Origin of the sequence: Halococcus sp. AFM35 (assembly GCF_051195015.1) — an archaeon.
Classification (GTDB): domain Archaea; phylum Halobacteriota; class Halobacteria; order Halobacteriales; family Halococcaceae; genus Halococcus.
Map to the genome: position 1 here is coordinate 55248 of NZ_JBNTJU010000007.1, position 52905 is coordinate 108152.

63 protein-coding genes (1 of these 63 cut by a window edge) are annotated in these 52905 nt (G+C 64.7%); 30 read left to right on the forward strand and 33 right to left on the reverse strand.

Annotated features, from left to right (window positions below; all coding sequences use genetic code 11):
- On the reverse strand, positions 1-200 hold the 5' portion of the coding sequence (locus ACQUQO_RS07475; protein ID WP_435077347.1) for a YqjF family protein. 496 nt of this gene lie to the left of the window's left edge; 200 of the gene's 696 nt are visible here — the first part of the coding sequence; it begins with the start codon at positions 198-200; its stop codon lies off the left edge, out of view.
- Between the two features lie 197 nt (positions 201-397).
- On the opposite strand from ACQUQO_RS07475, the gene dnaK reads away from it, so the two are divergent.
- The 3 genes from dnaK to ACQUQO_RS07490 all read left to right on the forward strand — a co-directional run bounded on the left by dnaK (position 398) and on the right by ACQUQO_RS07490 (position 3303).
- Positions 398-2290, forward strand: coding sequence for a molecular chaperone DnaK (dnaK, locus tag ACQUQO_RS07480; RefSeq protein ID WP_435077348.1), 1893 nt, complete (start codon positions 398-400; stop codon positions 2288-2290).
- 144 nt (positions 2291-2434) lie between these two features.
- A complete protein-coding gene (locus ACQUQO_RS07485) occupies positions 2435-2722 on the forward strand; it encodes a DUF211 domain-containing protein (protein WP_435077350.1) in 288 nt (95 codons plus the stop codon).
- Positions 2722-3303, forward strand: a complete 582-nt coding sequence (locus ACQUQO_RS07490) for a VIT1/CCC1 transporter family protein (RefSeq protein ID WP_435077351.1) — start codon at positions 2722-2724, stop codon at positions 3301-3303. The genes ACQUQO_RS07485 and ACQUQO_RS07490 overlap by 1 nt, the downstream gene beginning before the upstream one ends.
- 2 nt (positions 3304-3305) lie before the next feature.
- Here ACQUQO_RS07490 and ACQUQO_RS07495 read toward each other — a convergent pair whose 3' ends face one another.
- The 3 genes from ACQUQO_RS07495 to ACQUQO_RS07505 are packed head-to-tail and all read right to left on the reverse strand — an operon-like array spanning position 3306 to position 4617.
- A complete protein-coding gene (locus ACQUQO_RS07495; protein WP_435077352.1) occupies positions 3306-3725 on the reverse strand; it encodes a DUF5809 family protein in 420 nt (139 codons plus the stop codon).
- A 24-nt stretch (positions 3726-3749) separates the two neighbouring features.
- Positions 3750-4157 (reverse strand): DUF5810 domain-containing protein, encoded by a 408-nt coding sequence (locus tag ACQUQO_RS07500; protein ID WP_435077353.1) that lies wholly within the window; start codon positions 4155-4157, stop codon positions 3750-3752.
- Between the two features lie 37 nt (positions 4158-4194).
- Positions 4195-4617, reverse strand: coding sequence for a DUF7575 domain-containing protein (locus ACQUQO_RS07505; protein WP_435077354.1), 423 nt, complete (start codon positions 4615-4617; stop codon positions 4195-4197).
- Between the two features lie 91 nt (positions 4618-4708).
- Between ACQUQO_RS07505 and ACQUQO_RS07510 the strand changes: the two genes are divergently transcribed.
- Complete coding sequence (locus tag ACQUQO_RS07510; RefSeq protein ID WP_435077355.1) at positions 4709-5422, forward strand: diphthine--ammonia ligase; 714 nt, start codon at positions 4709-4711, stop codon at positions 5420-5422.
- Between the two features lie 5 nt (positions 5423-5427).
- Here ACQUQO_RS07510 and ACQUQO_RS07515 read toward each other — a convergent pair whose 3' ends face one another.
- The 3 genes from ACQUQO_RS07515 to ACQUQO_RS07525 form a co-directional block, all read right to left on the reverse strand.
- A complete protein-coding gene (locus tag ACQUQO_RS07515; RefSeq protein WP_435077356.1) occupies positions 5428-5556 on the reverse strand; it encodes a hypothetical protein in 129 nt (42 codons plus the stop codon).
- 37 nt (positions 5557-5593) lie between these two features.
- On the reverse strand, positions 5594-6559 hold the full coding sequence (locus ACQUQO_RS07520; protein ID WP_435077357.1) for a sugar phosphate nucleotidyltransferase: 966 nt from the start codon (positions 6557-6559) through the stop codon (positions 5594-5596).
- 82 nt (positions 6560-6641) lie between these two features.
- The gene (locus tag ACQUQO_RS07525) at positions 6642-7724 is read right to left on the reverse strand and encodes a DUF373 family protein (RefSeq protein WP_435077358.1); all 1083 of its coding nucleotides are present in this window, start codon (positions 7722-7724) and stop codon (positions 6642-6644) included.
- Positions 7725-7906: 182 nt separating this feature from the next.
- On the opposite strand from ACQUQO_RS07525, the gene ACQUQO_RS07530 reads away from it, so the two are divergent.
- From ACQUQO_RS07530 to ACQUQO_RS07540, 3 genes are all read left to right on the forward strand, one after another.
- Positions 7907-8047 (forward strand): hypothetical protein, encoded by a 141-nt coding sequence (locus ACQUQO_RS07530; RefSeq protein WP_435077359.1) that lies wholly within the window; start codon positions 7907-7909, stop codon positions 8045-8047.
- Positions 8048-8186: 139 nt separating this feature from the next.
- Positions 8187-9179: a radical SAM protein gene (locus ACQUQO_RS07535; RefSeq protein WP_435077360.1), complete on the forward strand. Its 993-nt coding sequence runs from the start codon at positions 8187-8189 to the stop codon at positions 9177-9179.
- A 90-nt stretch (positions 9180-9269) separates the two neighbouring features.
- On the forward strand, positions 9270-10496 hold the full coding sequence (locus tag ACQUQO_RS07540) for an MFS transporter (RefSeq protein ID WP_435077361.1): 1227 nt from the start codon (positions 9270-9272) through the stop codon (positions 10494-10496).
- A gap of 14 nt (positions 10497-10510) precedes the next feature.
- Here ACQUQO_RS07540 and pdxS read toward each other — a convergent pair whose 3' ends face one another.
- Positions 10511-11419, reverse strand: coding sequence for a pyridoxal 5'-phosphate synthase lyase subunit PdxS (gene pdxS / locus ACQUQO_RS07545; RefSeq protein WP_435077362.1), 909 nt, complete (start codon positions 11417-11419; stop codon positions 10511-10513).
- A gap of 232 nt (positions 11420-11651) precedes the next feature.
- Between pdxS and ACQUQO_RS07550 the strand changes: the two genes are divergently transcribed.
- Entirely contained in the window at positions 11652-12371 is a 720-nt protein-coding gene (locus ACQUQO_RS07550; protein WP_435077363.1) for a DUF1405 domain-containing protein, read from the forward strand.
- A 62-nt stretch (positions 12372-12433) separates the two neighbouring features.
- On the opposite strand, the gene ACQUQO_RS07555 is transcribed toward ACQUQO_RS07550, so the two are convergent.
- Positions 12434-13324, reverse strand: a complete 891-nt coding sequence (locus tag ACQUQO_RS07555) for an HFX_2341 family transcriptional regulator (protein ID WP_435077364.1) — start codon at positions 13322-13324, stop codon at positions 12434-12436.
- Between the two features lie 143 nt (positions 13325-13467).
- On the opposite strand from ACQUQO_RS07555, the gene ACQUQO_RS07560 reads away from it, so the two are divergent.
- Positions 13468-14856, forward strand: a complete 1389-nt coding sequence (locus ACQUQO_RS07560) for an MFS transporter (protein WP_435077365.1) — start codon at positions 13468-13470, stop codon at positions 14854-14856.
- Here ACQUQO_RS07560 and ACQUQO_RS07565 read toward each other — a convergent pair.
- From ACQUQO_RS07565 to ACQUQO_RS07600, 8 genes are all read right to left on the reverse strand, one after another.
- Positions 14853-15200 (reverse strand): tRNA-binding protein, encoded by a 348-nt coding sequence (locus ACQUQO_RS07565; protein WP_435077366.1) that lies wholly within the window; start codon positions 15198-15200, stop codon positions 14853-14855. The two genes, ACQUQO_RS07560 and ACQUQO_RS07565, sit on opposite strands and share 4 nt — an antisense overlap.
- 42 nt (positions 15201-15242) lie before the next feature.
- The gene (locus tag ACQUQO_RS07570) at positions 15243-15461 is read right to left on the reverse strand and encodes a hypothetical protein (RefSeq protein WP_435077367.1); all 219 of its coding nucleotides are present in this window, start codon (positions 15459-15461) and stop codon (positions 15243-15245) included.
- Between the two features lie 55 nt (positions 15462-15516).
- Entirely contained in the window at positions 15517-16851 is a 1335-nt protein-coding gene (hemA, locus tag ACQUQO_RS07575; protein ID WP_435077368.1) for a glutamyl-tRNA reductase, read from the reverse strand.
- Positions 16848-17504 carry a precorrin-2 dehydrogenase/sirohydrochlorin ferrochelatase family protein gene (locus ACQUQO_RS07580; RefSeq protein WP_435077369.1) on the reverse strand — a complete coding sequence of 219 codons (657 nt, stop codon included), beginning with the start codon at positions 17502-17504 and terminating at the stop codon, positions 16848-16850. Before ACQUQO_RS07580 ends, hemA begins: the two co-directional genes overlap by 4 nt.
- The gene (gene ahbB / locus ACQUQO_RS07585) at positions 17501-18583 is read right to left on the reverse strand and encodes a siroheme decarboxylase subunit beta (protein WP_435077370.1); all 1083 of its coding nucleotides are present in this window, start codon (positions 18581-18583) and stop codon (positions 17501-17503) included. Before ahbB ends, ACQUQO_RS07580 begins: the two co-directional genes overlap by 4 nt.
- Positions 18584-18619: 36 nt before the next feature.
- Entirely contained in the window at positions 18620-19012 is a 393-nt protein-coding gene (locus tag ACQUQO_RS07590; protein WP_435077371.1) for a DUF5778 family protein, read from the reverse strand.
- A gap of 68 nt (positions 19013-19080) precedes the next feature.
- Positions 19081-19275 (reverse strand): cold-shock protein, encoded by a 195-nt coding sequence (locus ACQUQO_RS07595; RefSeq protein ID WP_435077372.1) that lies wholly within the window; start codon positions 19273-19275, stop codon positions 19081-19083.
- Between the two features lie 2 nt (positions 19276-19277).
- Positions 19278-19472 (reverse strand): cold-shock protein, encoded by a 195-nt coding sequence (locus ACQUQO_RS07600; RefSeq protein WP_435077373.1) that lies wholly within the window; start codon positions 19470-19472, stop codon positions 19278-19280.
- A 122-nt stretch (positions 19473-19594) separates the two neighbouring features.
- Between ACQUQO_RS07600 and uppS the strand changes: the two genes are divergently transcribed.
- Positions 19595-20524, forward strand: a complete 930-nt coding sequence (gene uppS, locus ACQUQO_RS07605; protein WP_435077374.1) for a polyprenyl diphosphate synthase — start codon at positions 19595-19597, stop codon at positions 20522-20524.
- A gap of 1 nt (position 20525) precedes the next feature.
- On the opposite strand, the gene ACQUQO_RS07610 is transcribed toward uppS, so the two are convergent.
- On the reverse strand, positions 20526-21134 hold the full coding sequence (locus ACQUQO_RS07610; protein WP_435077375.1) for an undecaprenyl diphosphate synthase family protein: 609 nt from the start codon (positions 21132-21134) through the stop codon (positions 20526-20528).
- A gap of 240 nt (positions 21135-21374) precedes the next feature.
- Here ACQUQO_RS07610 and ACQUQO_RS07615 point away from each other — a divergent pair, with 240 nt between their 5' ends.
- Both ACQUQO_RS07615 and ACQUQO_RS07620 read left to right on the forward strand, forming a co-directional pair.
- Positions 21375-22739, forward strand: a complete 1365-nt coding sequence (locus tag ACQUQO_RS07615) for a DUF92 domain-containing protein (RefSeq protein WP_435077376.1) — start codon at positions 21375-21377, stop codon at positions 22737-22739.
- Positions 22736-23170, forward strand: a complete 435-nt coding sequence (locus ACQUQO_RS07620; RefSeq protein ID WP_435077377.1) for a GNAT family N-acetyltransferase — start codon at positions 22736-22738, stop codon at positions 23168-23170. Before ACQUQO_RS07615 ends, ACQUQO_RS07620 begins: the two co-directional genes overlap by 4 nt.
- Here ACQUQO_RS07620 and dnaG read toward each other — a convergent pair.
- Positions 23128-24522: a DNA primase DnaG gene (gene dnaG / locus ACQUQO_RS07625; RefSeq protein WP_435077378.1), complete on the reverse strand. Its 1395-nt coding sequence runs from the start codon at positions 24520-24522 to the stop codon at positions 23128-23130. The genes ACQUQO_RS07620 and dnaG overlap by 43 nt on opposite strands.
- Before the next feature lie 183 nt (positions 24523-24705).
- Between dnaG and ACQUQO_RS07630 the strand changes: the two genes are divergently transcribed.
- From ACQUQO_RS07630 to ACQUQO_RS07645, 4 genes are read left to right on the forward strand one after another with little or no spacing between them, the layout of a single operon-like run.
- Positions 24706-24981, forward strand: coding sequence for a 4a-hydroxytetrahydrobiopterin dehydratase (locus tag ACQUQO_RS07630; protein ID WP_435077379.1), 276 nt, complete (start codon positions 24706-24708; stop codon positions 24979-24981).
- Between the two features lie 60 nt (positions 24982-25041).
- Positions 25042-25662 carry an HAD family hydrolase gene (locus ACQUQO_RS07635; protein WP_435077380.1) on the forward strand — a complete coding sequence of 207 codons (621 nt, stop codon included), beginning with the start codon at positions 25042-25044 and terminating at the stop codon, positions 25660-25662.
- Between the two features lie 49 nt (positions 25663-25711).
- Complete coding sequence (locus ACQUQO_RS07640; RefSeq protein ID WP_435077381.1) at positions 25712-26542, forward strand: MBL fold metallo-hydrolase; 831 nt, start codon at positions 25712-25714, stop codon at positions 26540-26542.
- A gap of 50 nt (positions 26543-26592) precedes the next feature.
- Entirely contained in the window at positions 26593-27726 is a 1134-nt protein-coding gene (locus ACQUQO_RS07645; RefSeq protein ID WP_435077382.1) for a hypothetical protein, read from the forward strand.
- A gap of 1 nt (position 27727) precedes the next feature.
- Here ACQUQO_RS07645 and ACQUQO_RS07650 read toward each other — a convergent pair whose 3' ends face one another.
- A complete protein-coding gene (locus ACQUQO_RS07650) occupies positions 27728-29488 on the reverse strand; it encodes a cbb3-type cytochrome c oxidase subunit I (RefSeq protein ID WP_435077383.1) in 1761 nt (586 codons plus the stop codon).
- 111 nt (positions 29489-29599) lie between these two features.
- A complete protein-coding gene (locus tag ACQUQO_RS07655; protein ID WP_435077384.1) occupies positions 29600-30010 on the reverse strand; it encodes a DUF6789 family protein in 411 nt (136 codons plus the stop codon).
- Between the two features lie 239 nt (positions 30011-30249).
- Between ACQUQO_RS07655 and aceA the strand changes: the two genes are divergently transcribed.
- From aceA to rpiA, 5 genes are all read left to right on the forward strand, one after another.
- Positions 30250-31302 carry an isocitrate lyase gene (aceA, locus tag ACQUQO_RS07660; protein WP_435077385.1) on the forward strand — a complete coding sequence of 351 codons (1053 nt, stop codon included), beginning with the start codon at positions 30250-30252 and terminating at the stop codon, positions 31300-31302.
- A gap of 147 nt (positions 31303-31449) precedes the next feature.
- Positions 31450-32763 (forward strand): malate synthase AceB, encoded by a 1314-nt coding sequence (gene aceB / locus ACQUQO_RS07665; protein WP_435077386.1) that lies wholly within the window; start codon positions 31450-31452, stop codon positions 32761-32763.
- 44 nt (positions 32764-32807) lie between these two features.
- A complete protein-coding gene (locus ACQUQO_RS07670) occupies positions 32808-33812 on the forward strand; it encodes an AIR synthase family protein (RefSeq protein WP_435077387.1) in 1005 nt (334 codons plus the stop codon).
- 117 nt (positions 33813-33929) lie between these two features.
- Positions 33930-34970: an NADP-dependent phosphogluconate dehydrogenase gene (locus ACQUQO_RS07675; RefSeq protein WP_435077388.1), complete on the forward strand. Its 1041-nt coding sequence runs from the start codon at positions 33930-33932 to the stop codon at positions 34968-34970.
- A 3-nt stretch (positions 34971-34973) separates the two neighbouring features.
- On the forward strand, positions 34974-35843 hold the full coding sequence (rpiA, locus tag ACQUQO_RS07680) for a ribose-5-phosphate isomerase RpiA (protein ID WP_435077389.1): 870 nt from the start codon (positions 34974-34976) through the stop codon (positions 35841-35843).
- 1 nt (position 35844) lies between these two features.
- On the opposite strand, the gene ACQUQO_RS07685 is transcribed toward rpiA, so the two are convergent.
- Entirely contained in the window at positions 35845-36711 is an 867-nt protein-coding gene (locus ACQUQO_RS07685; RefSeq protein ID WP_435077390.1) for a fumarylacetoacetate hydrolase family protein, read from the reverse strand.
- Positions 36712-36805: 94 nt separating this feature from the next.
- Between ACQUQO_RS07685 and ACQUQO_RS07690 the strand changes: the two genes are divergently transcribed.
- Together ACQUQO_RS07690 and ACQUQO_RS07695 are read left to right on the forward strand one after the other, a co-directional pair.
- The gene (locus ACQUQO_RS07690; RefSeq protein ID WP_435077391.1) at positions 36806-38269 is read left to right on the forward strand and encodes an aldehyde dehydrogenase family protein; all 1464 of its coding nucleotides are present in this window, start codon (positions 36806-36808) and stop codon (positions 38267-38269) included.
- Between the two features lie 76 nt (positions 38270-38345).
- Entirely contained in the window at positions 38346-38927 is a 582-nt protein-coding gene (locus tag ACQUQO_RS07695) for a DNA-3-methyladenine glycosylase family protein (RefSeq protein ID WP_435077392.1), read from the forward strand.
- A gap of 21 nt (positions 38928-38948) precedes the next feature.
- Here the strand turns inward: ACQUQO_RS07695 and ACQUQO_RS07700 are convergent, their stop codons facing one another.
- Positions 38949-40298 carry a RimK/LysX family protein gene (locus ACQUQO_RS07700; protein WP_435077393.1) on the reverse strand — a complete coding sequence of 450 codons (1350 nt, stop codon included), beginning with the start codon at positions 40296-40298 and terminating at the stop codon, positions 38949-38951.
- 85 nt (positions 40299-40383) lie between these two features.
- Here ACQUQO_RS07700 and ACQUQO_RS07705 point away from each other — a divergent pair, with 85 nt between their 5' ends.
- A complete protein-coding gene (locus tag ACQUQO_RS07705; protein WP_435077394.1) occupies positions 40384-41403 on the forward strand; it encodes a succinylglutamate desuccinylase/aspartoacylase family protein in 1020 nt (339 codons plus the stop codon).
- On the opposite strand, the gene ACQUQO_RS07710 is transcribed toward ACQUQO_RS07705, so the two are convergent.
- The gene (locus ACQUQO_RS07710) at positions 41400-42347 is read right to left on the reverse strand and encodes a cation diffusion facilitator family transporter (protein ID WP_435077395.1); all 948 of its coding nucleotides are present in this window, start codon (positions 42345-42347) and stop codon (positions 41400-41402) included. The genes ACQUQO_RS07705 and ACQUQO_RS07710 overlap by 4 nt on opposite strands.
- Positions 42348-42548: 201 nt before the next feature.
- Here ACQUQO_RS07710 and sdhC point away from each other — a divergent pair, with 201 nt between their 5' ends.
- From sdhC to ACQUQO_RS07725, 3 genes are read left to right on the forward strand one after another with little or no spacing between them, the layout of a single operon-like run.
- Positions 42549-42941, forward strand: a complete 393-nt coding sequence (gene sdhC / locus ACQUQO_RS07715; protein WP_435077396.1) for a succinate dehydrogenase, cytochrome b556 subunit — start codon at positions 42549-42551, stop codon at positions 42939-42941.
- Entirely contained in the window at positions 42942-43307 is a 366-nt protein-coding gene (locus ACQUQO_RS07720) for a succinate dehydrogenase (protein WP_435077397.1), read from the forward strand.
- A 4-nt stretch (positions 43308-43311) separates the two neighbouring features.
- Positions 43312-44163, forward strand: a complete 852-nt coding sequence (locus ACQUQO_RS07725; protein WP_435077398.1) for a succinate dehydrogenase/fumarate reductase iron-sulfur subunit — start codon at positions 43312-43314, stop codon at positions 44161-44163.
- Positions 44164-44178: 15 nt separating this feature from the next.
- Here the strand turns inward: ACQUQO_RS07725 and ACQUQO_RS07730 are convergent, their stop codons facing one another.
- Both ACQUQO_RS07730 and ACQUQO_RS07735 read right to left on the reverse strand, forming a co-directional pair.
- Positions 44179-44955 (reverse strand): hypothetical protein, encoded by a 777-nt coding sequence (locus tag ACQUQO_RS07730; RefSeq protein WP_435077399.1) that lies wholly within the window; start codon positions 44953-44955, stop codon positions 44179-44181.
- 113 nt (positions 44956-45068) lie between these two features.
- Entirely contained in the window at positions 45069-45404 is a 336-nt protein-coding gene (locus ACQUQO_RS07735) for an ArsR/SmtB family transcription factor (RefSeq protein ID WP_435077400.1), read from the reverse strand.
- 142 nt (positions 45405-45546) lie between these two features.
- Between ACQUQO_RS07735 and ACQUQO_RS07740 the strand changes: the two genes are divergently transcribed.
- Positions 45547-46932, forward strand: coding sequence for a DNA methyltransferase (locus tag ACQUQO_RS07740; protein WP_435077401.1), 1386 nt, complete (start codon positions 45547-45549; stop codon positions 46930-46932).
- A 53-nt stretch (positions 46933-46985) separates the two neighbouring features.
- A complete protein-coding gene (locus tag ACQUQO_RS07745; protein ID WP_435077402.1) occupies positions 46986-48845 on the forward strand; it encodes an FAD-binding protein in 1860 nt (619 codons plus the stop codon).
- A 249-nt stretch (positions 48846-49094) separates the two neighbouring features.
- Here the strand turns inward: ACQUQO_RS07745 and psmB are convergent, their stop codons facing one another.
- Both psmB and ACQUQO_RS07755 read right to left on the reverse strand, forming a co-directional pair.
- Entirely contained in the window at positions 49095-49814 is a 720-nt protein-coding gene (psmB, locus tag ACQUQO_RS07750) for an archaeal proteasome endopeptidase complex subunit beta (RefSeq protein WP_435077403.1), read from the reverse strand.
- Positions 49815-49862: 48 nt separating this feature from the next.
- A complete protein-coding gene (locus tag ACQUQO_RS07755; RefSeq protein ID WP_435077404.1) occupies positions 49863-50036 on the reverse strand; it encodes a hypothetical protein in 174 nt (57 codons plus the stop codon).
- A gap of 256 nt (positions 50037-50292) precedes the next feature.
- Between ACQUQO_RS07755 and ACQUQO_RS07760 the strand changes: the two genes are divergently transcribed.
- Positions 50293-50652 (forward strand): DUF555 domain-containing protein, encoded by a 360-nt coding sequence (locus ACQUQO_RS07760; protein ID WP_435077405.1) that lies wholly within the window; start codon positions 50293-50295, stop codon positions 50650-50652.
- Here the strand turns inward: ACQUQO_RS07760 and ACQUQO_RS07765 are convergent.
- From ACQUQO_RS07765 to ACQUQO_RS07785, 5 genes are read right to left on the reverse strand one after another with little or no spacing between them, the layout of a single operon-like run.
- Entirely contained in the window at positions 50649-51398 is a 750-nt protein-coding gene (locus ACQUQO_RS07765) for a proteasome assembly chaperone family protein (protein ID WP_435077406.1), read from the reverse strand. The two genes, ACQUQO_RS07760 and ACQUQO_RS07765, sit on opposite strands and share 4 nt — an antisense overlap.
- Before the next feature lie 3 nt (positions 51399-51401).
- On the reverse strand, positions 51402-51584 hold the full coding sequence (locus tag ACQUQO_RS07770) for an RNA-protein complex protein Nop10 (RefSeq protein WP_435077407.1): 183 nt from the start codon (positions 51582-51584) through the stop codon (positions 51402-51404).
- Positions 51585-51595: 11 nt separating this feature from the next.
- On the reverse strand, positions 51596-52396 hold the full coding sequence (locus ACQUQO_RS07775; RefSeq protein WP_435077408.1) for a translation initiation factor IF-2 subunit alpha: 801 nt from the start codon (positions 52394-52396) through the stop codon (positions 51596-51598).
- On the reverse strand, positions 52393-52605 hold the full coding sequence (locus tag ACQUQO_RS07780) for a 30S ribosomal protein S27e (protein ID WP_435077409.1): 213 nt from the start codon (positions 52603-52605) through the stop codon (positions 52393-52395). The genes ACQUQO_RS07775 and ACQUQO_RS07780 overlap by 4 nt, the downstream gene beginning before the upstream one ends.
- 2 nt (positions 52606-52607) lie before the next feature.
- Entirely contained in the window at positions 52608-52889 is a 282-nt protein-coding gene (locus ACQUQO_RS07785; protein ID WP_435077410.1) for a 50S ribosomal protein L44e, read from the reverse strand.
- Between the last annotated feature and the right edge of the window lie 16 nt (positions 52890-52905).

Sequence of the window (52905 nt, forward strand, 5' to 3'; positions counted from 1 at the left end):
AGGTCCATCCCGAACCGGGCGGGCAGTCCGCGCGGGCGGACGGCACCGTTGGTGAAGGGGACGACCGAGAGCCACGCCTCGTCGTCGTCGTGGGTGTCGACCGCGAGCGCATCGGGGAGATGGGCCGAAACGATATCGGGGTCGACCGGCCAACTGGCAAAGAGGAGTTCCCGCCAGTCCATCGCGAGGGAGACGACCATGCCCGACCGAGGGCGTCGAGCGGTTTGGTCCTTTTCGACCGACCGGATGACCGGTCGTGTTGCGGTCCGATTTATACGCCGTGGGTCAGCCACTCGCACGAAACGAAAACCGCAACAGGGGAGACCAACGGGTCGATGGGATGAGTCGGCGTATCTAGCAACTTTTAACCGGCCCAAAGCGATAGGATGGGCCAACAATGGCGAGCAACAAGATTCTCGGTATCGACCTCGGGACGACGAACTCGGCGTTCGCGGTGATGGAAGGAGGCGACCCCGAAATCATCGTCAATGGCGAGGGCGACCGCACCACACCCTCGGTGGTGGCCTTTACCGACGACGAGCGCCTCGTCGGCAAACCCGCGAAGAATCAGGCCATCCAGAACCCCGATAGGACTGTGGAATCCATCAAGCGGTTCATTGGCGAGGACCACACCGTGGAAATCGACGGTGAGGACTACACACCCGAAGAGATTTCGGCGCTCATTCTCGGCAAAATCAAGCGCGACGCCGAGGAGTATCTCGGCGACGAGATCGAGAAAGCTGTGATCACCGTACCGGCGTACTTCTCGGACAGCCAGCGACAGGCCACGAAGGACGCCGGCGAAATCGCCGGTTTCGACGTCGAGCGCATCATCAACGAGCCGACCGCCGCGTCGATGGCCTACGGACTTGACGACGATTCCGACCAGACCGTGATGGTCTACGACCTCGGTGGCGGGACGTTCGACGTTTCCGTCCTCGACCTCGGCGGTGGCGTCTACGAGGTCGTCGCCACCAACGGCGACAACGACCTCGGGGGCGACGACTGGGACGAAGCCATCATCGACCACCTCGCCGAGGAGTTCGAGTCCGAACACGGCTTCGACCTCCGGGAGGACAGGCAAGCCCTCCAGCGACTCAAAGACGCTGCCGAGGAGGCCAAAATCGAACTCTCCAACCGGAAGGAGACGACCATCAACCTGCCGTTCATCACCGCCACGGACTCCGGGCCGGTCCATCTGGAGAAGGACCTCACTCGCGCGACGTTCGAATCGCTCACTTCGGACCTCATCGAGAGGACTGTGGGACCCACCGAGCAGGCTCTCGACGACGCTGGCTACGACGCCGACGACATCGACGAGGTAATCCTCGTGGGTGGCTCGACGCGGATGCCCCAAGTGCAGGAACAGGTCGCCGACCTCGCCGGGCAGGACCCCCAGAAGAACGTCAACCCCGACGAGGCCGTGGCACTCGGCGCGGCCATCCAGGGCGGCGTGCTCTCGGGCGATGTCGACGACATCGTGCTGCTCGACGTGACGCCGCTCTCGCTGGGTATCGAGGTCAAGGGTGGGCTGTTCGAGCGACTCATCGAGAAGAACACGACGATTCCGACCGAGGAGTCGAAGGTGTTCACGACCGCCGCCGCGAACCAAACCCAAGTCCAAGTCCGGGTCTTCCAGGGCGAGCGCGAAATCGCCAACGAGAACGAACTGCTGGGAGAGTTCCAGCTCTCGGGCATTCCGCCCGCTCCCGCGGGGACGCCCCAAATCGAAGTCACGTTCAACATCGATGAAAACGGCATCGTGAACGTCGAGGCCGAGGACCAAGGCTCGGGCAACTCCGAGGAGATCACCATCGAGGGCGGTGCGGGTCTCTCCGACGACGAGATCGACCGCATGCAGGAGGAGGCCGAGGAGTACGCCGAGGAGGACGAACAGCGCCGCGAGCGCATCGAGGCGCGCAACGACGCCGAGAGTTCGGTCCAGCGCGCGAACACCCTGCTTGAGGAGAACGACGAGCAGGTCGACGAGGACCTCCGCGCGGACATCGAGGATGCCATCGACGAGGTCGAGGAGGTGCTGGAGGACGAGGACGCCACGACCGAGGAGCTACAGGACGCCACCGAGAGCCTCTCGACGGAGCTGCAGGAGATCGGCAAGCAGATGTACCAACAGCAGGAGGCCGCCCAGCAGGCTGCCGGCGGTGCGGGCGGCGCTGGCGCGGCGGGTGCCGGTCCCGGCGGCATGGGTGACATGGGTGATACGGACGGCGACGGTGAGGAATACGTCGATGCGGACTTCGAGGACGTTGACGAAAACGACCACGAGTAGTCGTCGTTTTCGTTCGCACACCAGAAATCTCCGATTTCTGGGGACGTCGACGACGAGGAGGACTCGTCGTAAGTCGAACCCGGGCCGGACGGCGGTTGCCGTCGCATCAACACACCCTTACCGGTAGGCATCGTTCGGTGTGGCATGGCCACCATCCGTCAGTTAGTCATCGACGTGCTCAAACCACACGAGCCGACCATGCTCTCGGTCGCCGAGGAGGTTTCCGACCTCGACGGCGTCGATGGCGTCAACGCCATCCTGCTCGAAATGGACGAGGAGGTGCGCAACATCAAGTTCACCATCGAGGGCGATGACATCGACTTCGAGGCGGTGAGTGCGACCATCGAGGACACGGGTGCCCGTGTTCATTCGGTCGACCAGGTCGCCTGTGGCGAGTACATCGTTGAAGACATACCGACGGCACAGGACTGATGGCCGACTCCGAGCAGTCGCTGACCGAGCGTATCGACACCGACATGGTGGGACCGATTGCGCGCCGGTATTTCGTCTCGAACGGCTTCGACGGCGCACTCACCGGCGTCGGCGTCACCGTGGGCGCGTACCTCTCGGGCATCGAGGAGGGACTCACAGTGGTAAGCCTCGGTCTCGCCGCGGCCGTCGGTCTCACAACCTCCGGGGTGTGGAGCGTCTGGGAGATCGAGCGCGCGGAGATGCGCGCCGAGATTCAGGAGACCGAGGAGGCGATGCTCGCCGACCTGAGCGATACCCAAATCGAACGCGACAAGATGGAAAATCAGGTCGTCAACGCACTCATGAGCGGTCTCGGCCCACTGCTCGGTCTCGTCGTTCCGCTCACGCCGTTCCTGTTCGAGGGCACGGTCTTCTCGCTGTTTCTGGCGACGCTGGTTTCGGTCGGCATGGCGGTCGGCATCCTGTTCGTTTTCGGGGCATACATGGCCTCGATATCCAAGCAACGGTGGTATATCGCCGGTATCCGCATGGGACTCGCCGGCATCGTCGTCGCCGTGCTCAACGTCTTCCTTCCCGGGTAGAGCTATTCGAACAGTTCACGGTACAGCCGCCCGAACGCCTGCCGGCGCAGCGTCTCGACGGCCGCGCGCTCCTCGTCGGCGAACGTCGCCGCGACGGCCGTCTCGGCAAAGGCCGGGGCGTGCCAGACGACGCGAGGAACGTTCTCGTTGCCGATCACATGAACATCGTCCTCGGAGTGGTCGGCCCGCCAGTCATCGAACTCCTCGCGTTCCCCGACCGAGACTTCGAGCGAAGAGGCGAACAGCGCGTTGCGCGCCCGCTCGACGACCGCGCTCGTCACGCGCTCGTCGTATTCGTCCTTGTCGAAGTCCATCGCCGTTGCGACCTCTCGAACTACCGTCTGGGCCGTGGGTCCGAGCGCTGCGTAGCGCTCGCGGGCTGCCGCTTCGGTGGTCGGCGAGAAGCGTCCATCCGTGTGCATAGGCCCGCTTTGACCGGCGAGTAGTTACCCGTTTTCGTCCTCGTCGCTCGCTTCACCCTCGTCGCCGTCCGCCTGCTCGGTCATCTCGCGGGCCTGCTCGATTGCGGCGGCGGTCTCGGCGTCGAGATTCGCGTCCGCGGACGGTCCGCGCGACGGGCGCTCGTCGAAGAGGTCGCCCGGTCGCGGTTCGTCGCCGTGGCGGTGGTCGTGGCCGGTCGTGTCCTCGAAGACCTGCGGATACTCGACTTCTGACGCATCCGCTTCGACCCGCTCGGCGAGGTCGTCCTCGCCCGATTGCTCCCAGCCCGGCGCGTGGTCGTCGAGCCACGACTCGTGGTCGTCGTCGCCGAGCAGCGCGGTGAACGCGAGGTGGTTCGCGAGGTGGCGCGCGTCGGCCTGTGGTGTCTCACAGACGGGACAGGCATAGCCCATGTCGACCTGTGGGTCTCCACGCGCTTCTATCCCGCGCTCATTCGTCGGTCGCGAGCGGTTCGGTACACCACTGACAGAACGCGAGGTCGGTATCGGTCTCGCGCCCGCAGTTCGGACAGCGCCGCTCGCCGTCGGTGTCGGCGGGGTCGGCACTCCCAGCGGTTCGTCCCTGCCGGGCAAGCCGATACGCGTCGACGGTGTTGAGCACGAGGAGAACGGAGATGGCGACCGAGACCTCGACCGGCAGTGCCCGGCTCGCGCTCATGACCGCATCGAGGGTGAGTCCGCCGGAATCGGGGACCGCCGAGGGCGGGAGCGCAAGCGCCACCGTCGCGAACGTCAGCCCGAACCACGCGAGCGCGCGCAGCCACTCGCGTAGGTAGGCGTGGCCGAGTCCGGGATAGAGCAGCGCGAGCGCCGCCGCAAGCCACGGACGTTTGCCCGAGCGGTGTCCGTTCATCGCTCCCACTATCCTGCGTGGGGTCGTGAACGTTCGGGTCCGCGACGGCGTGGACCGCAGCGCGTTTGGCCGTTGGCGCGCTAGTGTACTTATGTCCGGATGGGTGAGTCTGTTCTCCGGCGGGAAGGACTCGGCATGGGCGCTCCATCGCGCGCTCGAAGAGGGCCTGCCCGTCGCACGACTCGTAACTGTGCATCCCGAAACGGACTCGCATCTCTATCACGTCCCGGCGACCGACCTCGCCGGACTCGCGGCCGAGAGCATCGGCATCGAACTCGTCGAAATCGAATCGACCACTCGCGCCGACCGTACCGACTCAGGGACGCGCGGCGACGCCGAAATCGAACCGCTCGAACACGCACTAAGCGACCTCGACGACGACCTCGATGGGGGTCTCGCGGGCGTTATCGCGGGTGCGGTCGAAAGCGAGTTCCAGACCACGCGAATCGAGGCGATGTGCGAGCGCCTCGGAATTCAACTATGCGCCCCGCTCTGGCAACGCGACCCCCGGGCGCTCGCCGACGCGATGGTCGACGCTGGCTTCGAGATTCGAGTTATCGCCGTGGCGGCAGCGGGTCTCGACGAGTCGTGGCTCGGACGCACGCTCGATGCCGACGCCTTCGACGACCTCGAAACCCTCAACGACGAGTACGGCGTTCACCTCCTCGGCGAAGGCGGGGGGTTCGAGACGCTCGTGACCGACGGCCCACACATGCACAGGCCAATCGAACTCGATTACGAAGCCGAGTGGGACGGCGTTCGCGGGCGGTTGCGAATCACCGACGCGTGGCTCGGTGAGTCCTGACTGTGCTAGTCCGCGTCGTCGAGCAGCGCCGGTTTGCCGACCGGGAGCGCCCCGAACAGCGCGTAGTGAACGGCGAAGGAGACGGCGATGAACAGGGCGATACCGGTGGCGGCTTTCGTCGAGCGTGATGCCATACCCGCGCGAGGGCGGCCGTGCCAAAGAGGACTGCGATTAGTTCCCGTCGGGAATCTTCGTGTGTGCACCGACGAGCGCGTCCGTGAGGTCGAGACCGGCGACGTGGGTCTCCTCATCGAGAATCGAATCCCGTATCGTACAGTCCTCGACGGTGGCGTTCGGGAAGACGACCGAGCGCTCGACGGTCGAATCCCGCACGACTGCGCCGTCCATGACGTGGACGCCGCTGCCGACGTCGCTGTTTTCGATTGTGGCATTCTCCGCGACGGTGGCCTCACCGTCGAGCGCCCACGCAACGGTTTCGAGGTAGCTCTCGGGCGTGCCGATGTCGAACCACGCGCCGTCGAAGGTGTAGGCGTAGACAGCACGGGTGGCCTGGAGCCACTGGACGAACCACCCAGGTTCATCGGGGTTGTTGTCGCCCGCGAGATACTCCTCGAAGGCGAGCGCCTCGGCGGGGAAGGCATAGCAGGCAATCGACACCAACGTACTCTTTGGCTCGTCGGGTTTCTCCTGAAAGTCGACCACACGGTCGCCGTCGAGTTCGACCAGCCCGTAGGAACTTGCGCGTTCCTTCGACCCGACGTCGTAGGCGGCGATGGTCGGCGCGCCACGGGCTTCAAACTCGTCGATGAAGTCACTGAGGGGGAAGCTGATGAGGTTGTCGCCGGCGATCACCAGCACATCGTCGTCGACGTTCTCGCGCTCGACGAGCTGGGCGAGCGCGCCGACGACGCCGAACTTCTCGTCCTCGCCGGTGGTCTCCTCGACGCTGAGCTGTGGTTTCGAGAAGTCGCTGTCTTCGATGTGACGTTCGAACTCGTCGGCGAAGCGCTCGTTCGTGCTCACGTAGACGTCCTCGATGCGGTCGTCGCCCTCCAGTTCGTCGAAAATGCGGTCGATGACGTCCACCCCGCCGACCGGGAGGAACATCTTCGGCCGGTGTTTCGTAATCGGCCAGAGGCGCGTCGCATACCCCCCGGCGAGCACGATTGCATCCATGCGAATCCGGTCTCGGCGGCCGGATAAGTCCCTTTCCATTGCTATCTCCGAACGATGCCCGCCCCAACCCGGTTCCCGACCGTCAGACCGGCTCCGGAACGCTCGGAAAGCGTGATTCGACGATGGCGAAGGCAAGCGTGCTCACGAGTCCGAGCAGCGTGCCGGCAGTGAGTGCGACCGCCATGTATGTCAGCCCCACTTCACCGAGGAGGAACGCCCCGACCGCATAGAGCACGGCCGCGATGGCGAGCACGTAGAAGGGCGCGTTGAGATAGCGCCAGCGAAAGCGCTCGGCGAGATACGTATCGGTGATGCGGCCGACGCTGCTGGTGATGCCCGCGGCCGCAAACCACGGTATCGCGCCGACGGTGAACGCCGCGAGGGTCTCGACGGGGCTGAGCGCCCCGGTGGCGCTGTGGGCGTCGAGCACTCCCATTCCCCGGACGCCGCCGATGGCGAACAGCGCCGCCGCAACGACCGTCGTGATGAGCATTACCCGGCCGGCGTAGAGTCCGCGCCGCGCCCGCGCGACCGCCTCGTCGATGGCGCGTTCGAGACCCAGCCCGCGAAAGAGCACGTACAGCCCGAGCAGCGCCGAGATAACTCCAAAGACCGCCGCGCCGGGCACCCCGAGCTGGCCGGCGATTTCGGCGAGCGGGTAGATGAGTAGCAAAATTCCGAGGGGAACGAGAATCGTGCCTCTGGTCTCGGGGTCGTCGAGCACCTGCTTCATCGTGTAGTACATCGATTCCAAGTTCTGGGCCTGCCGAACGACGACCCGCTGGACGCCGTCGATGGGCAGCCGCGAGCGGATCACCGGGATGACCGACTCGTCCTGTGCGCCGTCGGTGACCACCAGCGCGTGAACGTCCTCGCCGGTGGTCAGCCCCGCGAGAATCCGGTCGATCTCCTCGCCGACCTTTCTATTCGCCGCAACGCCGCCGCTCTCGACGCCGGTGACCGCCGCGACCGCGACCTGCTCGTCGGCGATGCCGTCGTGAATGTGCAGCCCCTCGAACAGGACATTGGCATCGGAGTCTTCGGGGTCGGCCGTCGCGAGCGAGACGGCGGCGCGCTCGACGGCCCCTCGGCCCACGACGGGCGTCTCGACGCCGGCCTTCCGCCCGAGGTCGTCGTCGAGGTCGATGCACAGCACCAGCAGCATGCGCCCGGCTACGCGGCCCGCCGTTAACTGTTTTCGGTGCTCGCCACGACACCTAATACGTCCTAGTTCACTCCGAAGCCATATTACATGTTCTATCATTACATTTATCCGGTCGACCCCAGTCAGTGGTCATGTCGGACGGTAGGCGGCGCATTCGCTGCCCATCGTTCGCAGGACAACCCATGTACACCGACACCGAGAACACCGGCGCGCCGATGGTGCCCGAAATCACTCGTAGCGACTCCGATGACCGAACCGACGCGCGACGCTTCCGCGAGGAGATGGTGTTGAGCCACCGACTGCCCGACCGGTCTCGCGAGTAGCATCGTTCCTGACGTGTCCGTCGGCGGCGCAGTAGCGAAGTTCGACCGATCCGAGGCAGGACGAGCGGTACTGCTACTCCCGACGGTCGGACCCGAGCCGCATTCCTTTTCACGGCTGCGCACCCAGCAGTGACAACGAATGATTTCGAAGGGCTGTGAACAGTGCGCCAAGGGCGGGAAGATGGTGCTGTTCGTCTACGGTTACTGCGACCAGCGCGACTGCTTCTACTGTCCGCTCGGCGAGAACCGCAAGAACGTCACCGACGTGTACGCGAACGAGCGCCTCGTCGAGGACGACAGCGATGTCATCGAGGAGGCCCACCGGATGAACGCGCTGGGCACCTCGATTACCGGTGGCGAGCCACAGGAGGCGATGGTGAAGACCTGCCGGTATCTCTCCATGCTCAAAGAGGAGTTCGGCGAGGACCACCACACCCATCTCTATACGGGTATCACCGGCGGCCGCGAGAACATGCGCCGGCTTTCCGAGGCGGGACTCGACGAAATCCGCTTCCACCCACCATACGAGCAGTGGGGCGACCTCCACGGGACTGAATGGGAGGACATCCTCTACGTTGCCCGCGAGGAAGGACTGACGCCGGCCTTCGAGATACCGGGCATCCGCGCCGAGACCGAATTCCTCGATTTTCTCGATGAGGGCGCGGCCGACTTCTGCAACATCAACGAGTTCGAGATGTCCGATGGCAACTACGAACGGATGCAGGAACAGGGCTTCGAGCGACGCGAGGGCCACATGAGTGCCGTCGAAGGCTCCCACGAGATCCTCGACGCGATGGGCGACCACGAGAGGGTGTATTTCTGCACCAGCGTGTTCAAAGACGCCGCCCAGCACCGCAACCGCCTGAAGCGGATGGCGAAGGTCATGAGGAGGGAGTTCGACGAGGTGACCGACGACGGCACTCTCGTCTACGGCAAGGCGTGGGAGAACGACGAAACGCTTGCGGACCTCGGCGTCCCCGAGGAGTTCTACACCCAGAAATCCGAACACGTCGAACTCGCGTGGTGGCTCTTAGAAGAGATGGTCGCGGAGGGCGACCTCGGCAGGGGCGAAATCGTCGAGCAGTATCCGACCGCCGACGGAACCGTGGTCGAGCGAACGCCGCTGGCCTGATTTTCACGTCGTTTCCTGTCAGCCGTGGGCGAAACGGTGTCGTAGTCGTATCACCACGTTCATACGGCGTTCTCCCACAGTTCGGAACGAATGGAGGCGTCGTTCGAATCGCTCCGGAATCGCTTCGTGCGGACGGCGCAGGTGCTCCGCGGCGACGGGCGCGGCTGGACGCTCGCGGTCGTGGCCGCCGGCTGGCTGACGGTACTCGGCGGTCGCTACCTCTTCCCGGCGATTCTCCCACAAGTCAAGGACTTCTTCGCGGTCTCCAATGCGACCGCCGGACTGGCGGTCACGACCGTCTGGGCGACGTATGCGATAATGCAGTTCCCGGCCGGGATGCTGACCGACCGCTTCGGCGAGCGCGCGCTGCTCGGAACGAGTCTCGCGGTCTCGGCCGGCGCGGTCGTCGCGGTGAGCCTCGCGCCGACGTTCGTGCTGTTTCTCGGCGGCTGTGCGCTGTTCGGTCTCGGCACAGGGTTATATGGCCCGGCACGGGGCACCGCCCTCTCGACGACCTTCGGCGAGCACGACGGCACCGCCATCGGCCTCACGCTCGCGGCGGGCAGCATCGGTTCGGCTCTCCTCCCGTTCGCCGCGAGCGTGCTCGTCGACCCGCTCGGCTGGCAGACGACCGTCGCGTTGCTTGCCGTGCCCTTCCTCGCCATCGCCGTCGCTATTCGACGGGTGCTTTCGCGCCGCACGCCGGCCGCCAGCCCGTCGGGTCGGCCATCGGTGCGGGGCCTGCTTCGCGCGCTCAGTACCGCCGTCTCACGGCGCACGGCCATCGCGGTGAGCGCCGCCACGCTCACGCTGTTCGTGATGCAGGGCGTGACCTCGTTTCTGCCGACGTACTTCATCGCAGTCAAGGGGTTCTCCCAGGAACGCGCCGCCGCCCTGTTCGCGCTCTTTTTCCTGAGCGGCGCGCTCGCCCAATCGGTCGCCGGCAGCGCCGCCGACTACTACGGCGACCGCGCGGTGTTGCTCACGACAGCCGGCTTCGGCGTCCTGCCGCTGCTCGCGCTGCCGTTTGTCGAAGGAATCGTTCCCGTCGGAGCCCTCACCGTCCTGCTCGGTTCGCGGCTCGCAATCAACCCCGTGAGCAACGCCTACATCATCGCCGTCGTCCCGAACGCGGTACAGGGCACGGCGTGGGGCTTCTTCCGCACGACGTTTTTCCTGCTGGCCGCGACCGGTTCGACGGTCGTCGGACTCTTCTTCGATGCTGGACTCGCCGACGAGTCGTTCGTCGTGCTCGCGGCTCTCACGGCTCTCGCAGCCGTCTGTTACGTTTTTCTCCCGTCGCGAACGAGTGCGTGAAAATAAATTGGGGTTCAGACGCCGCGGCCCTGCAATTTCTCCTCTTCGGGCAGGTCGGCGTTGGCGTCGCCCTTCATGCCCGAACCGGTGTTCGTCGCGATTGCCGCGAGTTTCTCCGGGTCGTCCCAGCTATTCGTCGCCTCGACGACCGCCTCGCCCATCGCCTCGGGGTTCTCGGCCCCGAAGATGCCCGAGCCGACGAAGATGCCGTCACAGTCGTGGTACATCATGAGCGCGGCGTCGGCGGGCGTCGCGATGCCGCCGGCGGCGAAGTTCACGACCGGCAACCGACCGGCCTCGGCGGTCTCGTGGACCAACTCGGCAGGAGCCTCGATGTCGCGGGCGTAGGCCTCGCGCTCCTCGTGGCTCATCCCCTCCAGTTTGCGGATCGCGCCGCGGATGTTGCGCTGGTGGAAGACGGCCTGATTCACGTCGCCGGTGCCGGCCTCGCCCTTGGTGCGAATCATCGCCGCGCCCTCGCCGATGCGCCGGAGCGCCTCACCGAGGTCGCGCGCGCCACAGACGAACGGCGCGGTGAACTCGCGCTTGTCGATGTGGTAGTCGTCGTCGGCGGGCGTGAGCACCTCCGATTCGTCTATCATGTCCACTCCCGTGGCTTCGAGAATCTGGGCTTCCTTGGTATGACCGATTCTCGACTTGCCCATCACCGGAATCGAGACTTCATCGATGATTTCCTGAACATCGGCGGGGTCGGCCATCCGCGCGACGCCGCCGCGCTTTCTGATGTCGGCGGGCACGGCCTCCAGGGCCATCACGGCGACCGCACCGGCGTCCTCGGCGATACGGGCCTGCTCGGCGTTGACGACGTCCATGATGACTCCACCCTGCTGCATTCGGGCGAACCCGCGTTTGACGAGTTCGGTACCGCGTTTCAGCTCCTCCAAATCGGTCTCGTCGGCCATATCGTCGGTTTGGTCCGAACCCACTTAACAGTCCTCTTTGGTCGACTATCGACAGTAGGATTTATACATACACAGAAAGACAACTGAATGGACAAAATCTAATTCAAAATACGATATAGACACGGTTATCGAAGTCAGTAACGATGGCTCGCTGCGGTCGCTCGCGACCGTGTACTATCTCCGTCGTTGACCGACCAGCATCGTTTTGTCACGTCCGGCCGGTTCTCGTCCAATGGCCGAACGACGGGTCGGCCCGCTCGGTCGACTGTTCGACGGGGCGGTGCCCGACCGCGAGGCACTGCCGTGGTACGTCGCACCGGTGCCGAGAGCAATCGAGGATTTGGGGCTGCGGCTCGCGTGGCTCGTCGTTGCAGTCAACCTCGCGGGCACGGCCTTCGGGTTCTTTTACTATCGCTTCCAGTTCGGACTCGAACCCGTTCTCGCGTGGCCGTTCGTGCCCGACAGCCCGCTGGCGACGCTGTTCATCGCGCTGTCGATAGCGAGCTGGAAACGCGGGCACTCACGGGAGTGGCTGAACGCGCTCGCCTTCTTCGGCTGTCTCAAGCTCGGTCTCTGGACGCCCTACACGCTGCTCGTCTTTCATGACTCGTTTCTCGCAACCACCCCGACGTGGCTCTATCTGTTCCTCCTTTTCAGCCACCTCGCGATGGCCGTGCAGGCGTTCGTCATCCATCGCTACGCCGAGTTTCCCGTGTGGGCGGTCGCCGTCGCGCTCGCGTGGTACGGATTGAACGACCTCGTGGACTATTTCGTTCCGGTGGTAGGAACGCCCCATCACACGACCATTCCCGTCCAACCGATTGGCGAGGCCATCGGGCATGTCGTGCCCGCCCATCAACTCGTCGCGGCGGGTGCGCTCGCGCTGACGCTGCTGGCGACGTTTCTGGCGCTTGCGACACGGGTGAACAAACTCGAAGCGCGCTCGGCGTAGATGGTTACTCCGCTCGCGTCTCCCCGTTCGCGGCTTCGCCGCTCGCTGTTTCGCGGCGCTCGCTACGCTCGCGCCTCGCCATCCGCGTGTGAGCGCACCCATAGCTCGCCGATGCGCGAGAGTCGCGTCCGGTGGGACTTTCCCTGTGCGTCCTGCTCGATGTAGCCCTTGCCACCGGGGCCGAGCCTGTCGACGTTGTAGATGACCTTCGAGCGGAAGCTGTCGGTGTACTCCTCCGATAGCTCGCGCGCGAGCGCCTGTGCGAGTTCCGAGACGCTCTCGAACGGTCCATCTTCGCCGAGTTTGAACAGGATGAGTTCCTCGAACGGTTTGACGTTCGAGAAGGATGCCACGGGAATTTCGAGGATATGCTCGCCGTCGATGGCCTTCGCGCCGATGGTCGTCCCGCGTTCGTCGAATTCGGAGAGGAGGTCCTGCGCGCTCCGGAGGCGGTCTGCGATGCGGTCGTCGTCGCCAGCGAGGTCGGCGAGGAGGTCGATCTGCTTGCGGAGTTCCTCGGCGAGCTCGGTTTCGAGGTACTTCTCGGGGATCGTGTAGTAGGTGTGGATGCACTCCCTATCTTCGCTTCGTTCGACGGCGATGGAGTGGGCGGCGGTGGCGAAGGCGAAACTCACCGTCCGGGGCATCGCGCTGACGTTCGCCCACACTTCCCGGCCCGCATCGAGTTCGTCGTTGATGAGTCCGTAGGCCTGTTCGAAAGCGCCGTCGTAGTCGTAGACGTCTTCGACGACGAACCGCTCGGTTTCGGCCCCGAGGAGGTTCGTGAAGTCCTGTTCGAGTTTCGACGCGAGCTTGCGGGAGTATTCGACGTTCGCCTCGCTGCCGACCGCTCCCTCCAGAAGAATCACCCTGTCGACGTCGAACTTGTCGCGGACGAGCGGCGCGATGAGCCGGTCGTAGTCGAAGCCGACGGGCACGATGTGGGTCTGCATATTCGGCCTATCCGTGAACGACGAATAAGCGTTGCCGAGTCGTTTTGAAGGAATATATTCTTCAAATATTACCACTGAAGCCGAAAGATGCGTAGAGTTAAATGGGTTGGGTGTTGTGCGTTCGATAGGAGTAATCGAACACGATGGATGGCAACAACGCGGCCACCGTTTCCGATGTACTGGACGAAATCCCTGTTGGAGCCTTTCACCGGCGCTTGCTGGCCATCTGTGGCAGTGCGTGGGCCTTCGACGGGATGGAGGTCATCATTATCAGCTTCACCCTGCCCGTACTCATCGGGGCGTGGAGCCTCTCCGGCCTCGCGGCAGGGCTTTTGGGCGCGGCGAGCCTGATGGGGATGGTGCTCGGCAACTGGGGGTGGGGCTGGTACGCCGACCGCTACGGACGGAAGGCCGCCTTCCAGTGGACGGTTTTGACCTATTCGCTGTTTGCGGGACTGACGGCGCTCGCGGTCGGCTTCTACTCGGGCTTCGTGCTTCGTTTCCTCACCGGCGTCGGGCTCGGCGGCGCGCTCGCGGTCGATACCTCCTATCTCTCCGAACACCTCCCGACCGAGCGCCGTGGCCGCTATCTGGTCTATCTCGACGCCTTCTGGCCGCTCGGCAACATCCTCGCCGTGGTCCTCGCGTGGGTCTTTCTCTCGGCGCTCGCGACCGGCGGCACCGTCGCTGTCCCCCTCGTGGGTGCGGTCGCGGGCTGGCGGCTGCTGTTCGTGAGCGCCGCGTTGCCCGCGCTGCTCGTGTTCGTCATTCGCTCGCAGCTCGACGAGACGCCGTATTTCCTCGCTCGCGTCGGAAAAATCGAGGCGGCCAACGAGCGTCTACGGGCGATTGCGGAGGAGAACGGCGGGAGTTACGAACCGATTGACGGGGATGTGAGCGTCCGACCGGCCGCCGATTTCTCGCGGCTGTTTGCACCCGACCTCCGCCGGCAGACGCTGACCATCGCGGCCGCGTGGTTCGCCATCAACTTCGGATATTATGGGGTGTTCATCTGGCTGCCCCAAACCGTCGGCGCGGCGGGCGTGGTGGGCAACGTCTACGCCTACTTCGTTCTCATCGGTGTCGTCCAGATTCCGGGCTATTTCAGCGCAGCCTACCTCGTCGAGCGGGTCGGCCGCAAACCGACTCTCGGCGCGTATCTCGTCTGTTCAGGTCTCTTCACGTTCGTTTTCGCTGCCGCGATGCCCGGTGTGAACGTTCTGGGACTCGGACTCGCTGGTTTCTGGTCCTTCTTGGGAGGGCTGCTTGCCGCCTCCTTCTTCACGCTCGGCGCATGGGGAGCCATCTACGCCTACACGCCCGAGTTGTTCCCCACCGAGGCACGGGCCACGGGGAACGGCTTCGCGGGCGGAGTGGGGAAGATCGCCGCCGTCATCGGCCCGATTCTCGCCGGCGCGCTCGTCTCGTCGGGCTACCTCCTCGCGCTGGTCCCGCTCGCGGTGGCGTTCGTTCTCGGCGGTATCGTCGTCCTCGCCTTCGGCCGCGAGACGATGGGCGAACAGCTCGCCTAGTAGACGCGCGTTCCGTTTTCGACCGGGCGCTCGGGCTGGAGGTGGACCACGCCCTCGCCGTCGTCCGCATCGACGCCGGTCACGAGACACTGGCTCTCGAAGCCCGCTATCTGCACGGTACCGAGATTGACCACCGCGACGACCTGTCGGCCGAGCAGTTCCTCGTGCTCGTACATCGTCAATCCGGCGGCAGACTGGAGCGTTTCGTCGCCGAAATCCACGTCGAGCTTGTACACGTCTTTTCTGGCTTCGGGGAACTCTTCGACCGAACGGATTTCACCGATACACATCTCAACGTCGTCAAGGAAGCGTGCCGGGTCGATGTCGGGTTCGTCGATGCCCATGTGCCATCCGTCGCCGCCCGCCGTAAGATGCTATCGGTCGTCTCACACACCGTGAGTCGTGTTCCGAATCCCGGCGTGGCCGAGGGCGAACAGGCTCGCAACGACCCAACAGACGAGGACTGCGCCGGCGAGTCCCTCGGGCACCGCTGTGATACCGGCGACGAGACTCCCGACGAGCACGAACGTGACGACACTCAGTCCGCGGTAGAGACGCCGCAGCCAGCCCAACACCGGATGGTCGCGTTCGGTCGTGGATGCCATATGTTGACAATGGCACCGACGACGAAATAAATCTTGCCCCGACCGCGGCCGCCACTCAGTCGTCGAGATGCTCGCGGACGGCCGAGGCGAACGCGTGCTGCGTTTCGGATGGAATCTCGTTCGGGTCGGGAGTCGAGGGGGCGTCGTCGGCGTCGAAGGTCGGGTCGAACAGTCTGAGTGCGCTGTTGATGGTCGTCCAGTCGTCGGCCTCGGCGGCGTCGCGCAGGCTCTTCGTGGGCGCGGCGAGCAGTTGACTCACGAGCGTGTCCCCCAGCGACTCGACGACCGCGCGCTGGTCGTCGGTCAGCCCATCCGTATCGAGCTTCGAGAGCGCCCGCGAGAGTTCGCGTTCCTTCATCCGCTCGGCGTTCTCGTACATCGCCGCGATGACCGCGTCGGCGCGCTGGCGCTTGTAGCGGGCGAGCAGGTTGTCGAACTCGCGGTCGATCATCGCCTCGACCCGTTCGGCGGCTGCCTGCCGACGCTCGCGCGTCGCCTCCGTGACGGATTCGAGTGCGTCGAGGTCATAGTGGTTGACGTTCGGCAGTTCGGCGGCGGCCTGTGGGGCGTCGCGCGGCTGGGCGATGTCGATGAGCAGCGTCTCACCGGCTGATTCGAGCGCCGCGCGGTCGAGCACGGGGCCGGGACTGCTCGTCGCCGAGACGACGACGTCCGCCAGCGACAGCGCCTCGGACAGGTCGTCCAGCCCGAACGCCGCGCCGTCGGCAGCGACCCGTTCGGCGACGTGTGCGGCGGTCTCTTCGGTGCGGTTCGCGACGAACAGCTGCTCGACCGATTGGCCGAGCGACTGTGCCGCGAGCGTGCCCATCTCGCCTGCGCCGACGACCAGCCCCGTGGCATCGTCGAGACTTCGCTCCTTGCCGGCGAGGCGTGCGGCGGCGCTGCCGAGCGAGACCACGCCCTCGTCGATTTTCGTCTCGGTGCGTGCGCGCTCGCCGACGTGGATGGCCTTCTGGATACCCGCCTCGAACATCGGACCAATGGCTCCGACCGCCAGCGCGTTCGCGTAGGCGTCCTGCAACTGGCCGAGGATCTGGTCCTCGCCGAGCACGAGCGACTCCAGCCCGCAGGCGACCCGCATGAGATGGCGCAGGCTCTCCTCGTGGCCGAGTTCGCGGACGATTTCGTCGGGGCTGTCGGCGACGGCGGCCGCAAGGCTCTCGCTTGCGTGCTCTGGGTCGTCGGCGACGGCGTACAGTTCGAAACGGTTGCACGTCTGGAGGGCGAATGCCTCCAGAATCCCCTCGTGGTCGAGCAGCGCTTCGACGGTTGCGCGTTCGTCGCGGTTGCAGGCCGCCTCGATCTGCTCGACGCTCGCGCGCTGGTGGGCGATGCTCACACCGGAAATAACCCCGGTGGCAACAGTCATGGTTCGTTTCCCTCCGAAAGCACGTCGCTGATCACCGATTGGGCCTCTTGGGCCGGATTATGAGTTCCATCACCTAAAGCCTTCCAAACTCGCTCGGAGCGAACTACCGCCCGGATGGCCGCCCGACGCGCCGCCGGTGGCGTGTCCGCCCGCAATTGCTCGCGCAACCCCCCGGTGAGCGTCGCCATCGCGCCCGCGCCGGCGAACTCTTCCTCGAAGCGCTCGCGCAGATACCGACTAAGCGCCGGACTCGCCCCGCCAGTGGCGACCGCCAGCACAACGGGGTCGTCGCGGACGGTTGCCGGCACGACCACGTCGTGCTGACCGCCGTCGCTTCCCCCACTCCGGTCGGCACGGTTCAGCAGGCAGCCGTGTTCGCGTGCTGCCCGCGCCACGGCGTCGTTGACCGCCTCGTCGTCAGTGGCTGCGACCGCGAGCGCCGGGTCGGCCCGCTCGAACCAGTCCGTGATGTCCGCGGGCGTCGGCGCGGCACGCACGCGCTCGCTATCGCCGAAATCGTTGTCGACAAAGGCCGGACTCACCACCAACACCCGTGCCTCGCGCGCGAACCGGCGAGCCTTGCGCGCGCCGACCGGTCCGCCACCGAAAACCAACACTGCCTGTCCCACGAAGTCATGCAGCAGTGGTATCATTCGTTGGGTACTTCATCCGTGTTCGCGGCGGCACGCTCGTCCATGCGAATGCCCGTCTTCTTCAGGATGCGCGTCGAGAACAGGGTGTCCCAGTCGTCCTTCCCAACCGCGAAGAACTCCTCCATCCGCTCTCTCACCTGCTCGATGCGGCGCTCGCTCTCTTCGACCGAGCGGCCGTGGGTCATCGCGAAGAAGTTGTACGGCCAGACGCCCTCGTGGCGCGGGCGCTCGTAGCAGTGCGTGACGAATTCGAGGTCGGCGATGGCCGGTCCCACAGTCGAAACGAGGCCGTCGGGAACGTCCCAGACGGTCATCCCGTTCTCGGTGTAGCCCAACGAGTAGTGATTCGGCACGACGCCCACCCGTCGAACTTTCCCCTCTGCGAGGAATCGGTCGACCGTTTCGATGACCCACTCGACCTCAGCGCCGACGGCTTCCGCAACGTCCGCATAGGGCGTCTCGGTGAGCGGCAACCCACCCTGCAACTCGATGACGAGGTCGCGCTCGGCCGGCGTCAGCGATGTTCTCCCGCTGGGTTCGACAGTCGGTCCTCGATGCGAGAGGTCGAGGTCGCCGTCCGAAACGGGACCGTCGAGCAGGAACTTCGCCTCGACGCGGAATTCCTGTTGTTTGGGAAGATTGTACGTTTCCTGTCCGGTTTCCTCTTCGATTTCGCCGAGTACCCGTTCGACATCCTCGTCGTCAGCTACTGATACGACGAACCACATGTTCAGGTGGGGATGGTCGCGCTCGTAGTTGTGCGCGACCTCGCGGTGGGCGTTCACCTGTTCGGCGATTTCATCGAAACGCTCCTCGGGGGCGTGCATGGCAACCAAGGTGGCCGTGCCGCCGATGGCCTCGGCGTCGATGAGCACGCCGAACCGCGAGAGCATTCCATTCTCGTCGAGCAACCGAATCCGTTCAAGCAATTCCTCGCCAGTAACCTCGATACCGCGCTCGGAGAGGGCATGCGCGGCCGGTTCGAACGGCCGCTCGACGACCGGAAACCCGCCCTGAAAGGCATTCAGGATGGCGCGGTCACACTCGTCGAGCGCGACCGTGGCGTCCGCATCACTCATATCCGCTTTCGGCCCGCACCGGGCATAAACGCCTCGCTATTCCGGAACACCCGTCACCTCGTAGCTCTCGGCCCGGAGGTCCTCAACGATTCCCTCGTGGTCGGCGCTGGCCTCGTAGTAGAAGACCACGTCGTAGGTCCCCTCCCGGAGGAGCTGCTGGCACTCCCAGACGAATTCATCATTTTCGATGGTCAACCCTTGATGCTGATTCAGGCCGAACTCGGGGTCGTCGGTACCGGAATAGACGTAGGTGTCCCCGACCGCTGCGTGTGCGGCGATAGTGTCCCCGATTTCGATGGTCGCCCGGTGGAGCATACTCTCCTCGCTCGAATCGTATTCGGTGTGGACGATGAGCCCCTGTAGCTCGATGTCGCCGGGTTCGAGCAGTGCTTCGGTCCGTCGCCGGAGTTCGTCGTCGATGTCGCTCATACCCGTCGCTCGCACCCGAAAAAGATACGCTCCTCGGTCCGCACCGCGCCGAGGGCTGAAAATTCGTGTTACAGTCGTTCGAGGTTCTCGGCGCGCGGGCCTTTGTCGGCCTGCACGATATCGAACTCGACTTCCTGCCCTTCCTCCAAGTCGGGGCCACCGACGTCTTCCATGTGGAAGAAGACGTCTTCGTCGGCTTCGTCGCTCTCGATGAAGCCGTAGCCGCCCGTGTCGTTGAAGAAATCGACTTGTCCTTCCGCCATTTTTACAGCCGCTCCAGGTTCTCCGCCCGCGGTCCCTTATCAGCCTGCACGATGTCGAACTCTACCTCCTGTCCTTCCTCCAAGTCGGGGCCGCCAACGTCTTCCATGTGGAAGAAGACGTCCTCGTCCGCTTCGTCGGTCTCGATGAAACCGTAGCCGCCCGTGTCGTTGAAGAAGTCAACCGTACCTGACGCCATTGCACTCGGTTCGATGCACCCGCTACATAAAAACCTGCGCAATGTCGCCCGTCCCTGTCGCCGCCTCGCACGAACGCGCGTGTCAGAAGATTCATTTCACTCCCCCGAGTTACCTCCACAAAATGGTCTCGCGCACGCATGGTCTGTTGAACCGAACCTACGAGCGCCTGCTGGAGCGCGAAATCGACGGCGCACCCACCCACGTGGCCGTCATTCAGGACGGCAATCGTCGGTACGCCGACGAACACGGCAAGGACGCCGCCGACGGCCATCGCGCCGGTGCCGAGACCACCGAGGCGGTCCTCGATTGGTGTGCCGACTGTGGCGTCGAGGAACTCACCCTCTATACCTTTTCGACGGAGAACTTCGACCGCTCGGCCGACGAGCGCGAGCACCTCTTTTCGCTACTGGACGAGAAACTCCACGAGTTCGCCGACGCCGAGCGCGTCCACGAGCAGGAAGTGCGGATTCGCGCCATCGGCGAGACCGACCGACTGCCCGAGTACCTCCGCGAGACAATCGACTACGCCGAGGAGCGAACTGCGGCGTACGACACGCTTCAACTCAACATCGCGCTCGCCTACGGCGGGCGGACCGAACTGTTGGGTGCGGCGCGCGAGGCCGCCCGCGCGGTCGAGGCCGGCGACCTCGCGCCCGGCGACGTCGACAGCGAGGAAATCGAGCGCCGCCTCTATTCTGGTCCCGCGCGCGACGTGGACCTCATCATCCGCACCGGCGGCGACGAGCGCACCTCGAACTTCCTGCCGTGGCACGCAAACGGCAACGAAGCCGCCGTGTTCTTCTGTACGCCGTACTGGCCTGCCTTCGCCAAGAAGGACTTCCTGCGGGCGATTCGGACCTACGAATCGAGGGAGCAGTCGTGGCGGCGCACCCGCGCGCGGCGCGCGCTCGCCTTGGTGCGGGCGGTCGGCGGCGCGGAACTCGACGAGGCCCGCGCCATCGTCGAACGCCTCCGGGAGTACCTACCTCGGGGTGAACTCGAAACGGTCACCGACGAGACGGGCGACCGCGAGCCGACGACGGCCGACTGACCTACTGGCCGTACCGACGCTGGCGGCTCTGATAATCGCGCAGCGCCCGGAGGTAGTCCCGCTTGCGGAAGTCCCGCCAGTTCACGTCCGTGAAGTGGAGTTCGGAGTAGACCGACTGCCAGATCATGAAATCCGAGAGTCGCTCCGCGCCGGTTTTGATGACGAGATCGGGGTCGGTCGGGAACACTAACCGCTCTTCGATGGTTTCGGCGTCTATCTCCTCTGCGGCGAGCGTCCCGGCCTCGACGGCGGTGGCCGCGCCGCGGACCGCCGCCGCGAACTCGTGCTTGCCGCCGAGACCGATGCTCACGTTGATGGGTGCGTCGGCGCGTTCGGCGTCGTCGGGTCCCCGGACGGCGAGTTCGCGCGGCGCGTCACAGCGCTCGAACACCCGGCGGATGGCCGGCACCGCGCCCGTATCGAGCACGCTCACGTACACCAGCACGCAGTCGGCTCCGTACTCGAAGGCCCACTCGAAGAACTCCTCGACCGTGCGGTAGGCACCGTCTTCGAGCAGGTCGCGTTCGGTGATGACGACCGCGACACAGCCCGGCAGCGGGGCCGCGTTGCGGCGGATGCGAGCGGCGAGATAGCGGTCGTACAGTCCCACGATTCGACGAAACAGCCGGCTACTCTAAGCTTTCACGACTTCCCGCCACCGTACCGCGACAGCCACACCCTCCCCAACCGATTCGCTCCGTTCGTTTCACTCGCGTCGCTCATCCCTCGCGCGAGTCGTCCGCTTCGCGCACTCCCGCGCGCCACGGCGGTTGATTTCGTTCGGGGATGGCTGTGGGCCGTTCGCTGGCGGCTTCGGGAGCGTTAAGTAGCCATCGGGAAAACGACGGTCGTGACGTGGCCACTCCGGCGGGCGGGCGCGTTCGCGTTCGTCGGCGCACTCGCCCTCGCTGCCCCGCTGTTGGGACCGGCCGCCGCCGCCCCCTTCGTGGTCGTCGCCGCGTTCGCGGCCTTCGTCGTCGAGGATGGGCCAATGTTCGACCTGTTCGCCCGGCCCGGCGACCACGAGGAGCAGACGCTCTACGGACTGGCGGGCTTTTCGCTCGCAGCGGCCGGTCTCGCGCTGTTCGTCCCCCTCTTTTCGATGCCAACCTACGTGTTCGTCGCCAGCGTGCTCGTGCTCTCGGGCGGTAATCTTGCGGAGGCGGCGGCCCGGCAGCGCTTTCACGAACCCATCGCCGCCACGGCCGCGTTCGTTTTCGGGGGTGCGCTCGCGGGCGTGGTCGGCCAGCTCGTCGTCGGACTCACCGTCCCCGCACCGACGCCCGCGCTCGCGGTCTTCTTCGCCGCGAGTGCCGCGCTGCTCGGCGCGCTGGTTCGCCTCGCGCTGTTCGTCCGTGACGACCCGCTCGCCCTGTTCTCGATGGGACTGCTGCTCTGGCTGCTGGCCGCGCTCGAACCGACGATTACCCCAATCGGTATCGCGCTCGCACTCGCAGTCACGGCCGGTTTCGGTGCGCTCGCCTACGCGCTCGACACCGCGTCGATCACCGGAATGGTGACGGGCGTGCTCGCGGGACTGTTGATGGTCGTCCTCGGTGGGTTCGGCTGGTTCGCCCTGCTCATCGTCTTCTTCGGCGGCGGCGGGCTTGCCGGCAAGTTCCGCTACGAACAGAAGCGCCGGCGCGGGCTTGCCGAGGGCAACGACGGCGCGCGCGGCAGCGCCAACGTGCTCGCGAACTCGGCGGTCGCGCTCGGTGCCGTGTTGGCCTACGCCGCAAGCCCGATGCTTTCGCTGGAACGGTCGGTTTTCACGTTCGTCTTCGCCGGCTCGCTCGCCGGGGCGATGGCCGACACGCTGTCGAGCGAACTCGGCGGCCTGTTCGACACGCCGCGACTCATCACGACGCTCGAACCCGTCCCCCCCGGAACCGACGGCGGCGTGACGTGGCAGGGTGCCGTCGCCGGACTGTTCGGTGCGGCGCTCATCGCCGTGCTCGCCGTGCCCGTCCTCGCCGTCTCACCGACCGGCGCGCTGGCCATCGCCGTGGCGGGCGTCGCCGGCATGGTCGTCGATAGCCTGCTCGGTGCACTGTTCGAAAACCGCCGAGTCGACGAACTGTTCGCGGGCGCGCTTGCCGGACTCGCACTCGGCGACCGCCGCATCGGCAACCAGACCGTGAACTTCCTCGCCACGCTCACGGCCGCGCTGGTCTGTGCAGCGCTCGCCGCGGCCATCGGTCTCGCGGCACTATGAGCCACATCCGAGAGGCAACGCCCGACGACCGCCCGCGATTGCTCGCCATTCAGGCGACTTCGCTCGAATCGAACTGGCCGACACTGCTCGAAACGGCCATCACCGGCCCGGCGACCGTGCTCGTGGCCGGCCACACTCCCGTGGGCTACGCGCTCGCGGTCGGCACCCAACCCACGCATCTCGCCGAACTCGCCGTCGCTCCCGGCCACCGCAACGCGGGCCACGGCTCGGCACTTCTGCGGGCCATCCTTGGGAGGAGTGAGGAGTGTCGGCTCACCGCACGCGCCGACGACGAGCGCGCGCGACGGTTCTACGAGCGTCACGGCTTCCGGGTCGAATCCTACCTTCCTGACCACTACGAGAATGCCGATGGCGTGGCGATGGTTCGTCAGGCCGATTCGTCGGACGCCGCCGTCCCGGACCGAAACTGAGCGGCGGTTCGCACACGCACGTCCGTCGGTCGCTTGACGAACTCGCCCGTCGAGCGCGCGACGACCTGCTCGACGCCGCGCTGGGCGGCCACATCGAGCACGCGCTGGTCGAGTTCGCCGTCCATCACCACCGCCACGGGCACCGCCGACGCCTCCGCGATGGCGTCGAAGGTCTCCTCGGTCGGTATCTCCGCTATCAGTCCGAATTCACCGTCGAGAAGTCGTGTCTGTTCCGTTTCGTCGTCGATGACGCCACGAACGTGTGCGCCGAGCGTCGCCGGTTCGTCCGCCTCGTCCGTCGATTCGTCGGTGGGTTCTTCGGTCCCGTCCGTCGATTCGCTCGGTTCGCCCTCGCCAGTCGGCTCGTCGAGCGACTCATCTCCGGCGTCCGGTGCGGGCGGACGGGTCGCCGACGGCGAGACATCGTCGGCGGTCGGTGTCCCCGGCTCCGAAACCGCTGGGTCGGCCGTCGCCGGTGTGACGTGGTCGGTCGCGGGCGCGGGCCGTGCGCTGCCGTCGGTGGCGGCGACGGCCTCGCGTGGGTTGCCCGCCTCGGCGACGAGTTCGTGAGTGACCTTCCCGCGCAGCGCCTCGTGGACCTCCTCGTGCGAGAGGTCCTCGACGCTTTTGCCCGTGGGTGCGACCGCGACGTAATCGACGTCGCCGACTTGGGCGAGTTCCTTCAGGATGAGGTCACCACCGCGGTCGCCGTCGAGAAACGCCGTCACCGTGCGCTCGCCCGTGAGGTCGGCCACGGCGTCGGGCACGTTGGTCCCTTCGACGGCGATGGCGTTTTTGATGCCGTATTCGAGGAGGGTAAGCACGTCCGCACGGCCCTCGACGACGACTATCGCGTCGCCGTCGGCGACGCGCGGTCCCGCGGGGAGTCCTTCATAACTCTCGATGTCGCCGGTGCGCACGCTCTCGCGGACCTGTTCGACGAGTTCGGCCGAACTCATCGTGCTCTCCTCGAAGGCTCCGAGCAGCCCTTTCGCACGCTCGACGACCTCGCGGCGTTTCGCGGCCCGGACGTCCTCGATGCGCTCGACATCGACTGTCGACCGGCAGGGACCGATGCGTTCGATGGTTTCGAGCGACGCCGCGAGGATGGCGGTTTCGACCCTGTCGAGACCGCTGGCGATGGTGATGCGCCCGAACGATTGGCCGTTCTGGGAGTTGATACTGACGTCGATGCGGCCGACTTTCGAGGACTGCTGGAGCGTCCGTAGATCGAGGTCAGTTCCCAACAGCCCCTCGGTCTGGCCGAAGATAGCGCCGACGACGTCGTTGCGCTCGACCACCCCATCGGCGGTGACGTCAGCGTGAATCAGGTATTTGTCCGTGTCCTCCATGGGTGATGATTTCCCCCTGTCGGGGTCGGTCTGTGATCGTGATGAACCGCGTCACTGATACGTTTCATACTGGTCTGCCTGAACGGATATACCTACCGCCATGCGATTCCATCGCCGTCCACCAACCCAAAGCGGGCGTTCGAACGGCCAACGTTTATTGGTTCGCCCCCCGATAGCCGACGTATGGCCGACGTTCTGACCGACGGGGAGATCGACGAGCGCGCACCCGAGGGATGGCACCACGCGGACGACGAGATCGTCCGCACCTACGAGTTCGACGAGTACCTCGATGGAGTGGCCTTTGCGAGCGAAGCCGCAGAAATCGCCGACGAGGAGGTCCACCACCCCGAAATCACGATTCGCTACGACGAGGTCGAAGTCAGTCTGACGAGCCACGAGGAAGGCGGCGTCACCGACCAGGACATCCAGATGGCCGAGCGCTTCGACGACGTCCGCTGAGCGGTGTGCGCGACGGCGGCAGAACAGCTATCCGTTCGGGCATCATAGGATGTGAACCCGATGGAGCTTCCCCAGTACGACTTCTGGCTGTGCGACCTCGACGGCACGCTCGTCGACGTCGAATGGACCTACGTCCGCCGTGTGTTCGACCGCGTGGGCGAGCGTCTCGGCTACGCCTTCGACGACCGCGAGGCGCACACCCTCTGGCACGGTCTCGGCGGCTTCCGTGACCAGCGACTCCGCACGTTGGGATTCGACCCCGAGCACTTCTGGGAGACCTTTCATGCCGTCGAGGACCCGGCGGCCCGTGCGGCGGCGACCTTCATCTACGACGACGCCGCCGCCTTTCTCGCCTCGCTCGACGTTCCCGTGGGGGTCGTCACCCACTGCCAGCGCTATCTCACCGAACCGGTCCTCTCGGAACTCGACCTCCGCGGACGGTTCGGGACGGTCGTCTGCTGCACGGGACAGATCGGCTGGAAGCCCGACCCTGAACCCGTCCGGCTGGCGATGAACGAGATGGGCGTTACCGGTAAGGGCGCGCTCGTCGGCGACGGCCCACAGGACGTGGGCGCGGCGTGGAACGCCGGTCTCGACGGGATTCACCTCGAACGCCACGGCCACGAACGGCGCGGGCGCTGTGTCCGTGGCGACCACCGCATCACGCGATTTCCCGCCTGAACCGGCCGCGGACCGGGACCTTTAGGCGACTCGCTCGCCCCGTATCGGTATGGTCCATTCTGATTGGAACGACTGGCTCCTCGACGACATCGCCGTCGCCGACCCCGACGGCGTTGCCGTCTGGTATCTCGGCTGTAACGGCTTCGCGCTCACCGACGGCACAACGACGCTGTTCATCGACCCGTACCTCGGTACGGGCGACCCGCCCAGAACTGTGAGGATGATTCCCGTCCCGTTCGACCCGGCGGATGTCGCGGCGGCCGACGCCGTTTTCGCCACCCACGAACACACCGACCACGTTCACGGTCCCTCGCAGGCACCCATTCTCGCAAATTCGGGAGCGACCTTCCACGCGCCGGCCGACAGCATCGCGGTCGCGCGCGACGAGGAACGCTGGACCGACGAGTGGGACGTCTCCGCGGACCAACTCGACGAGATAGCCGACGGCGATACCGTCGAAGTCGGCGATTTCGCCGTGACAGTCGAGACGGCCCACGACCCCGACGCGACCCAGCCGGTGAGCTACGTCGTCGAGCACCCGGCCGGAACCTTCTTCCACGGCGGCGATACGAAACCCGCAGCCGAACTGGAGACGATTGGCGAGCGCTACGACGTCGACCTCGGGGCGCTCGCCTTCGGGTCGACAGGAAAAATCCCCGACAAGCGAACTGGGGAACTGACCGAGAAGAACTGGTACTGCGACGAAGACGAAATCGTCGAAACCGCGGGCCAGCTCCAACTCGACCGACTGCTGCCGACCCACTGGGACATGTGGAAGGGGCTGACGGCGGACCCGACCGCGCTCCATCCGCATGTCCGTAGCTACGAGCATCCCGAGCGCCTCGAAATCGTCGAGATCGGCGACCGGGTCGAACTCTGAGCCAGCGGGGGCCGCTGAACGTTTAAGAGGGTCGTGGCCGATTGGCCACCATGAGTGACGCAGACACGCCGGAACGAACCGTCACCGAGGACGGCATCACCCTCACGAAATCCTACGAGACCGACGAGTTCCCCGTCCCGACCGTCGAGTTCCGCGTGCGCTCCGAGCGCGAGGACGATGCGATGGTCCGACTGGCCGACACCGTTCCCGACGGTATCCCGTCCGGCGACCTCGGATTCCACCCCGACCACGGCGGCGATGACTGGACAATCGAGGGCGACAGCGCGGTCTTCGAGCGTCACATCGCCTCCGGCGAGGAGTACCGAACCGTCTACGGAATCCGCACCGACGACCACGATGTCGACCGGTTCATGACCGACCCCGAACTCGACGTCAGCGGTCTCGGCAGCGATACCGGCGATTCTGCGGGCACCGCCGACGATACCGACGCCGGGGACCGGACGGGAACCCCCGACGCGACGACACCGGGTCGCGACAGCAGCCAAGCCGCCCGCGACGTCATCGCAGGCGAGGACGTTCCCGGTCTCGACGACGAGAACACCGCCGAGGCGGTCGACATCTCCGGAGCCGGGTCGGACCCAACTCGTGGAACCGAACCGACCGAGGCGGATGCAGGGGCTGGCACGGGTGCGGCGGGTGGCGGACAGACACGCGAGGCGCGTGTCGGCGTTCCCGAGGGTGGGGTCGGGGCGGCGCTGGCGGCCGAACTCCGCAACGGCGAGCTCGCAGAGAGCGACCGCGAACTGCTCGCCGAAGAACTCGATACCGACGGCGCGAGCGGTGAGGTTCGTTTCAGTCACCTCCAGTCGCGCATCAGCGACCTCGAAGCCTACACCGACGCCCTAGAGGAGTTCATCGACGAGCACGGGCCGGCCCGCCAGCTCATCGAGGACCTGACCGAGCAGGTCGCGGACATCGAGGACGAACTCGCAGCGCTCGACGAGCGAACGAGCGAGACCGAGGCGGCCATCGAGCGCCTCGAAGCGGCCATCGAGACGAACGCCGACGATATCGACGCGCTCGACAGCGACATCGACGACGCACAGACCGAAATCGACGAGACACGGGCGTCGGTCGCGGACCTCCGGGCGGACATCGACGCCATCGAGGAGTGGCGCGGGCGGATTTCGAGCGTGCTCGGCGATGTCTCCGACGGGGAGTGAGTCAGTCGTCGGCCCGCTCGTCGTCGGTGCCGTAGCGTTCGTCGAGTTGCTCCTCGAACCACTGCCACTCGCGGGTGAAGGCGTCGTCGCGCTTGAGGTCCCAGACGTCGGCGTCGCGGACGGGTTCGCCGACGCGGTAGGACTGGACCATGTTCCACAGCCACAGCAGCACGCCGACGCCGATGATGAACGCGCCGACCGAGGACACCTGTTGGAGCGTAGCGAACTGTGCGGGGTAGTCGGCGTACCGCCGCGGCAAGCCGAGCGCACCCATGATGAGCATCGAGCCGAACGTCAACGGCACGCCGAGGATGGTGAGGCCCGCTTGCAGGCGTGCGAGACGCTGGTCGTACATCCGTCCCGTGATGATGGGATACCAGTAGTAACTCGCTGCGAGCATCATCATCACGATGATGCCCATGATGATGAAGTGGAAGTGCCCGACCACGTACTGGGTGTCGTGGTAGACGAGGTCGATGGGGATGGCGGCCAGAAAGACGCCCGTGACGCCGCCGATGATGAACGTGCCGATGGAGCCGACGGCGAGTATCATCGGTGCAGTCAGGCGAATCCGGCCGTCGTACATCGTCGAGAGCCAGTTGAACACCTTCACCGCGCTCGGGACCGCGATGGCCAGCGAGACGAACATGAAACTCGCCCGCACGCGCGGGTCGATGCCCGTCGTGAACATGTGGTGCGCCCACACACCGAACGAAAGCACGCCGATGGCGAGCGTCGAGTAGACGATGAAGCGAAAGCCGAACAGTTTTCGACTACTGAACTTCGGGAGGATGGTACTCACGAGTCCTGTGGCGGGTAAGAAGATGATGTAGACCTCGGGATGGCCGAAGAACCAAAAGAGGTGCTGCCAGAGGATGGGACCGCCACCCTCGACGAGGTAGAAGGCGGTCCCGAAGTTGCGGTCGAGCAGCAGCATGATGACCGCGCTGCCGAGCAGGGGAAAGGCGAACAGGACGATGCCGCTGGTCGAGAGCATCGTCCAACTGAAGATGTCGACGTCGGGCCAGCCGATGTCGTCGCCACGCTCGGCCACGACGGTGACGATGAAGTTTATCGCGCCGAGGGTGGTCGCGATGCCGCTCAGATGCAGTCCCAACAGGAGGAGGTCCACCTGCGGATTGGCCGTCTGAATCGACAGCGGCGTGTACAGCGTCCAGCCGGTTTCGGGGGGATGGAGCGCTTCGAGAAAGGGGATGTGGATTCCGACCGTCGAGAGAATCTTCCCGAGCGCGTCGGCCGGCAGACCCGCCCGTGCCAGCAGCAGCGACGGCGGCAGCAGCCAGAAGCCGATGGCGTTGATGCGCGGGAAGGCCATGTCCTCGGCGTCGAGCAGGAGCGGCAGGAAGTAGTTCCCGATGCCGAAAAACACGGGTGTAGCGAAGAAAAACAGCATCGTGATGCCGTGGGTGGTGAAGAGACCGTTGTAGGTGGCCGCGGTCCAGACGTCCGCCGGCGGCGTCAATAATTCTGTGCGCATCATCATCGCCTCGGTACCGCCCCACAGCGCCGCCACGGTCCCGAAGACGAGATAGAGGATGCCGATGTCCTTGTGGTCCACAGTGGTGAGCCAGCGCAACAATCCGGCCTGTTTCTCCTCGTACTTAGTGGAGGTCTCGCCGCCGGAGAGATAGCCGCCGTCGGACCGGGCAGGCGAGGACCATCCCTTCGTGCGAACGAACTGCGTCCCGAGCGCGACCACCAGCACGCCGAGGACCGCCAGCGCGACGCCGCCCCCGATCATGGTCGAATCGCTCCTGCCGGTCGTCGGTCGAAGGCCATGGCGGGGGTACTCGACCCCGGGGCATAAACGTGGCTTCCCCCGTCGGTTTGTCCGGTTTCGTCCGGTCGCCGTCTATCCCGCGAGGCGACCGTAGACGCTGCCGAGCACGAAGCCGTAGGCGAGGTGGGCGAGCAGCGAAAAGCCAACGTAGATGACGAGTATCGGTCCCGCGATGGTCCCACGACCGACGGCGACGAAGACGACCCCGATGACGCCGGCGAAGACCACGGCCCGGGCGGCGGGGTCGGGACCGAGCGGGAGGTACTCCTCGACCGCGACGAACAGCAGCGGCCAGCCGACGGCGGTGAGGACCGCAAACAGCGCGATGGCGAGCACTGGCCGTCCGGAAATCCCGAGAAAGCGAGCGATGACGCCCGCGACCGAGAGCGCGCCGCGCGCCTGCGTGTCGAGAACGAGCAGGAAAAACCCCAACACGAACGTCCCGACGACGCCGCCGCCGACCGCGCGCAGCGCCCTGTGCATGAGCGACCTCCGCCGGGCAGACGAAAAAGTCCGGCCATCCGCGTCGGTCTCGGTGGACCCCGTGCTAACGTCCGACATTTATATTCGCTAATTGCTTCCGCATTCGGAAAGGCCTCTAAAGAATATTATCATGATAGACCATAACAGTTTTTTACCGTCCCGGTATCGGTGTCGATGCGGCCGGCGAGCGGGTCGCGCCCTCCCCGAGATGGGGTCCGCTCGCCGCCACGAGACCAACCATGCCAACGCCGAAAGAACTCATCGGAGACACGGACGTCTTCACGAAGGACGTCGACAACCCCGCAGCCCGCGAGCTGCGCGAAATGCTGGACGAACAGGACTACGTCTTCGCACCGGGGATGTACCACGCCCTCGATGCTCGGCTCGCGGAGATGGCCGGCCACGACGCCGCCTACATGAGCGGCTACTCGACAGTGTTGGGCCAGTTCGGCTTCCCCGACCTGGAGATGGTCACGATGACCGAGATGGTCGAGAACGCAAAGCGAATGGTCGAAGCCACCAACCTCCCCGTGATTGCGGACTGTGACACGGGGTATGGTGGCATCCACAACGTCCAGCGCGCGGTCCGCGAATACGAGAAGGTCGGCGTCGCCGCAGTCCACATCGAGGACCAGGTGACGCCAAAGCGGTGTGGCCACATCGCGGGCAAGCAGATCGTCTCCCGCGAGGACGCACAGGCGCGCTTCGAGGCTGCCGTCGACGCGAAACAGAGCGAGGACACGGTCATCATCGCCCGGACGGACGCCTACGGCTCCGCCAACGGCGACTGGGAGGAACACCTCGAACGCGGCCGGCTGTACGCCGACGCGGGCGTCGACATCGTCTGGCCCGAGATGCCAGACCCCAGTAGGGAAGACGCCGTCGAGTACGCCGAGACCATCCACGAGACCCACCCGGACCTCGACCTCGCGTTCAACTACTCGTCGTCCTTTGCGTGGTCCGAACAGGACGACCCGCTCACCTTCGAGGAGCTTGGTGACCTCGGCTACAGCTACCAGTTCATCACGCTGTTCGCGCTGCACTCCGGTGCTCACGCCGCCTACGAGGACATGAAGAACCTCGCGGAGAACGCCGAACAGGGCCAGTTCGACCTCGAAGAGAAGTACCTCGACCACGAGACCGAGAGCCATCACGAACTCTCCTTCGTCGATAAGTTCCAGGACATCGAGATGGAGTTCGACCCCGAAGCGCGCTCGCGCATCGAGGGGTCGGAGGGCTTCTCCGAGGACGAACGCGACCCGCTAACCGCCGAGGCCGACGGCGACGACTGAACGTCCGGGCGGCGTTCGCCGTTTCCGACCGAAACAAACAGTACCCCATCGACCGACACGGCGAACGTCACATGCCAACCGACGGCAAGCGAACGCACAGTCAGCCAGCGACGCCCGGCGGCGTTACAGCCACCAATTGAAATACAGATGACACAGAGACACGACGAGCGACTCCACGAGCGGAAGTTCGTGCGGACGTTTTTCACCTCCCCCACCGCAGTGGAGGGCGAGGACGATTCGGCGAAGATGATAAAAAGTGCAAGCGGGCTGCGGGGCATGCAGGCACCCGATGTGTGGGTGCCGGACAACGAGGACGCCACCGCCCCCTCGATGCGCGACGAGGGCGCTCGCAATATCATCGACGTCGTCGCCGAGAACGGCGCGGACTTTCCCGGAGAAATCCATCCACGTGTGGTCTGGCACCGGGACAGTCCCTCGACTCGGTATCAGGGCTTCGAGCGGATGCTGCGGATAGCCGACCCCGCGGAGGGGGCTATCGAGCACTTGGACGGGTTCGTCATCCCGGAGGTAGGTGGCATCGACGACTGGAAGAAGGCCGACGAGTTCATCACCATCGTCGAGAACGAACACGGCCTCGAAGAAGGTTCGATTGCGATGTCGGTGATCATCGAGAGCGGGCAGTCCGAGTTGGCGATGGGGCAGTTGCGAGAGGAGATGGGCAAGCCCACGAACAACCTCGAACGATTGTTCATGCTCGTGGATGGCGAAGTCGACTACACCAAGGACATGCGCGCCATCACGCCCACAGGTAATTTGCCGCCGTGGCCCGAACTCCGCCACAACACCTCCCGCGGGGCCAGCGCCGCCGGGTTGATTGCGGTCGACGGTCCCTACGACGACATCCGTGACGTCGAGGGCTACCGCGAGCGGATGACCGCCAACCAAGCGAAGGGGATGACCGGCATCTGGGCGCTCACGCCCGGGCAGGTCGTCGAGGCGAACAAGTCGCCGCTGCCGCCCGAAACCGGCTACTGGCTGCTCGACGACGGCAGCCAGCAGGTCGAACTCGAACGTGATGGAGAGAGGGAAATTTATACTGGTGAGCGTGTCTCGCTCGACGAGAGTGGCGACGGCTACACCCTTCAGGTGGGTAGCGACGAGCAGCACCTCGACGAGGAGGAGTTGCGCGAGGAACTGCTCGACATGGTCGAATACGTCCCGAGCATGGACGACATCGTCGACTCGATGGAGCAGTTCGAACAGGCGCGCGATGCCGGCACCGGCGCGATTGCGATGGAGCGGGCCGCCACCATCGAAATCGACGGCATCGACGTCGACGTCAGCAACGACCGGATGTGGGACGAAGCGACCTATCAGGCCGCGATGACGCCCGTGACCCTCTTCCAGGACGTCCACGAACACCGCCCGGACCAACACGACGACCTCGAAGAACTCTACGGTACCGATGTCGTCGAGCGCGCCACCAACGTCGGGGACTAGTCGGAATCGAACACCGTTTTTATCGGCGCGCGAGTATCGCCGCCATGCCAGCATACGGGAAGGTCGATGGAGCCTTTTTCGAGGAGTACATCTACCCACATCTCGGCGCGGAGCGCGAGGAAGTTCGGCTCGGCCCACAACACGGCGTCGATTTCGGGGTCATCGAACTCGACGAGCGCTCGCTGGTCGTGGCGACCGACCCCATCTCGATGCTCCCGGAGCTGGGTTTCGAGCGGGCGGGCCGGTTCGCCTTCGAGGTCGTCTGTGCTGACGTTGCAGTCTCGGGCCTCCCGCCGGCGTATCTGTCGCTGAACTTCACGCTCCCGCCGTCGGTGACCGACGCGGAGTTCGCCACCTTCTGGCGGGCGTTCGACCACGAAGTGAACGATGTGGGTGCGAGCATCGTCGCGGGCCATACCGCTCGCTACGAGGGCTGTTCGTACCCATGGGTCGGCGGCGCGACGGTGATGGGTGTCGGCAGCGCGGACGACATCGTTCGCCCGGACGGCGCACGACCCGGCGATTCCCTCGTCTTGACGACTGGGCCGGCCGTCGAGGCGGTCGGCCTGCTGACGACGCTGTTCGGCGACGAGATGGACCTCCCCGAGGAAACGCTCGAAACGGCCCGCGAGCGCCTCGACGACGCGCGGGCCGTCCGCGACGCGCTCGCCGCCGCTGCCGCCGGCCCGGTGACGGCGATGCACGACGTGACCGAGGGTGGACTTCGGGGCGCGCTCTGTGAGATGGCCGCGAGCACGGACGTGCGCTTCGAGGTCGAACGTGAGAGAGTGCCGATGCGTCCCGGCGTCGAAGCAGTCTGTGAGTATCTCGATATCGACCCGTGGGCGGCGACCAGCGCCGGCACGCTCCTGCTCGCGGTCGATGCGGGTAGAGTCGAACCCGTCCTCGACGCGCTGGATGCACGCGGGACGACCGCCGCCCTCGTCGGGAGTGTCGCCGAGGGTGCCGGGGCGTACGTCGACGGCGAGCGGGTCGAACCACCGGACGGGGACCCCTCGTGGGACGTCTATGCCGAATACGCCGAGTGAGAGCCGTTGCTGACGAACGCAGGCAACACTACTATATCCTCATGCTTCGAGGAACGAACGAGCGGTGAGAGCCGCGGTATCGACGGGACAGACGACGGCAATCCACAGCACACATTCATGTCAGACACAGACCTCGAACTCGCCATTGTGGGATTGGGAAAGATCGGCGGCAACCTCGCCCAACAGGCCATAGAGAAGGACGTTCGCGTGGTCGGTCTCGATACGGCCGACCGGCCGGAACTCGAAGAGAAGGGCGTCGAAGTTCACGACGCGGGCGAATATGAGACACTCGCCGACGAACTCGACGCACCGCGGGTGGTCTATCTCTCCCTCCCTGCCGGTCCGCTCGTGGACGACGAACTCGACGACCTCTTGGAGCATCTGGAGGAGGGCGACGTCGTGATGGACGGCGGCAACTCCTTCTGGCGCGACTCGATTCGCCGCGAGGAGCGCGCGTGGGACGACGGAATCTACTTCCTCGATACGGGCACCAGCGGCGGGCCGCCACGCGCCAAAGAGGGCGTCTGCTTCATGGTCGGTGGCAAGCAGGACGGCTTCGATATCGCCGAACCGTATCTCGACCTGCTCTCGGTCGATGGGGGTCTCCTCCACGTCGGCCCGCCGGGCAGCGGTCACTTCGTCAAGCTCGTCCACAACGGCATCGAGTTCGGCATGCTCCAGTCCATCGCCGAGGGCGTCGAACTCTTAGAGGCGGGCCAGTTCGACCTCGACATGGCCGACGTCTTCCACAACTGGTCGAACGGCGCGGTCATCGAGAGCTGGTTGGTCGAACTCATGGAGAAGGGCCTGCGCCACGAGGACCAGCAATCGGATGCACCCGACTTCGAGGACATACCGAATTACGTCGAGGACACCGGCGAAGTCAATTGGCTCGTGAGCGAGGCCTACAAGGGTGAGACGCCGATTCCCGTCATCAGTCAATCGGTCACCGAACTGTTCAAGTCCCGTGGCAACCAACGCCACGCCTACCGGGCCATCGCGCTGATGCGCCACGGGTTCGGCGAGCATCCCTTCGGCGAGGCCGAGGGCATCGAGGACGAACGCCTGCACGGCCGCGTCGACAACGAAGCCCGTCACGACCTCCGTGACGAGGGCGATGTCGACCCCGTGGGACCGCTCGCCGACGAGGAGGACTGAGCAATGGCAAAGGAATTCATCGACGACGAGAACGACGTTCACGTCTGGGCCGAAACCGAAGACGAAACCGTCGAGAGGGCGCGCGAGGAACTCGATGCGGCAGGCGTCTCGCTGGCCGACGACGAAATACGCGACCGCATCGAAGTCATCCCATCGCCGCGGCGCATCAAGAGCGGCGCGGGGGGTGTCTTCGACGAGCGCCGTCGCCGGGGTGGTGAACGAACGGCTCAGGAAATCGTCGAGAGCGGGATGGACGTCGGTCTCGGCACCGGCAGCACGACCGCGTGGGCGGTCGCCGAAATCGGCCGGCTGCTCCGCGAAGGAGAACTCGAAGACGTCCGCGGCGTCGCAACCTCCCTCCAGAGCCACGAACTCGCCAAGGAGGTGGGCATCCCGCTCGTCAACCTCGACGAGGTAACGGAACTCGACGTGACCATCGACGGCGCGGACCAATATTCCGAAGACGAACCCACAGTCATCAAGGGCGGCGGCGGCGCACACGCCCGCGAGAAAATCATCGACGCGATGGCCGACAGGCTCGTCATCGCCACCGACGAGGAGAAGGCCACCGACCCGCTCGACTATCCTGTGCCTGTCGAGGTGATGCCAGACGCACGCGAGGTCGTCGCCGAAGACCTTCGGGAGGTGGGTGGCGACCCGGAACTCCGGATGGCCGAGCGCAAGGACGGCCCCCTGTTCACGGCGAACGGCAACCTCGTCATCGACTGTGATTTCGGCGGGCTCGACGACACCGCAGGGACCGCCCGCGACATCGAGAAAATACCGGGTATCCTCGAACACGGCATCTTCCTCGACATGGTCGACGATGTGTATCTTGGCACTGCCGAGGGCGTCGAGACGGTTTCGTTCTGAGTCAGACGTTCGTTACCCCGTTTTCGAGGCGACCGACGTTCTCGATGTCGATGGCTATCTCGTCGCCCGATTCGAGCGTGGACTCCTCCGGGACGAGCGACGTGCCCGTGAGGAGGACGGCGAGTTCGGGTGTCGCGTTGTGGTGGTTCAGATACGAGACCAGTTCGTCGGGCGAGCGCACGAGTTGGGAGGTCGAGGTGCTGTCGTCGAACAGCACCTCGCCGTCGCGCTCGATTGCCATCGAGAGTTCCAAATCTTGCGGATCGCCGACGGTTTCGGGCGAGGCGATAGCTGGACCGATGGCACAGCAGCGGTCGTAGATCTTCGCCTGCGGGAGATAGAGCGGATTCGACCCCTCGATGGAGCGGCTGCTCATGTCGTTGCCGACGGTGTAGCCGACGATATCGCCGCGATGGACGACGACGGCGAGTTCCGGCTCGGGCACGTCCCAGTCGGAATCACCACGGATTCCCACCGTCTCGCCCGGTCCCACGGTCCGGGAGGCGGTGGCTTTGAAGAATATTTCCGGCCGGTCGCCCTCGAAGACGTCCTGATAGAGTTCGCCGCGACCGCTCTCCTCCTCGCGGGCGTCGCTGCTGACCTGATAGGTGACGCCGGCGGCCCACACCTCGTCGGGAACGGCAGGCATCGCCGCGCGCGCTTCGACCGAACCGGCATCGAGCAGCGGTGCGTCGTCGACCACCGTTTCCGCGACGCCGTCGATGCCCGTCCCGAGCACGTCGGCGACGTTCGCCAGCGCGGCAAAGGAATCGAGCCCCTCGCGGGCCGCGGTGAGGTCGTAGGCCTTCTCGTCGTCGCGGGCGACGAGTCGCGCCGCACCGTCCTCGACCGTGCGGTAGTAGCGCATATCGGGCCGAGGTGGCCCGCATACAAAGTCCTCGGGGTAGGCTTGCCATTGAAGCCGAAAGAGGGGTATGCCTCGACCGTGTACGTCGGAGGTGATGGCAGACACTTATGAGAACTACGTCGATGGCGAGTGGCGCGCGAGCGAGACCAGCGAGACCTTCGAGGTGACGAACCCGGCCGATACGAGCGAGGTCGTCGCCGAGGTACAGGATTCGGGCGAATCGGACGCCAACGGAGCCATCGAGGCGGCCGCCGCCGCCCGGGAGGAGTGGGCGAACACGCCCGGTCCAGCGCGGGGCAAACTCCTGCGCGAGACCGCAAAGCGCATGGACGACCGGCGCGAGGAACTCACCGAGACGCTCTCCCGCGAGGAGGGCAAGACCTACAGCGAGGCCAGCGGCGAAGTCGGGCGGGCGGTCAACATCTTCTATTACTACGCCGAGAAGGCGATGGACTACGCCGGCAAGCGCAGCAAGCCAAGCGCCAACGACCAGAACCTCTACACCGTGCGCGAGCCGATGGGCGTGGCCGGACTCATCACCCCGTGGAACTACCCCATCGCCATTCCCTCGTGGAAGATGGCCCCCGCGCTGGCGACGGGCAACACCGTGGTCTGCAAGCTCGCGGGCGACGCCCCGACGGTCTTTCTGAAAGTCACCGAATGCCTCGCCGAGGCCGCTGAGGCAGTCGACGCACCCGACGGCGTCGTCAACGTCCTCACCGGGAGCGGAAGCGAGGTCGGCCAGCCAATCGTCACCCACGATGAGGTCGACGCGGTCTCCTTTACCGGGAGCCGGTCGGTCGGCGACATGATTTACGAGCAGGCCACCGATGCCCACAAGCGCGTCCAGACCGAACTCGGCTCGAAAAATCCCACCGTCGTCACCGACAACGCCGACATTGAGGAAGCTGCTCGGACTGTGGGCAGCGCCGTCTTCGGCGTCACCGGACAGGCCTGCACGGCGACCGAACGCGCCATCGTCGAGGAGTCGGTCCACGACGAGTTCGTCGAGGAACTGGTCGACTATGCGAAGTCGGTCGACGTCGGACCGGGCGTCGAGGACCCCGGCATGGGCCCACAGGTGAGCGAGAGCGAACTCGACAGCACGTTGGAGTCCATCGAGACCGCGAAAGACGAGGGCGCGACCGTCGAATACGGTGGCGGCCAACCCGAGGGCAGCGAGTACGAGAACGGCCATTTCGTCGAGCCGACAGTTGTAACGGGTCTCGACTCCGATGCGACGGTGATGCAGGAGGAGGTGTTCGGACCCTTTGTGGGCGTGCTCGAAGCCAGCGACACGGACGAAGCCATCGAACTCGCCAACGACGTCGAGTTCGGTCTCTCGGCAGGCATCATCACCGACGACCACACCGAGGCCAACCGCTTCGTCGACGAGATCGACTTCGGCGTCGTGAAGGTCAACGGCGCGACGACCGGTCTCGAACTCCACGTCCCCTTCGGCGGGATGAACGCTTCGTCGAGCGAGACCTACCGCGAGCAGGGCGAGGAGGGGATGGACTACTTCACCATCATCAAAACTGTGTACGACGACTACTGACGCCGCTCGTTTTCGACGTTCCGACCCCGGCAGCCGCAACCACAACCCGTATCGCCGTTGCATTCGCACTCCCCTCGTGTCCGACGCCCACGATACGCTCCGCGAGGACCCGGTACTGCGCCCGCTCGTCGGGGAGTTCGGCGAACTCGAACTCGACACCGCCGCGAACCCCTTCGAGCGACTCGTGGTCTCCATCATCAACCAATCCGTCTCGACGGCCTCGGCGAACGCCGTCAGGGAGCGCGTGTTCGCGCTGTTCGACGACGTCACGCCTGCGGCGGTACTGGCGGCGGACGAAGAGCGACTCCGCGAGGCGGGTCTCGGCGAGACGAAAACCGAGTACGTCAGAAACGCCGCCCGCGCGTTCCGCGAGCGCGACCTGACCCCCGAGGGGTTTTCCGATGCGCCGAACGGGGAAGTCATCGACGAACTCACCGAAATCCGTGGCGTCGGCGAGTGGACCGCGCGAATGTACCTCATCTTCGCGCTCGGCCGCGAGGACGTCCTCCCGCTCGGCGACCTCGCGGTGCGCCGCGGCATCGAGTCGCTGTACGGCGACGGGGAGATGACGCGCGCGGAGATGCGTGACGTCGCCGAGCGCTGGCGACCCTACCGGAGCCTCGCGACCCTCTACATCTGGCGGTACTACGAGTCCTGATCCGTTCGTACCCCGCAGCACCTACTCTTCGAGCGTCTCCTCCTCGGGTCGCGGTTCGTCGCTGTCGGCGCGCCGGCGGACGTCGACTTGGTAGTGTTTCAGGATGTCGCGGCCGAGCAGCAGGGGATAGTTCATGTGGCTGCGGTCCTCGACGCTTGCGGTGACGGTGTGTTGGGTGCCGCCGACGCCCACCACGAGGTCGACCACCGGGCGAGCCGTGCCCGATTTCGAACTGCCCGAGCGCACGCGGGTCATGCTCTTTATCGGCCCGGCACCGATGTTGGCCGCCAGCGAGGTGTCGATGCTGGTTCGGGTCGCGCCCGTGTCGGATTTTGCGAGCGTCGATTGGGACCCACTGGTGCCGCTGACCACCACGTCCTCGATGTAGCCGACCGTCGGCGTCTGGCCGGGTTCGGGCCGCTCGGGGCGGGGCATGCTCGTGGGCCGGGAGTCGTCGAGCGTCGCTGCGAGGTCGCGCACGCGCTCGTCGTCGACGTCCCCGTCGACTGCCTCGATGGCGAGCTTGGCGATGTAGGGGGCTGGACTCGTGCCGGTGGCCTCATACAAGCCCTTGAACCCGGCCGTGGGGTTCATTTCGAGGACGTACCAGCCCTTCTCGCCCTCGATGAGGTCGACACCGACGTAGTCGAGGTCCATCACGTCGGCGGCGTAGAGGGCGGTCTCGCGCGCCTCGTCGGGTATCTCGTCGGTGACGTTCTCGACCGCGCCGCCGAGGGCGACGTTCGTCCGCCAGTCGCCCTCCGGGGCATAGCGGTGCATCGCGCCGATGATGCGGTCGCCGACCACGTACACACGCAGGTCGCGGTGTTCGCTCGCGTCGCGCTCGATGAGTTCCTGGAGGAAGGCCTGTCGATTCCCCACCTTCGGGTTCACCGGCTCGTCGAGGTCGACCTTCCACGTGCCGCCGCCGTGGGTGCCGATGGCGGTCTTGTAGACGCCGACGTCGCCGAAGCGCTCGCGGCCACGGTTCAACCGGTCATTGGAGAGCGCGAGCAGCGCATCCGGCACCCTCACGTTCCAGTCGGCCAGCCGGGCGGCGGTGGCGAACTTGTGGATGGCGGTGAGGGTGGGTCCCGGCCGGTTGAGCATCGGGCGGATACGCTCGAAGGTTGCGGCGAGTCCCAGCCCCTCGGCCGGCTCCTCGGTGTTCGAGAGGAGCAGTCGATTGGCGACGATATCGACTTCGGGTTCGAGGCTGACCTCGCTGTCGCGGATGGATACCGCGGTGTTCTCCCGGCGCAGCCACACGGATTCGTGACCCAAATCCTCGACGGCGTTCAGGATGGCTTTGGTTTCCTTGCTGGTGTGGAGGCTCAACACGCCCACGCGAACGGTGTCCGTCTCGTCCATACCTCCCTTCTCTGCGCATCCGGCAAAGCTATGGCGGTAGTTCGAAGACGCGAGGGCTTTACGTGTGGCTGCCGAGGCGCGAGCAATGGCCGACGGTGCGTTCACCTACGATGGCGGGGCGGTCGAGCCGGGCGAGACGCGGGACATCCGGTATGCCATCAGCGAGACGTACATGGGCGACCCCGTGCGCATCCCGGTGACCATCATCAACGGCGCGGAGCCGGGACCCACAGGCGTCCTCAGCGCGGCGGCCCACGGCGACGAACTCAACGGTATCGAGGTCGTCAGAACCGTGGCCCACGACTGGGACCACGACGACCTGCGCGGGACGCTCGTCTGTCTTCCCGTGCTCAATGTTCCGGGCTTTCTCGCCCAGCAGCGCTATCTGCCCATCTACGACCGCGACCTGAACCGGTCGTTTCCGGGCAGCGAGACGGGCACGAGCGCGCGCCGGATGGCCAACCACATCTTCGAAAACTTCGTCGCGCCTTGCGATTTCGGGTTGGACTTCCACACCTCGACGCGCGGACGAACCAACATGCTCCACGTCCGTGCTGACACCTCTCGGGAAGGCGTCGAGCGTGTCGCCAAATCGTTCGGTTCGAACGTCATCATCGATGGTTCCGGGCCGGAGGGGACGCTCCGGCACGAGTCGACGGTTCGGGAGGTGCCGACGATAACCGTCGAGATGGGCGAGGCCCACCGCTTTCAACGCCATCTCATCGACCGCGCGCTCGCCGGCGTCGAGAGCGTGCTCGCGGAGTTCGAGATGCAGAGCGTGAGCGCGGTGCGATGGCCGGGCTGGCGCACCGTCATCGACGGTGACGCCGAGAAGACGTGGCTCCGGGCCGATGTGGGCGGACTGGTCGACATGCACTACGACGGCGGCGACCTCGTCGAGGAGGGCGAGCCGGTCTGTACCATCACCGACCCGTTCAAGGCCGACAGCGAGACGGTGAGCGCGCCCTTTACCGGATTGCTGGTGGGGGTGCTCGAAAACCCGCTGGTCTATCCGGGTAACCCGCTCTGCCATCTCGTCGAACTCGACGCCTCGACCCGGCGCGCGCTCGAACGCGAACAGGCCAGTAGTAGCCTGCCCGCCTAATGGTCGTGGGCGGTGAGGTGGGCGTGACCGCCGCCAGCAGGACAGAGTTCGACGGTCGCGTGGTCGACATCGTTCGCATCGAGTATGCCGTGGATTTCCTTGGTGAGCGCGCCGCCATCTGCCACCTCGTCGGTCTCGACGTGTGTCGTGGCGATGGTGATTTCGCTGCATATCTGCCATGCGTGGAGGTCCGCGACCCGCGCGACGCCGTCGGCCCCCTCGATGGCTTCACGTACTGCCTCGACATCGAGCGGCGTGCGATGGAGGAAGATTCGGCCGCTCCCGCGCAGGAGTTTGCCCGCGCTCCAGACGATGACGAGCGCGATGAGACCCGCCGTGATGGGGTCCAGAACTCTAATGCCGGTGTATTCGATTGCGAGCACCGAGACGATGACCGCAATCGAGCCGCCGGCGTCGCCGAGCAGGTGATAGAACGCGCCACGCTCGTTGAGGCTCATCTCGCCGCCTTCGATGACGTACACCGAGAGGAGATTCACGAGCAGGCCCCCGACGGCGATGGCCAGCGTCGGCACCGTGGCGATGGCGACGGGGTCGACGAACCGCTGGGAGGACTCGTAGAGGATGAACCCGACCATCGGAAGCAGGAGTGCGCCGTTGAGAAAGGCCGAGAGGGGTTCGAGGCGATGGAGTCCGAATGAGTAGCGGTCGCTGGTATCATAGCGGGTGGCGACGTACGAGGCGGCGAAGGCCATCACGTACGCGAGCGCATCGAACAGCATGTGGACCGCGTCGCTCAACAGGGCGACCGAACCGAACAGCAGGCCGCCGGCGAGTTCGGCGAGAAATCCCAACAGATTGATGACGGCGACGAGCGCGAGCTTTCGCGTACTGGTGTCGCCGTGGCTGTGGCCGTCCGCGTGGTCGTGACTGTGGCTGCCGGTCGCGCCCCCGTGACCGTCCGGGTGCGCTGGCGTATCGCTCATTGTCCGCCATCGACGCCCCGGAAGTATTAATCCTCCTGCCAAAATCACCCGATATCATACTCAAAGCTAGTAAAATATATGCGGTCAGTTATTATCGTTTCGCCGGCCGTCCGTTACCGGCGCTGTTCGGTGGGTGTCGTGCGGTCGGTGGCTATCCGGTGACGTAACGCCTTTATCGGACGGGTTCGAGGCTTCGAGTGCATGAGTCAGTCGCACAATCGGGGTTTCATCGAGGACTTCGGGCGGTGGCGGGAGTTCGCGCCCGGTATGTGGGCGTGGATCTTTCACAAGTTCACCGGGTGGGTGCTCATCGGCTACCTGTTCACCCACGTCGCCGTGTTGAGCACCGCTATTTCCGGCCCACAGCTGTACACAACGACGCTGCGCTCGCTCGAAAGCCTGCTGCTCGTTCGTATCCTCGAAGTGGGGCTGCTCGCTGTCGCGACCTTTCACATCATGAACGGAATTCGGCTGCTGTTCATCGATCTGGGTGTGGGTCTCGAATCGCAAGACAAGAGCTTCTACGCCTCGCTCGTGCTGACCGGAGCCATCGCCGTCGCGAGCGTGCCGACCTTCCTCTCGGGGGCGTTCTGAATGGCCGAGCGCTATTCCTCCTTTGACCGGCGGGGCTGGGCGTGGTTCCTCCAGCGACTGACCGCGGCGTTTCTCGTCATCGTACTCGCCTTCCATTTCATGCTGTTGCACTTCGTCAACCACGCCTACGAGATAACCTTCCTTGGCTCGCAGGCCCGAATGAGTCAGGTGGGCTACTTCGTCACGATGATACTCTTTCTCGTGACGGCGACCTTCCACGGCGTCAACGGCGTGTTCAACGCGTTGGTGAATCAGGGACTGAAGGGAACCCAGAAGAAAGTCGTTCTCGGCGTGTTGGTCGTCGCTAGCGCGGGACTCATCGTGCAGGGCGTTCGGTTGGCACTGGCGATGACGGGACTGGTGTGAATCCATGAGTACACAGCTACAACGAAGCGAAATCGAAGAGGACGAATCGCCTCAGGACCAGCGACTCGAACGCAAGCGCCTCGACGAGGGCGAGCGCGAGGCCCAGCGTGCGGAGGAGGAGTCGACCGACGACGAGACGCCGCGCGCCCACCTCAAGGTGTTCCGCTACGACCCCGAGGTCGAGGGCAAGCGCGAACCCCGCTTCGACGACTTCCACGTGCCCGCGCCGAAGGGCACGACCGTGCTCGACGCGCTGATGTACGCCCGCGACGAGTTCGACTCATCGCTCACCTTCCGGCACTCCTGTCGGCAGGCGGTCTGTGGCTCGGACGCCCTGTTCATCAACGGCTCACAGCGGCTGGGCTGTCAGACCCAAATCGAGGACTTGGAGAGTCCCGTCCGCGTCGAGCCGCTCCCCCATCAGGAGGTCGAGAAGGACCTCGTGGTGGACATGGAGCACTTCTACGAGCAGATGCGCGCCGTCGAGCCGTACTTCCAGGGCGAGACGCCCGACGAGGAAGAACAGCTCCAGAGCCGCGAGAACCGCGAGAAAATCAAGATGAGTACCCGATGTATCTGGTGTGGGGCCTGTCAGTCTTCGTGCAATATCGCGGCCGGCGACAACCAGTATCTGGGGCCGGCGGCCATCAGCAAGGCCTACCGGTTCGCGATGGACGAACGCGAAGGCGAGGACATCAAGGAACATCGGATGAACATCCTCGAACAGGAACACGGCGTCTGGCGGTGTCAGACCCAGTTCTCCTGTACCGAGGTCTGCCCGAAGGACATTCCGCTCACCGAGCACATCCAGGAGATGAAGCGCGAGGCCGTGAAAGACAATCTCAAATTCTGGTGAGGTTTTTACGCACTCCTATTCGGCGTCGCTGAAATCGTACTTCCAAACTCGCTCTGTTTCCACTCGGTCCTCGCCGTCTCGTTCGAAAACATCGAACTCGAACAGATAGATGACTTCTTCGTGGAGTTTGACGGCGAGCGTGCGCACTGAGTTGGGGTAGTCACGCTTGTTCTCGATGCCTCGCGTGTTGCGAATCAGTTGGTTCCGATTCAACGTTTCGCCCTCTCCCTTTGCCTCAACTGCAAGTGCATGATGGGTCGTTCTTTCACTCTCGGACTCGTCCTCGACACCGATGTATAGGTCGTCAAGCTCAGCCTCTCTGCCGTAGACCCGCATTCGTAGATGGCTTTGGAGGTGGTAGGTGTCCAATCCGGTAAAGTCGTCGAGGAGTCCAGCGTAGCGAACCTGTGTCAGGACCCCCTGTTCGTCCTTACCGATGTACGGGCGCACGGGCTTCGGAAGGCTGCTCGTTGAAGTCGTCCGTGTCTCGTCCACTACTTCGGGAACCGGGACGAGTTGGTCCCGTTTCGTGAACAGATAGGTCGGGTCTTCTCCGCTACGGGTATCGTCGATGATGACGGCGCTGTAACCATACTGGGCGATTGATTCGGGGAGAGGCCGACGAGACCGATACGCATAGGGAATGTCCGGGACGTTCCCAACGGAGATGTCGAGTTCGGCCATCGCCTTCTCGATATCGTCGCGGTGGAACGGGATGTCGTCCTCCGTTCCGAACCCATCCGCTTTCGTGTCGAATACGTACTCAATGACCTGCTGGTACTTCCCTGCCATCAACCACATCGAACCGTGCGGCGAAGCTAAACCTGTCGACGATTTGAAATTATGTATGGATATCCGTTTGGAATCTTTATTGTCATTCGACACTCTTGATCGACCGAAAGTGGTCATTCCGTTGCGATCGGTGGCTCCCGGAAGTCGAAGAAATACTCGTCCTCCACCACTTCGAGAGTCAGATGCTTTCCGTTGCCGCTCAATCGAAACTCCTTTCGTGGACGCTTGTACGGTCCCTGAACCGTGGAGGAAACGAGAAATCCTGCACTTTCGAGGAGGTTCATGTGGTAGAGAATCGATTCGCTGGATATGTCGAAATCGTCCGTCTCCGCGAGTTGCGGTGCCGCTACAGGTCCCTCTGCGGCATATTGCAGTATCCGCAACCGCTTCTCGTCGGCGAGCTTGTCGAATAGGTCGGCCTGCTCATTGAGTGTACGTTCGTCGGGCATCGATTGGACTCTGACATCGAAGCCGGAAAACCGCTTCTTGGCTTCGAAATTCTGTTGAGACAAGCATCGAAAGACTATATAGATATTAAATATACTAGTCAAACCGGCGGCGCGGTTCAACGGAAAAGACCTAACCCCACCCATGTCACAGGACGATACGAGCACGAACGCGAGTATGGAACACAGAAGCAATATCGCACGTCTCTCCGACACCGACATTCACGATTGGTATCGGATCGTTTTCGCCTACAGCGATGAGATCATCTATGATCTCATCGAGGAGTTCAACATCACGGAGGACGACCTCATTCTCGACCCGTTCAACGGCACGGGAACGACGACTCTCGCGGCAAAACAAAGCGGAATCGACGCCATTGGAACGGACGTCAGTCCAGTCGGCGTACTCGCAGGCAGTGTGAAGACGACGTGGGACGTTGATCTAGATGAACTCTCACGTCGGCGAAACGAGCTTCTGCGAACGATTGAACCAGTTCTCCGAACGATCGACTCGGAGGGCAACGCCACGCTTTCGTCATTCATGGAAACCGATAGTGAGAGCGTGACTCTCGATGGATATGACCTGAGCGAACCGGAGAAAACACCCAAGGGCTGGTTGAGCGAAAAGCCCCGCAAGAAGATGCTGGTTCTCCGCCATCACGTCGAATCGATGCCCGACGACCGCGTGACGGACGTTTTTCGCCTTGCGATGGTCGCCATTCTTCCCGAAGACGTGGCGAACGTCGGCTTCGGGCCGGAGGCATATCGCAAATCAGCAAAAGAGAACGTGAATGTTCACGGGATTTTTGCTGAAAAGCTCGACAAAATCGAGGGTGATCTTCGCCGGGCACAGTCGAGTCTCGCCGACGGTCTCAAAGTCGGCCAGTCGGAAGTGCTTGCTGCCGACGCTCGTCACATCTCTGACGCACTCACAGAGAACTCCGGATTACTCCACACCGATGCACACGACGGTGAAGTCGATTATCTCATCACCTCCCCGCCGTACCCCGCCGAACACGATTACACGAGAAATCAGCGTCTCGAACTCATCTGGCTCGGCGTGTTGGCGGACAATGACGACCTCCAGGGTATCAAGAAGTCCAGCATCCGTTCACACACCAAAAACATCTACGTAGGCGATAACGAGGGCGAGCAGGCAAACATCCGCGAGAACGAGCGCGTCGATGCCATCATCACCGAGATGGAGCGCATCATCGACGAAGAGGACATCCAACATGGCTTCGGGCAGTACTATCCCCGCGTCGTCGAGGAGTATTTCGCCGGGATGCAACACCACTTCGAGCAGGTGTTCGAAATCATGGCTCCCGGCGGGAAAGCCTGCTACGTGGTCGCGGATTCGGGGTCGTACTGGCAAGTGTCCATCGAAACGGGTGAAATTCTACAGGAGCTGGCCGAGAGGCGGGTTGGCTTCGTCGATACGGAAATCAAACCGTGGCGAAAGCTCCACTCGACGACCGGATCACACGACGGTCTCGACGAAGAGATACTCGTTTTGACCAAACCCGAGTGACTCGCCAGGGCATGAACAGCCTCAAGTCTCGGTAGGTCAAACCACGACCAAGGATGCACGAACACGACGTCATCGTGGTCGGTGCGGGCGGGGCCGGCCTTCGGGCGGCGGTCGCAGCACACGAGGAGGGCGCGGACGTGGCGCTCGTCTCGAAACTCCACCCCGTGCGGAGCCACACGGGGGCCGCCGAGGGGGGCATCAACGCCGTGCTTCGGGAGGGCGACTCCTTCGAGAGTCACGCGAAGGACACGATGAAGGGGTCGGACTATCTCGGCGACGCGCCCGCCATCGAGACGCTCTGTCACCAGAGTCCCAGCGAGACCATCCAACTCGAACACTGGGGGATGGCTTTTTCGAGAGACGACGACGGCCGAATGAGCCAGCGTCCCTTCGGCGGACTATCCTTCCCCCGCACCACGTATGCCGGCGCGGAGACGGGCCATCACCTGCTGCACACGATGTACGAGCAGGTCGTCAAGCGAGGCATCACCGTATATGACGAGTGGTACGTCTCCCGGCTCGCCGTGACCGACCACGGCGACCCCGAGGACCGCGAGTGTCACGGCGTCGTCGGCTACGACGTCCAGACCGGCGAGGTGGATGGGTTCAAAGCCCGCAACGGGGTCATCCTCGCCACCGGCGGTCCGGGACAGGTCTACGATCATACGACCAACGCCGTGGCCAATACCGGCGACGGGCCGGCGATGGCCTACCGGGCAGGGGTTCCCTTGGAGGACATGGAGTTCGTTCAGTTCCACCCGACGACGCTGCCCTCGACAGGTGTGTTGATAACCGAAGGCGTCCGTGGCGAGGGCGGCATCCTCTACAACGCCGAGGGCGAGCGCTTCATGTTCGAGGGTGGCTATGCGAACAACGTCGGCGAACTCGCCTCCCGCGATGTCGTGGCGCGGGCGGAACTCGACGAAATCAACGCCGGCCGGGGCTTCGAGGACGACTACGTCCACCTCGATATGCGCCACCTCGGCGAGGAGCGTATAACTGATAGACTCGAAAACATCATCCATCTCTCGGAGGACTTCGAGGGCGTCAATCCCCTGGAGGACCCGATGCGCGTCAAGCCCGGCCAGCACTACGCGATGGGCGGCATCGAGGTCTCAGAGAACGGCGAGACCTGTATTACTGGGTTGTACGCCGCCGGCGAGTGCGCCTGCGTCTCGGTCCACGGTTCAAATCGACTGGGTGGGAACGCACTGCCGGAACTCATCGTCTTCGGCGCGCGTGCGGGTCGCCACGCCGCCGGCAAGGAGATGGAAGCAGCCGAAATCGAGACCGGGCCGTCGGCGAGCATCGGCTCCGGCGACGTCGACACCCCGGTCACGCCCGGCGCGCTCGACACCTCCGAGGACGTAGCCGCCGACGGCGGACGGGCGGGCGACGAGCGCGCGGACGGCGGCGCGCTGGTCGGCATGGACGAGACCGTCGAGCGCGCACTTGAGGACGAACGCGCGCGCATCGAGCACCTCCTCGACAAAGACGAGGGCGTCCAGCACGCCGACATCCGCTCGAAGCTCCAGGAATCGATGACCGCGAACGTGAACGTCTTCCGCAACGAGGAGGGCCTGAAACAGGCGCTGCGGGACATCCGCGAGGCCCGCGAGGCCTACCAGGACGTCTACGTCAACGACCCCTCTCGCACCTTCAACACCGACCTCCAGCACACCATCGAGACCCGCAACCTCATCGACCTCGCCGAAGCCATCACCCTCTCGGCGCTCGCCCGCACCGAGTTCCGGGGTGCCCACTGGCGTGAGGAACACCAAGAGCGCGACGACGAGAACTGGATCAAACACACGATGCTCGCATGGAACGAGGGCACGCCCGACCTCTACTACGCACCGGTCATCCTCGACGGCGAGGACAAGACCTACGAGCCGAAAGAACGCAGTTACTAGACGCCACCGTTTTCCGTACTGCGAGGCGACGGGGCCGTCTCGGCATTCTCAACGGAGACGGCGCTTTTGGACTGGACGATTCCGAAGGAATCGCTTGTAGTCGGCGCGACGCGCCGATGACCTCGCGGACCTTCGGCCCCTCAGTGAGAAAGGTGCGGAGCACCGCTCGTTCGCCCTTCATCCGCCAAGTCCCGCACCGCAATCGCCACAGCCGCCGCTCTGGGCTACTACCGGCAAAAAGTCACGGCCTCAGAGGAGCTGGTCGAGGCTGTCGTACTCCTCGATTTCGACGCCCTCGTCGGTGATTTCGGACATGATGATGCCGTTACCGCTGGCGGTGTCGCGCTCGACGGCGCTTTTGACCGCGCGGGCGGCGACGGTTCTGGCCTCGTCGTTGCTCATGCCCTCGTCGTACTGCTGTTCGAGGACACCGTAGGCGAAGGGCGTACCCGAGCCGGTCGCGCTGTACTCCTCTTCCATCACGCTGCCCGTCGGGTCGATACTGTAGACGTGGCTGCCCTCGCTATCGACACCACCGAGAATCGGCTGGACGATGAAAAAGGCCCCACTCCGGAGGAAGTTCGAGGTGAGCGTCGAAAGCGCCTGCATGCTCATCTCCTCACCGCGACGGGCCTCGTAGAGGTCCACTTCGGCTTTGAGATTACTGATGAGTGCCTGCGCTGCACTCACTGACCCAGCAATGGTGAGCGCCCCGCGAGGGTGGATTTCGGCGACTTTCACGGCGGTCTTGCTCGATACCATGTTGCCGAGGCTCGCCCGGCGGTCGGTGGCGAGCACCACGCCGTCGGTCGTCGTCAGCCCGACGGTCGTCGTGCCGGTTTTCGTGATTTCGGCGTCGTCCATGTCCTGGTCCGGGTCCGGCAGCGAGCCGAGTTCCGGTTCGTAGATGTCGTCGGTCGCCTGTCGCCCGGGCCGCGCGAGGTCCGGACCGTTTGGTAGCTCAGGCATTACCCTCTGTACTTGCCCGACGCTTAAAAGGCCAGTCCTTCCGAACTCTCAGTCCTCGCTCGCGCGCTCGTGGGCCTCGCCGAGGCGCTCGACGAGCCGGCCGACGGGAAGCGACAGACCGGCGCGCTCGGCGACCAACGCGAGCGGAAACGTGACGATACCCAGCAGGAGTACAGCCTGGTAGGCGGCGAACAGCAGCGTACGGTACAGTCGTGCTTTCATGTCCTCGCCGAGGGGAAATCCGAGGAGGTATATAACTGTACCGCACCGAAATCGGCAATGAGAACCACCAACACACCGACGCAGTCATTCGATTCAAGTGGATTTGAACGGAACGCAATCAGAACTGCGAACACGAGGGTCGTGAGCGGGGTGATGGACGACCCACGACGTTCGTCGCCATAACGTATCGATAGCTTCGGATTCACGTGCGCGGCGAAACCACAAGGTACGACACGCCGGGGACCGAGAATCGAATATGGCTGACTATCTCGTTGCGATGGAGGCGGCGTGGTTGGTTCGTGACGTCGAAAGCATCGACGACGCCATCGGCGTCGCCGTCAGTGAGGCCGGCAAGCGGCTGAACGACGAGGACAAGTCCTACGTCGAGGTCGACGTCGGCGCGACCGGCTGTCCGGCCTGCGGCGAACCGTTCGACTCGGCCTTCGTCGCCGCCGGCACGGCGCTCGTGGGACTGGTGCTCGAAATCGAGGTGTTCAACGCCGACGGCCGCGAACACGCCCAGCGCATCGCCAAAAGCGAGGTCGGCGGCGCGCTGCGCGACGTGCCACTCGACATCGTCGAGACCATCGAACACGACGCCGAGGAGGAGAGCTAACCGATATACCGGAGGTCGTCGTCGGTGGCCTGCTGGCCTTGCTCCATCTGTTGGATCTTCTGGACGACCTCCTCCATTTCGTCGGCGCGCTCTTCGAGCGATTCGAAACTCACCTCGAAGCCGACCAGCTCTTCAAGCACTTCGAGCACTGCCCGCGCGCTCTTCGGGTCGACGAGATACCCGCTCGTCTCGCCCATCAGACACGCCGCCGGCAGGTCCCGGCGCTCGCCGAGACCCAGAAGGAGACCGGAGACGCCGACGATGCCGCCAGCCGGTTCGCCCTCGCGGAACTCCACACCGCCGTCTTCGAGTTCCTCGGCGAGGTCGTCGGTGGTCGCGGCCCCGATGACGCCGTACTCGTCGATCAACTCACCTGTGGGAACGCCGCCGAGCGCGAACACCCGCTCGGCCCCGTGGTCGGTCGCGAGGTCGAGGAACAGGTCCGTCAGCCGGTAGTGGCCGGCGGCGTCCTGTGCCTGATGGTCGCCGGTGAGCACGAGCAGGTCCTGCCCATCGACTTCGACGGCGTGGAGTTCGGCCGATGCCAGTTTCGCGCGGCCGTCCTCGATGTTCACCTGCGGCGGGAAATGCTCCGAATACACCCGTGCGAGGAGTTCGCCGTCGAGTTCCTCAAGGAGGTGTTCGGCGACGAGTTTGCCGACGTGGCCCACGCCGGGCAGCCCTTCGATGAGTACCGGGTCGGTCAGCGACGGCTCCGCGAGCGTCTCGACGTCGAATTCGTCCATGGCTCAATCGGACTCGCGGCGCTTAAGAGCGCGTCGGTACTCGCCATGTGGGTCCTCGGGGTTGTAGGGTGCCGGCGCGCTATTGACCGCGCGCGCGCCACAGTCGGGACAGGTCGAAGAGAGCGTATAGACCGGCCGCTCGTGAGCTGATTCCCACACCTCGCAGACACGAATGGCCGATTTCATTTTTCGATTCCCTACTCGTCGTCGCTGCGGCGCTCGCGGTGGAACTCGGCGGTGCCACCGCGTTCCGTGACCGAGGCCGCCGCGCGGTCGGCGCTGGCTTCGAGTTCGCTCTCGGCGGTCTTGTAGTCAGGTGCCTGTACGCGGATGCGGTATTCGGGCGACCCCACATAGGTGACGTCGAGTTCGACCTCTTCGGGGATGTCGCCGTTACCCTCTGCGGCGTGGAGCGCCTCACGGATGACGTCGACACCGGCGCTGTCGGGGCTCGTGAGGTCGACGTAGCCCGCGACCGTCACGTACGGCACCGAGACGTTCTCGCGGGCGGTCTCGACGATGGCATCGATCTCGTCGTCAGTGAGGTCGGTATCGGCGAGCGCCTCCCCACCGTGGATGGCCGCCTCCTCGAATCCAGCATAGAGCGAGCCGAATTCAGCGAGGAACTCGTTGGCGATGGTGGCGTACTGCTCGTCGTCGATGTCCTCGCCGAAGGCAATCGTCATCCAGTTGTCCGCCTTCTGTTCTGACTTCCATTCTCTGACTTTCTCCGAGCGCTGGTGGTCGTTGACGTCCTTCAGCGAGAGGTCGATCTGCTGGGACCCCTCGTCGACGTCGAGCACCTTCGCGACCACCGTCTGGCCGACGCTCACGTGGTCGCGGACGTTCTTGATCCAACCCGAGGCGACCTCGGAGATGTGGACGAGACCGCGTTTGTCCTCGTACTCGGAGAGGTCGACGAACACGCCGAAGTCGGCGATCTCGTCGACCTTTCCCACCACGAGTTCGCTCGGGTCGGGCCAGCCGCTGTATTTCATTGGGCCTCGGATTCACCCGCGATGGTCTCGGTCGCCTCGCGGTGCTCGACGGTCTCGACGACCTCGCCCTCGAAGACCGCCTTGCCGCTCGTGGGTGTGGCGAGCGTCGTGCCACAGACCGCACACGCGACCGTGCTCGCGGCCTTGCCGAAGACGGCCTGTTCGTTCTCACAGTCCGGACAGCGCACGGAGTAGAAGCTTCCTGCCATGATTACTCCTGGAACTCCACGCGGCCGGCGCGCCAGCCCTCGCGCAGGTGGGCGTTGCCACACTCGCCACAGCGGTACTTGAGGTTCGTCTTCTTCGTGGGTTTGTCTCCGCCTGGGACTTTCGAGAACTTCCCGGCGTTGCCGATGACCGACGTACCGCGCTCGCGCTGTCGGTCGATCCACTTCATCCCGGTCTCACGGCCGCTGCGGACCTTCTCGACCTCGTGTTCGTGGTGCTCGTTGCAGTTCGGACAGTACGTGTTGAATCGACGTGGCATCTGCATGGTTACTGCGAGTCCC

Bases quoted from the DNA above. Each gene is read 5' to 3' on its own strand.
- ACQUQO_RS07765 (WP_435077406.1), bottom strand. From the start codon at position 51,398: ATGGACGAATTCGACGTCGAGACGCTCGCGGAGCCGTCGCTGACCGAC.
- ACQUQO_RS07720 (WP_435077397.1), top strand. From the start codon at position 42,942: ATGGCCGAGCGCTATTCCTCCTTTGACCGGCGGGGCTGGGCGTGGTTC.
- ACQUQO_RS07620 (WP_435077377.1), top strand. From the start codon at position 22,736: ATGAGCCACATCCGAGAGGCAACGCCCGACGACCGCCCGCGATTGCTC.
- ACQUQO_RS07520 (WP_435077357.1), bottom strand. From the start codon at position 6,559: ATGGATGCAATCGTGCTCGCCGGGGGGTATGCGACGCGCCTCTGGCCG.
- ACQUQO_RS07485 (WP_435077350.1), top strand. From the start codon at position 2,435: ATGGCCACCATCCGTCAGTTAGTCATCGACGTGCTCAAACCACACGAG.
- ACQUQO_RS07540 (WP_435077361.1), top strand. From the start codon at position 9,270: ATGGAGGCGTCGTTCGAATCGCTCCGGAATCGCTTCGTGCGGACGGCG.
- rpiA (WP_435077389.1), top strand. From the start codon at position 34,974: ATGGCAAAGGAATTCATCGACGACGAGAACGACGTTCACGTCTGGGCC.
- uppS (WP_435077374.1), top strand. From the start codon at position 19,595: ATGGTCTCGCGCACGCATGGTCTGTTGAACCGAACCTACGAGCGCCTG.
- ACQUQO_RS07570 (WP_435077367.1), bottom strand. From the start codon at position 15,461: ATGGCATCCACGACCGAACGCGACCATCCGGTGTTGGGCTGGCTGCGG.
- ACQUQO_RS07500 (WP_435077353.1), bottom strand. From the start codon at position 4,157: ATGGGCTATGCCTGTCCCGTCTGTGAGACACCACAGGCCGACGCGCGC.
- ACQUQO_RS07725 (WP_435077398.1), top strand. From the start codon at position 43,312: ATGAGTACACAGCTACAACGAAGCGAAATCGAAGAGGACGAATCGCCT.
- ACQUQO_RS07560 (WP_435077365.1), top strand. From the start codon at position 13,468: ATGGATGGCAACAACGCGGCCACCGTTTCCGATGTACTGGACGAAATC.
- hemA (WP_435077368.1), bottom strand. From the start codon at position 16,851: ATGACTGTTGCCACCGGGGTTATTTCCGGTGTGAGCATCGCCCACCAG.
- ACQUQO_RS07535 (WP_435077360.1), top strand. From the start codon at position 8,187: ATGATTTCGAAGGGCTGTGAACAGTGCGCCAAGGGCGGGAAGATGGTG.
- ACQUQO_RS07495 (WP_435077352.1), bottom strand. From the start codon at position 3,725: ATGCACACGGATGGACGCTTCTCGCCGACCACCGAAGCGGCAGCCCGC.
- ACQUQO_RS07785 (WP_435077410.1), bottom strand. From the start codon at position 52,889: ATGCAGATGCCACGTCGATTCAACACGTACTGTCCGAACTGCAACGAG.
- ACQUQO_RS07760 (WP_435077405.1), top strand. From the start codon at position 50,293: ATGGCTGACTATCTCGTTGCGATGGAGGCGGCGTGGTTGGTTCGTGAC.
- ACQUQO_RS07675 (WP_435077388.1), top strand. From the start codon at position 33,930: ATGTCAGACACAGACCTCGAACTCGCCATTGTGGGATTGGGAAAGATC.
- ahbB (WP_435077370.1), bottom strand. From the start codon at position 18,583: ATGAGTGATGCGGACGCCACGGTCGCGCTCGACGAGTGTGACCGCGCC.
- ACQUQO_RS07515 (WP_435077356.1), bottom strand. From the start codon at position 5,556: ATGGCATCACGCTCGACGAAAGCCGCCACCGGTATCGCCCTGTTCATC.
- ACQUQO_RS07505 (WP_435077354.1), bottom strand. From the start codon at position 4,617: ATGAACGGACACCGCTCGGGCAAACGTCCGTGGCTTGCGGCGGCGCTC.
- ACQUQO_RS07595 (WP_435077372.1), bottom strand. From the start codon at position 19,275: ATGGCGGAAGGACAAGTCGATTTCTTCAACGACACGGGCGGCTACGGC.
- ACQUQO_RS07600 (WP_435077373.1), bottom strand. From the start codon at position 19,472: ATGGCGTCAGGTACGGTTGACTTCTTCAACGACACGGGCGGCTACGGT.
- ACQUQO_RS07770 (WP_435077407.1), bottom strand. From the start codon at position 51,584: ATGAAATCGGCCATTCGTGTCTGCGAGGTGTGGGAATCAGCTCACGAG.
- psmB (WP_435077403.1), bottom strand. From the start codon at position 49,814: ATGCCTGAGCTACCAAACGGTCCGGACCTCGCGCGGCCCGGGCGACAG.
- ACQUQO_RS07755 (WP_435077404.1), bottom strand. From the start codon at position 50,036: ATGAAAGCACGACTGTACCGTACGCTGCTGTTCGCCGCCTACCAGGCT.
- ACQUQO_RS07655 (WP_435077384.1), bottom strand. From the start codon at position 30,010: ATGCACAGGGCGCTGCGCGCGGTCGGCGGCGGCGTCGTCGGGACGTTC.
- ACQUQO_RS07775 (WP_435077408.1), bottom strand. From the start codon at position 52,396: ATGAAATACAGCGGCTGGCCCGACCCGAGCGAACTCGTGGTGGGAAAG.
- ACQUQO_RS07640 (WP_435077381.1), top strand. From the start codon at position 25,712: ATGGTCCATTCTGATTGGAACGACTGGCTCCTCGACGACATCGCCGTC.
- ACQUQO_RS07690 (WP_435077391.1), top strand. From the start codon at position 36,806: ATGGCAGACACTTATGAGAACTACGTCGATGGCGAGTGGCGCGCGAGC.
- ACQUQO_RS07635 (WP_435077380.1), top strand. From the start codon at position 25,042: ATGGAGCTTCCCCAGTACGACTTCTGGCTGTGCGACCTCGACGGCACG.
- ACQUQO_RS07510 (WP_435077355.1), top strand. From the start codon at position 4,709: ATGTCCGGATGGGTGAGTCTGTTCTCCGGCGGGAAGGACTCGGCATGG.
- aceA (WP_435077385.1), top strand. From the start codon at position 30,250: ATGCCAACGCCGAAAGAACTCATCGGAGACACGGACGTCTTCACGAAG.
- ACQUQO_RS07685 (WP_435077390.1), bottom strand. From the start codon at position 36,711: ATGCGCTACTACCGCACGGTCGAGGACGGTGCGGCGCGACTCGTCGCC.
- dnaG (WP_435077378.1), bottom strand. From the start codon at position 24,522: ATGGAGGACACGGACAAATACCTGATTCACGCTGACGTCACCGCCGAT.
- ACQUQO_RS07700 (WP_435077393.1), bottom strand. From the start codon at position 40,298: ATGGACGAGACGGACACCGTTCGCGTGGGCGTGTTGAGCCTCCACACC.
- ACQUQO_RS07550 (WP_435077363.1), top strand. From the start codon at position 11,652: ATGGCCGAACGACGGGTCGGCCCGCTCGGTCGACTGTTCGACGGGGCG.
- sdhC (WP_435077396.1), top strand. From the start codon at position 42,549: ATGAGTCAGTCGCACAATCGGGGTTTCATCGAGGACTTCGGGCGGTGG.
- ACQUQO_RS07645 (WP_435077382.1), top strand. From the start codon at position 26,593: ATGAGTGACGCAGACACGCCGGAACGAACCGTCACCGAGGACGGCATC.
- ACQUQO_RS07705 (WP_435077394.1), top strand. From the start codon at position 40,384: ATGGCCGACGGTGCGTTCACCTACGATGGCGGGGCGGTCGAGCCGGGC.
- ACQUQO_RS07555 (WP_435077364.1), bottom strand. From the start codon at position 13,324: ATGCAGACCCACATCGTGCCCGTCGGCTTCGACTACGACCGGCTCATC.
- aceB (WP_435077386.1), top strand. From the start codon at position 31,450: ATGACACAGAGACACGACGAGCGACTCCACGAGCGGAAGTTCGTGCGG.
- ACQUQO_RS07580 (WP_435077369.1), bottom strand. From the start codon at position 17,504: ATGATACCACTGCTGCATGACTTCGTGGGACAGGCAGTGTTGGTTTTC.
- ACQUQO_RS07740 (WP_435077401.1), top strand. From the start codon at position 45,547: ATGTCACAGGACGATACGAGCACGAACGCGAGTATGGAACACAGAAGC.
- pdxS (WP_435077362.1), bottom strand. From the start codon at position 11,419: ATGGCCGACGAGACCGATTTGGAGGAGCTGAAACGCGGTACCGAACTC.
- ACQUQO_RS07630 (WP_435077379.1), top strand. From the start codon at position 24,706: ATGGCCGACGTTCTGACCGACGGGGAGATCGACGAGCGCGCACCCGAG.
- ACQUQO_RS07710 (WP_435077395.1), bottom strand. From the start codon at position 42,347: ATGAGCGATACGCCAGCGCACCCGGACGGTCACGGGGGCGCGACCGGC.
- dnaK (WP_435077348.1), top strand. From the start codon at position 398: ATGGCGAGCAACAAGATTCTCGGTATCGACCTCGGGACGACGAACTCG.
- ACQUQO_RS07565 (WP_435077366.1), bottom strand. From the start codon at position 15,200: ATGGGCATCGACGAACCCGACATCGACCCGGCACGCTTCCTTGACGAC.
- ACQUQO_RS07525 (WP_435077358.1), bottom strand. From the start codon at position 7,724: ATGCTGCTGGTGCTGTGCATCGACCTCGACGACGACCTCGGGCGGAAG.
- ACQUQO_RS07780 (WP_435077409.1), bottom strand. From the start codon at position 52,605: ATGGCAGGAAGCTTCTACTCCGTGCGCTGTCCGGACTGTGAGAACGAA.
- ACQUQO_RS07490 (WP_435077351.1), top strand. From the start codon at position 2,722: ATGGCCGACTCCGAGCAGTCGCTGACCGAGCGTATCGACACCGACATG.
- ACQUQO_RS07590 (WP_435077371.1), bottom strand. From the start codon at position 19,012: ATGAGCGACATCGACGACGAACTCCGGCGACGGACCGAAGCACTGCTC.
- ACQUQO_RS07735 (WP_435077400.1), bottom strand. From the start codon at position 45,404: ATGCCCGACGAACGTACACTCAATGAGCAGGCCGACCTATTCGACAAG.
- ACQUQO_RS07745 (WP_435077402.1), top strand. From the start codon at position 46,986: ATGCACGAACACGACGTCATCGTGGTCGGTGCGGGCGGGGCCGGCCTT.
- ACQUQO_RS07670 (WP_435077387.1), top strand. From the start codon at position 32,808: ATGCCAGCATACGGGAAGGTCGATGGAGCCTTTTTCGAGGAGTACATC.
- ACQUQO_RS07650 (WP_435077383.1), bottom strand. From the start codon at position 29,488: ATGATCGGGGGCGGCGTCGCGCTGGCGGTCCTCGGCGTGCTGGTGGTC.
- ACQUQO_RS07730 (WP_435077399.1), bottom strand. From the start codon at position 44,955: ATGGCAGGGAAGTACCAGCAGGTCATTGAGTACGTATTCGACACGAAA.
- ACQUQO_RS07530 (WP_435077359.1), top strand. From the start codon at position 7,907: ATGTACACCGACACCGAGAACACCGGCGCGCCGATGGTGCCCGAAATC.